This is a genomic window from Bacteroides sp. RCH18 (assembly GCF_058231005.1).
Map to the genome: position 1 here is coordinate 1,441,785 of NZ_JBIPTC010000001.1, position 57,671 is coordinate 1,499,455.

Sequence of the window (57,671 nt, forward strand, 5' to 3'; positions counted from 1 at the left end):
AAAATAGAAAAATATAAAATGAATCAAACAGCTGAATCCCTGTGGTTTGTCTTTTACAAAGACGAACTACTACTTGAAAAGGAGGGGAACGGTACATTTGCCATTCCCTGCGGAGAAATTCCTCCTATCCTGATCAAAGACAAGACTACAGTACACAATATCACCACACTGGAAGGAAGAAACTGCAAAGCTTATTCCGTATCCCAACCTATTGAAGAGACAGAGCAATATGCAATGATAGGGCTTCGCGCTTCTTACGAATACCTTCCGCTGGGACATTATCAGGCAGCAGGCAAAGCCCACGAAATACTGCATTGGGACAGAAACAGTCTGTTCTGCTCGGCTTGCGGCACTCCGATGGAACAAAAGGAATCTATCATGAAACGCTGTCCGAGTTGTGGCCGTGAAGTGTATCCGGCTATCTCGACAGCCATCCTTGTTTTAGTGCGCAAAGGCGACTCCATACTTCTCGTTCATGCCCGCAACTTTAAAGGCAGATTCAACAGCCTTGTAGCCGGATTCCTCGAAACAGGCGAAACACTGGAAGAATGTGTAGCCCGCGAAGTGAAAGAGGAAACCGGACTGGACGTGAAGAATATCACTTATTTCGGCAACCAGCCCTGGCCCTACCCCAGCGGATTAATGGTAGGATTCATTGCCGATTATGCCGGAGGAGAAATCAAATTGCAAGAAGAGGAATTAAGCTCCGGTGATTTCTATACAAGAGATAATTTGCCGGAACTTCCACGAAAGTTGAGCCTGGCACGGAAAATGATCGACTGGTGGCTGGAATGCTCCCATAAATAAACAGACATGGAGAACATCATCAAAGGAATCCGCCGATATTATCCGGTATCTGACGGCTCACTGGAAATGCTTTTCAGCCACATGAAAAAGCTGGAATTGCCAAAGAAACACTTACTGATACACGGCGGAGTATCAGATCGTCACGTCTACTTTATAGAGAAAGGATTTTGCCGCTCCTATTGCCTGCGTGACGGTGAAGAAATCACGATCTGGTTCTCACGCGAAGGCGATATCACTTTTGCGATGAAAGACTTATACCACAACCAACCGGGATACGAATATGTAGAATTACTGGAAGATTGTGAACTATATGCCATACGCATTGATGAATTAAATCAGATTTATGAAACAAATATCGAGATTGCCAACTGGGGACGCGTTATCCATCAGGAATGTCTGCTCTACATGGACATACACCACATAAACCGACTATATCTACCGGCCAAAGAACGCTACGAACAACTTCTACGCGAACAGCCGGATGTAATTCACCGTGCCCAACTGGGATATATAGCTTCCTTTCTTGGGATGACTCCACAACATTTAAGCCGCCTGCGCTCCGAATCCTGAGTTCTTTTTAATCTATGTGAATTTTTATATCACAGAAAAACTGTACTTTTACAGCCGAATACAAAAAAGAAACAGATAAACGTCGTGATCAACACATTAACATCTTTACGAATATTCTTTGCCTTGATGGTATTCGGAGCACATTGCTATGTTCTGGATACAAGTTTCGATGCCCACTTCTTTAAAGAAGGATTTGTTGGAGTCAGTTTCTTTTTTGTCCTCAGCGGGTTTATTATTGCCTACAATTATCAGAAAAAACTGCTGACAAAAACGACTACTAAACGCACGTTCTGGGTAGCACGCATTGCCCGTATTTATCCCCTGCATCTACTTACACTATTAATAGCCGCATGTATAGGAGGATATGTTCAATATAGCGATACGACGGACTGGATCAAACACTTTGTCGCCTCTACCTTTCTGTTACAGCCCTTCTTCCCCTCTGCCGATTATTTTTTCTCTTTCAACAGTCCTTCATGGAGCTTGGGGTGCGAACAGTTATTTTATTTCTGCTTTCCTTTCGTGATTCCTTTCTTAAACAGCAGGCGAAAACTATTGGTTGTACTCTCAATCTGTCTTCCGGTCATGCTGGCAGGTATGTATCTGACTGCCGACGAACAAATCAAAGCATATTGGTATGTCAATCCCATCACCCGCCTGCCGGACTTTTTTGTGGGAGTATTACTTTATCAGATCTATCAGTCATTACACAATAAAAAGATTTCTTATTCCACGGGAACATTGTCAGAAGTAGCATCCGTTGCTTTATTTCTTCTTTTTTATCTTTATGCCGCAGATATACCTAAAGTATACCGTTATTCTTGCTATTACTGGTTACCCGTTTCTCTGATGATACTCATCTTTGCCTTCCAGAAGGGAGGTATATCCCGGCTATTATCCAATCGGTTTCTGATAATAGGTGGAGAAATCAGCTATAGTTTCTACCTGATACATTTGTTTATTATACTCACATATACGAAAATGGCAGCGCTCTATCAATGGCAGGTGTCATGGATGATCAGTGTTCCCCTTATTTTCGGTATCACCATTATACTTAGTTTACTTTCTTACTATTATTTCGAAAAGCCCGCCAATAAATGGGTAAAACGAATACTAACTAAAAAACAATCATAAATCAGCCCCATGGAATTATTAAAAAAGACACCACGAATTGAAGTAGTAGATGCCCTCAGAGGATTTGCCGTTATGGCCATCCTCTTGGTACATAATCTGGAACATTTCATTTTCCCTGTTTATCCGGAGAGTTCTCCCGAATGGCTTAGCGTTTTAGATACCGGAGTGTTTAATGCAATATTCTCATTGTTTGCCGGAAAATCTTATGCCATATTCGCCTTGCTTTTCGGATTTACTTTCTATATCCAATCGCATAATCAGCAGTTGAAAGGAAAAGATTTCGGCTACCGTTTTTTATGGAGACTGGTTTTACTTGCCGGTTTTGCCACTCTTAACGCAGCTTTCTTTCCGGCTGGAGATGTTTTGCTTCTGTTTGTTGTTGTCGGTATCATACTATTTATTGTACGCAAATGGAGCGATAAGGCTATTTTAATCACCGCTATCTTATTCTCATTACAGCCTATTGAATGGTTCCATTATATAATGAGTCTGTTCAATCCTGCCTATACCCTGCCCGATCTGAATGTCGGAGCCATGTATAGCGAAGTGGCAGATTACACCAAAAACGGAACTTTTTGGGAATTCCTCATTGGCAATGTCACATTAGGACAGAAAGCGAGCTTGTTCTGGGCCATTGGTGCCGGACGTTTCTTACAGACTGCCGGACTTTTCCTGTTCGGTCTGTACATCGGACGCAAAGAACTGTTCGTCACTTCAGAGTCTCATCTGAAATTCTGGACCAAAGCACTGATCATTGCAGCTATCAGTTTCGCTCCGCTTTACTCTTTGAAAGAGCAGATCATGCAAAGTGACAGCAGCCTGATTCAACAGACCGTAGGGACAGCTTTCGATATGTGGCAGAAATTCGCATTCACCATTGTACTGATTGCCTCCTTCATCTTACTTTATCAGAAGGCTAAGTTCCAGAAAACCGTTTCCAACCTGCGCTTTTACGGAAAAATGAGTCTGACTAACTACATCACACAATCTATTATGGGAGCTATCATCTACTTCCCATTCGGATTTTATCTGGCTCCCTATTGCGGATATACGCTCAGTCTGATTATCGGAATCATTCTTTTCCTATTACAGGTACAGTTCTGTAAATGGTGGCTGTCGAAGCACAAACAAGGACCATTGGAAACCATCTGGCACAAATGGACTTGGTTGGGAGCTAAGAAATAATGAAGAAAGCAGGCCACGAAGTACACACAAACTACAAACGAACAACTTATGAAAATGAAACGTTACGTATCACTCTAAAGCATCAACAAAACCGTGTATCCCCGTAGCCTGCATGTTTAAATTGAGATGATTTAGATAGAACAAGATTTCCATAAGAAGGATTAGCAAGGGAACTTAAAGAATGCAAAGGAAATGAAAGACCGATGAAAAGGCGGTTACATAAAAGAAACGCCTCCATAATCTTCGAGACTATGGAGGCGTTATTTATTGTTTCTCTATTCTGAAATATCAGAAGAAGAACGGAATCAAATACCTAATGACTTCTTCACTGCTTCAATCTTTTCCATTGCAGCAGCATCAGCAGAAGCGAAACAGTTGCGACAACCCATTTCTCCTTGTACTTCCATATAGAATTTGATCTTCGGTTCTGTTCCCGACGGGCGAACTGAAACTTTGCTTCCGTCTTCAGTGAAGTACTGGAGCACATTAGATGTTTCCGGCATATCAAGGTCAGTCACCTTGCCTTCTGCATCTGTCTGTTTCAGCGTCTTATAGTCTTTGCTCAGGATCACCTTGGAACCACCCAGTTCTTTCGGAGGATTAGCACGGAAGTTTTCCATCATAGCTTTGATTTCTTCAGCACCGCTCTTGCCCGGTTTCACTACGTTCACTGTGAATTCTTTGGAGAATCCATATTCTACGTAGATATCCAGCAACAACTGGTACAATGACTTGCCGTTATCTTTTGCCCAAGCAGCTACTTCTGCAATCAGACAGCAAGCTGATACGGCATCTTTATCACGTACGAAGTCTTCGGCAAGGAAACCGTAGCTCTCTTCACCACCACCGATATATTTCTTTTTGCCTTCACGCAGACGGATTTCACGTGCGATCCATTTAAATCCGGTGTAGCAGTCGAGCATTTCGATGTTATTCTTATCAGCAATCTTCTTGATAAGTTCGGTAGTAACGATAGTCTTCACACAGAACTCATTACCCTTGATCTTACCCAACTGTTTGTACTGAGTCAGAATATAGTAAAGATACATCATACAAGTCTGGTTACCGTTGATCAGTACCCATTCTCCCTTGTCGTCCTTGCAGGCGATACCTACACGGTCGGCATCCGGATCGGAAGCCATCACAAGATCGGCATCAATTTCTTTAGCCAGATTGACAGCCATAGAAAGCGCTTCGGCATTTTCCGGATTCGGAGATATTACTGTCGGGAAGTTACCGTCTTTGATCATCTGCTCGGGAACAGTAAATACATTTTCGAATCCCCACATCTTCAAAGCGCGCGGAATCAACATCATACCTGTACCGTGAATCGGAGTATAAACGATCTTCATATCCTTATGACGGGCGATAGCTTCCGGATCAATAGAAACTGTCTTCACCATATCGAGGTAAATCTTGTCAATATCTTCACCGATGATCTGAATCAGATCCGGGTTCCCCTTGAACTTGATATCAGCAGCGGAAGCGATATTATTCACTTCATCAATGATACCAGCATCGTGCGGAGCCAGTACTTGCGCACCATCATCCCAGTATGCTTTGTAACCGTTGTATTCTTTCGGATTGTGAGAAGCAGTCAGGATAATACCGCTCTGGCAACCGAGGTGACGGATTGCGAAAGACATTTCCGGAGTCGGACGCATATCATCGAACAGATATACTTTGATGCCATTAGCAGAGAAAATGTTGGCAGAAGTTTCAGCGAACAGACGGCTGTTGTTACGACAGTCGTGACCAACCACTACAGAAATCTGAGGCAGATCTTTGAAGTTCTTCTTCAGATAGTTGGAAAGGCCCTGTGTAGCAGCACCTACCGTATAGATATTCATGCGGTTGCTACCTACTCCCATGATACCACGCAAACCACCCGTTCCAAATTCAAGATCTTTGTAGAATGCTTCGATCAATTCGGTTTTATCTTCGTTCTCCAACATGCGTTTCACTTCAGCCTGAGTTTCGGCATCATAAGCCGGGGTCAGCCATTTTTCGGCTTTCTCAGTGACCTGCTTGATAAGTTCCTGATTTTCCATTTCGATTATTGTTTATTGGTTAATGATTATTTCTCTATTCTCTGTCAATCCTTGAATATATGCCAAGTCTTGAGCACACAAATGTAAAAGAATAAGTTTATAAATCCTAGTTATTTAATGAATAATTGACAACTATTTCACCAAATATCTCTCTCCTGTCTGCTTCACATATTCCTCCAGAAACTCCTTCGGATATCCCGGACGAATGACACCGGCAGGCTGTCCGATAGAATTCCGTTCAAACTGTCCGTCCTTCACGCGCTTCACTACTCCGTCGTTGTACTTCACAATCAGGAAAGTGCCCAGTTGCTTCCAAGTATCAAAAGTACTCTGGGCGGTCATATTAGTATAGTTAGTCAGGAAAGCGATTGCGGCATTCTTATCTTTTGCCAGCAATTTGGCTGCCATTTCTTCAATACCTTCCTGCGCATTATTAAAGGTCGTTTCCATCTCTTTCTGAGTTGCACGCACGTCACCGATCATCAGATCATAACGTGGATAGACCATATTAGACACCCAGTTGAAAATCCAGAAAGCGGAATTCCAGGAGAAAGTGATGTAATCTGCGCCATCTACACGTGTATAGCATAACGGAGCTTTCGTCGTACAGCAATAAACAGGAGTAAATACGGCCATATTCGCATCGTCCACTCCAAACCAAAGAACTCCGCCTATGGGGTCCGGCTTGTTGGCACGCATTTGTGCAACAAATACGAAGCCACTTTGTTGAGTCGAAATCGGACGTTCGTTAAAATACTCCTTATCACCTACCTTGAAATTCAGTGGAGAAAGGCGGTACGGGGTTTTATAAGGACCGGCACCGAAATCATTGGAAATATCAAGCGGTGTTCCTTCGTAGTGGTCACGCATCATATCTTTCACGTCCTGTACGGAAAGTTTACGGTTCGGCTTTACGAAAAGAGGCATCGGAGTATCTGTCTTTCCTTCGATATAAGGAAGATAGTCATTTCCATGGTCAGTAAATTTATTGAAATAGCTCCACACACGGGCTTCGCAGAAGCGACGGGCACCGAAATCAAGGGGCGCATAAGCCTCAGCAAAGCTGAAATCCTTGTTCACTCCATTGAAGTAACCTTTCTCGCGAGCGAAGGAAATCACATCCGGAGAAGTGATACAGTTTTCTTTGTCATTCATGTCAAACTGATGAATACGGGATTGATTGGCATGAGCCGAAATACAGTCATCCGGTACACGTACAGCCACCCAGACGGCACCACGTACCCCCGGCCCCTTACCGATCATTTCCATAATCCAGATTTCATTCGGATCGGCAATCGTAAACGATTCCCCTCCACTATAATAGCCATATTGCTGTACCAAATCAGTCATGATACGGATCGCCTCGCGAGCGGAACGTGAACGTTGCAATCCGATATAAATCAGACTTCCGTAGTCGATGATTCCGGTAGAATCTGCCAGTTCCGGACGTCCACCGAAGGTGGTTTCACCGATAGTCACTTGAAATTCATTCATATTGCCAGTCACATTATAAGTCTGGCGTGCCTGTTCGATTTCGCCCAGATACTTACCCGTATCCCATTCATAGACTTTCAACATCGTCCCTTTGGGATATGTAGCAGCCGGATAATGATAAAGCTCACCGAACAGGCCATACGAGTCGGCCGAATAGGAAACAATAGTCGAACCGTCAGTCGAGGCATTTTTGCCGACAATCAGATTCGTACAAGCGAAAGAATTCGCCAGAGCCGCCAAAGACAGGACAGCAGATAGAATGATTCTTTTCTTCATATATAATACATTTTAATAGTTTACCAAACAAAAGTTTCCTTCGAAACGGTCTGATTTCCACAAGCATCCGTGACAGTCATTTCTACGGTATGCTTGCCGCCTTTCTTCACATGTTTCGGGTCAAGCACACATTCCCAGTAGGACTTTACGATATTGGGACGACCGAAAAGTGCATATTCACCGTCAATCGTTCCCCGATAGGAAGCGATACCTGCTCCTTCATCTTTCAGCCGATAGACAATCTTTCCGTTTCGTCCCCACAAGTTCTTGTTAACAGGTATAATTTCCGGAGGAACAGTGTCCAAAGCAACCGTATATGTGCCCAGTTCACGAATAGATGCTTTCATAAATCCATCTTCGTACTTCCCTCCTACGCTGTATTTAGTCCCTTTAGGGGTCACTCGCGCCACGTAATATTTCGTAGTGTCCGCCACTGGTTTGCGCCGCAATCCGATTCGCAATTCACAGCTTGCATGTAGCGGGACCGGCTTATCATTCAACTGATAGGTAAATGCGACCGCTCCGCTATCCGCTTTTATCTGATATTGAAGAGGTACATTATCATATAGCATTCCCTTCGGAACAACCAGACTCAACCCCGGTTCCTGCAGATAATTCGTCTTATCCCAGGCAAAGAAGTATTTCTCCCGATGATTCAACGGTTCAACCGGCTGTTTCTTGCCACGTACCGTAAAGTGATAGCGGGAAGTATTGCCAAAAGCATCTTTCAATGTATATTGAAACTGATAATCCCGTTCTTCGTCAATCGTTACCAAACCACGGTTATCGTTCGAGGCTTTCAACAACCGTAATGTATTTCCGGGATCAATAAAGGATTTCATGTACTGCCCATACGTCCAGGAGTTTATCATTCGGTTTTCTTCCTGCGAAAAGCGGTCTACGGTGCTACGGAACACTTCTGCACCATCTACCGTAAGCACTACGGAATACACTCCATAATGATTATTTACCCCGTCCATGTAGTCATACGCTTTGATACCTGTGCCGATTACCCCCCATGCTTCCACCGGATGTTCACTGTTCGGCAGAATCGTTTTATTTTCCTGACTTCCACTGACCACTCCTTTGCCAAGCTGCGGAAAAAGCATGATTCCATCCGCTTTCGGGGCACGTGTATCTTTCAGATTCTTTTTAAAGAAAGGCATAGGATCGATATAGTCTCCCGTCTCCGTCTCGAACACATCCAGATGAAGATGCGGTCCGAATGAGTATCCGGTATTCCCACTCAACGCAATCCGCTGTCCGGCTTTCACCGGATATTCATCGGGTTCGGGGATGATTTCTACTTCCCAGTTCTCATTTTCATATTGAAGTTTCTTTACCCTTTCGGCAATAGGAGACAGAAAAGCGCTCAAATGGCGGTTGATAGTGGAATAGCCGTTGTGATAGCAGACGTCAAGCACATACCCCGAACCATTAGTGACACGTATACGTGAGATATACCCGTCAGCAAGTGCCCGAACCGGTTTGCCGATTGTTCCTCCCGTCTTAAAATCTAATCCACCATGAAAGTGATTGGAACGAATTTCTCCGAAGTTTCCACTCAATGTAAGGGGAAAGTCGAAAGGTGGCACAAAGGCAGCCTGCTTTTTTTCCTGTGCATACCCCTCCACGCAACAGGCCAATAATAAAGCAGCAATATATCTTTTCATTATCTTCTTCACTTTTTTACTTCCGCAAATGTACATTATTCCAACTAGATTACGAAATATCCGGGAAGAATGATAGCAGATGAACCTAGTTAATAATTCCTTTTATTATTATATTCGCAACTAAACTGTAATCATTATATTATTAATATTATTACTTTTGCGGCTGTTTTTAATAATAATTAAAAGTAAAAGGACTTAATGAGAATGTATGTAAAGGTAATGGCAGCGGTCATTGCATGTATATTGCTGAGTGGAGAAGCGTACTCAGCACTTGCAACTACCCCTGCTACAGAAAATCTGAGTTGGTTCAAAAAGAAAAAGAAAAAAAATTCAGAAGAAGAGAGAGTAAAAAGCGACTACGAGAAATTAGTGGAAGGCAGCAGTGTTAAAAAAGGGATGTTTGCCGTTTATCAAAAAAAGAACGATTATTATTTTGAGGTTCCCACATCATTGCTAGGGCGCGATTTACTTGTTGTCAACAAGTTACAACGAGTACCGGCTGAATTGAACGATGCTGGAGTAAACCGGGGTGTAAATTATGAAAATCAAATGATTTGCATGGAATGGGACAAAGCAACCGGGAAACTGATGTTCCGCCAACAACGCCCGTTACCTCTGGCTCCTCAGACGGATGCTATTTTCCGTTCGGTTAAGGACAATTTTATATCACCGCTTATTGCCGCATTCAAGATAGAGGCTGTCAATCAGGACTCTACAGCATTGATGATCAAGATCAACGACATCTATGACGGTACGGAAACCAGCATTAATAATGTATTTACCAATATCAATCTGGGAACATCGGCTATTAAAAATCTATCACGTATCTTATCCGTGAAATCCTTTCCGAACAATGTAGTTGCCACTTCCGAGCTGACTACTAAAGTGACAGAAGGAACAACAAGCGTATATGTAACGGTAGAAGTCAGTTCTTCTATCCTTCTGCTACCTGAAACTCCGATGATGGGACGTTTTGATAATCAGAAAATAGGTTATTTCACCAATCCGCTATTGAGTTTCAGCGATGCACAGCAAAGAACGGATAAAAAGCAGTTTATCACCCGTTGGCGTATGGAACCCAAACCGGAAGACCGGGAGGCTTACCTGAAAGGAAAGGTGGTAGAACCCGCCAAACCAATCGTATTCTATATCGACAATTCCACACCTTATCAATGGCGCAAATATATAAAAAGAGGTATTGAAGACTGGCAGATCGCTTTTGAAAAAGCCGGATTCAAGAATGCAATCATCGCCATTGAAGTTACCGATAGTATGGAAATAGATATGGATGACGTGAACTATTCCGTACTGACCTACGCAGCTTCGGAAAAGAAGAATGCGATGGGACCTTCTTTGTTAGACCCCCGTTCCGGAGAGATTCTGGAAGCAGACATCATGTGGTGGCACAATGTGCTCTCTATGGTAAGCGAATGGATTACAGTACAGACCGGAACTGTTTGCCCGGAAGCACGCAGCGTGCAGTTGCCGGATTCACTATTGGGTGATGCTATCCGCTTTGTTGCCTGCCACGAGGTAGGGCACTCTTTGGGATTGCGTCACAACATGATGGGATCGGCAGCGTTCCCAACTGATTCCTTACGTTCCGCAACGTTCACTTCCCGATTAAATTCCACCGCTTCTTCTATTATGGACTATGCCCGCTTCAACTACATAGCCCAACCGGGAGATGGCGTGAAGGTTCTTTCCCCGCATATCGGTCCTTACGATATCTTTGCCATCGAATATGGATATCGCTGGTACGGAAAGAATAGTCCGGAAGAAGAAAAAGATATCTTATTTGATTTCCTGAGCAAGCATACCGACCGTCTTTATAAATATAGTGAAGCACAGGATGTACGTGATGCCGTTGATCCACGTGCACAGAATGAAGATTTAGGCGATGATCCTGTCCGTTCTTCCTTACTTGGCATTGACAACCTGAAACGCATCGTTCCGCAAATCCTTCAATGGACTACTACCGGAGAAAAAGGACAGACTTACGAAGAAGCCTCACGCCTCTATTACGCGATTATCAATCAATGGAACAACTATCTGTATCACGTACTAGCCAACATCGGTGGTATCTATATCGAAAATACAGTCATAGGAGATGGTGTCCAGACCTACACATTCGTTGAGAAAGAGAAGCAACAGGCTTCCTTAAAGTTTCTGACAGATGAAGTACTGACTTATCCTAAATGGTTGTTCGATACGGAAGTAGGAAAATATACCTATTTGCTCCGTAACACCCCGGTTGGACAACAAGAAAACGCCCCGACGCAGATACTGAAGAATGCACAAGCCTACATCCTTTGGGACTTGCTTGGCAACACCCGTCTGATGCGTATGATTGAAAATGAATCAGTCAATGGAAAAAAAGCGTTTACCGTAGTGGAACTAATGGACGGACTCCACAAGAATATTTTCGGCATTACCGAACGAGGAGGTATTCCCAATGTGATGGAACGCTCTTTGCAAAAAAACTTTCTGGATGCATTACTCACAGCTGCCGCAGAGCCCGAAGCTGTGAAAATCAATAAAAAGATTGCAGACGATCATTTCTTGCTCGATCATGCCACTCCTTTCTGCAGCTGCTATGCGGCCGAACAACGTTCGCTCCGACAGGAAGATAAAATGGGAGCTCACCGAGTTCTCAACTTCTACGGTAGTCAACTGAATCGTATCTCGGATGCAATATCCGTAAAACGCGGAGAGTTACTGCGGATTAAGAAATTATTGCAGAGCCGCCTCGGAACGTCTGATACAGCAACACGTTATCATTACGAAGATATGATTTTACGTATCAATACAGCTTTAGGTATTAAATAATTCTATTCAATCACTTACGTTTATTTACAATTAATGAATAAAAAACATCTTTGCATTATTATATGCTTCCTTGTTAACGCACTGGCAATGGCCAGTGCGGCTAATCGTACTATCACCGGGGTAGTAATCTCCGGTGAAGATAACGAACCGTTGATTGGTGCTTCGGTCTACGTTCATACGGATGAACTGAAAAAGGCAGGAGCATCCCAGACATCGCTAGGTACTATTACAGATATCGATGGTAAATTCTCTCTTTCCGTTCCGGATAAAGTAACCCGTATTCATTGTAGCTACATCGGATTTGAAGAACAAGTTATAGTTCTTCAGAGCGACAAAAAAAGCTACCGAATCGTACTTCAAACTTCAGCACATACATTGGGAGATGTAGTTGTAACAGGATATCAAACCCTAGAACGTAGAAAATTAACAGCTGCGATCTCTAAAGTTGAAGTTTCGGATGCTATGGTAGGTGCTGCAAAAAGTATTGACCAGGCGCTGACAGGACAAATTGCCGGTGTATCCGTGACAAACACTTCCGGTGCACCAGGATCACCTGCCAAAATTCGTATTCGTGGTACTGCATCAATGAACGGAACACAAGACCCATTGTGGGTATTGGATGGAATTCCTCTGGAAGGAACAGATATTCCCAAAATGGACAATAAATCTTCTGACAATGATATTGTCAACATCGGTCAATCATCTATCGCCGGATTAAGTCCAAACGATATCGAAAGCATTACCATACTGAAAGATGCAGCAGCAACCGCCATTTATGGTGCTCGCGCTGCTAATGGTGTAATTGTAGTTACTACAAAAAGAGGTAGAACAGGAAAGCCTGTTGTCAATTTTAATACAAAATTAACCTATACTCCTAATTTGGAAACCTCCCGCCTTAATCTCCTAAATTCTGAGGAAAAAGTAAACTTGGAACTTCAAATGATGAAAGAAGCACCTTTCAATAAATGGGGATTTTATCCGATACCTGTATATTCAGAAAAAGGAGGAGTAGCCGCTATATTAAAACAATACAATCTAATGGATATTTATCGGGAGAAAGGCTGGGAAGGGCTTACTTCTGAAGCTCAAAACGCAATCAACCGCTTAAAAAGTATTAATACTGATTGGAATGATATACTATTCAGAGATGCCATTACTCAAGAATATAATATCAGCATTTCCGGAGGTAGCGAAAAGGTGACTTATTATAACTCCCTTGGCTACACTCTCGAAAACGGGAATATTCCGGGAGTAAGCTTAAGTCGTTTTAATCTGACGAGCAAAACCTCTTATCAGATCAATAAATTACTGAAAGTAGGTGTTTCTATTTTTGCAAATAGACGTAAAAACACCACCTTTCTGACAGATACCTATGGGCTTACTAATCCTGTCTATTATTCCCGTATTGCCAATCCTTATTTCGAACCATTCGACAATAATAACAATTACTTGTATGATTATGATGTCGTAACAGGTAGCATGCCCGATCTTTTACAAGGATATAATATTCTGGAAGAACGTGAAAATACCAGTAATAAATCAATTACTACCGCTATTAATAGTATTTTCGATATAGAACTTCGCTTTAACGACCAATGGAAAGTTACTTCACAAGTCGGTGTACAATGGGATCAACTATCCCGGGAAGAATATGCCGGTACTAACAGTTTCAATCTGCGTAACCAACGTGAAAACTCTGCATATTACAAAGGAAACGACCGTATATATCTCATACCGGAAGGCGGGATGCTCAAATCGACCAATTCTACGACTTCCCAAATTACATGGAAAGTTCAGGGCGAATACAAGAACACATTCAATGACATCCACAACATACAAATAATGGCGGGATCAGAAATCCGTAAAAATTGGTACGAGAATCAAGCATCTACCGGATATGGATATGACCCCAAAACATTAACGTTCAAAAACCTGGAATTCAGAGATTCCAAACAAGCCAATGAATGGAAACTAAAGACTAAAAGTTTTAAGGAAAATGCTTTTGCGTCTTTCTACGCCAATGGTTCTTACACACTGATGGATCGCTACACTCTGGGAGGTAGCGTCCGCATGGATGGCTCCGATCTCTTCGGTGTAGATAAAAAATATCGTTATTTACCTATTTACTCAGTCAGTGGACTGTGGCGTATCTCAAACGAACCGTTAATTAATCAGTTCAAATGGATTGATAACCTTGCTCTCCGTTTGTCTTATGGTTTACAAGGGAACATTGACAAAAACACTTCACCCTTTATCGTTGGTACTTATGGAAATATAAGTATCTTGCCCGGTTCAAATGAAGAGAGCATCACTATCAATAGTGCTCCGAACAGTAAATTACGCTGGGAAAAAACAGCCTCTTATAATACCGGAATAGATTTCTCTGTATTTAATCAGGCTATCAACCTAAGTGTAGACTATTATTACAGAAAAGGCACCGATCTCATTGGTAACAAAATGCTACCATTGGAAAATGGATTTACCAGTATGGCTGTCAACTGGGCAAGTATGAAGAATCAAGGTATCGAAATAAACTTGCAAACACGTAACATTGCAACTAAAGATTTCTCATGGTATACTTCATTTAACTTTGCATACAACCAAAATAAGGTTTTGAAAGTGATGACTGAAAAGGATCAAGTAACTCCAAGTCTGGAAGGGTATCCGGTTGGCGCTATTTTCACCCTAAAAACCAAAGGGATAAAATCAGAGACAGGACAGATATACATTGAAAATAAAGATGGAGAAGCTGTCACTATTGAGGAGCTATTCCAAATGGCAGACAAAGGAAATTTAGACGGAGAATACAGCATTGGCGTAGATAAAGAAACAGAGAGAGGTTTTTATAGTTATGCCGGAACGTCCGATGCTCCCTACACCGGAGGATTCATGAATACATTTAATTACCGTAACTGGGAACTGAACTTAAATTTCTCCTATAACTTAGGTGCACATGTAAAAACAGATCCTACTTATTACATAGCAGATCCCGATCCGGGACGCAATATGAATAGAGATATATTGGATAGATGGACGCCAGAAAATAAAAACGGAAAGTTTCCTGCATTAACTAGCCTAAATACTAATCCGGCTGACTATTATTTATTCAGCACTCGGAGAGATCTCTACAAATCGCTGGATATATGGGTCAAAAAGTTAAGTTACATACGTTTACAGAACATACGCCTGGCCTATCATTTTCCTTCCGAGTGGCTGCATAAACTAAACATCGGTGGAGCAACTGTAGGTTTGGAAGCACGAAATCTCTTTGTTTTTGGTTCCAGTTACAAAAACTACATGGATCCGGAGTCAATGAGCAATCTTTATTCAACGCCGGTTCCTAAATCAGTTACTTTCAATCTAAGTCTTAACTTTTAAACAAGAAAAATATATATGATCAAAAAAATATATTTCATAATGGTTGTCATAGGAAGCATCCTGCTATCTTCATGTGACAGCTACCTGGATATTCAACCTGTAGGACAAGTAATCCCTACTACACTAACAGAATATCGTGCTTTACTGACTACCGCTTACGGACTAAAACTCATCGACAAATCCGTCACTGAATTTCGCACAGACATAGCTATGGTAACAGATAACAGTAATTCTCAAAATTTCTACTCAGAGATTGAAAAGTGGAATGATATGAGTCCCAAAGATGGAACCCGGGAATTTGGCTGGGCAGTATATTATAGTGTGATTTATTATGCAAATGCTATAATAGCAAATAAAGATAATATAAAAGAAGGCAGTCAGGAAGACATTGATCAACTCGTTGGAGAAGCTTATTTATTAAGAGGTTACATGCACTTTATTCTTGCTAACCTATATGGACAACCTTATACTAAAGAGGGAGCACCAGAGACCAAATCCATTCCCATAAAATGGGACCTTGATCTAGAAGTGGTACTACCACGAAACACCGTAAAAGAGGTCTATACTGCTATTCTATCCGACATAGAATCGGCCCGCGGCTTAATGCATCAAAAAGAATGGGAAGCCGTATATGCTTACCGCTTCTCCACCCTATCTGTGGATGCAATGGAATCACGTGTACGCCTGTACATGGGAAACTGGAAAGAAGCCTATGATGCGGCAGAACGCATATTAGTTCAAAAATCCACATTAGAAGATCTCAATGATCCGGAAGCCAAACTTCCCAATAATTATACATCAGCAGAAATGATTACTGCATATGAGTTTTTCAATGATGACGTTACTTCAGCATCCATATTGATACCTGCGTTCATGGAAAAATATGATGCTAATAAGGATCTCCGCCGGAACAAATACTATAGTTTAAGTGGAGATAAGTACATCTCGAAAAAAAGCGGAAAAGCAGAGCATAACTGTACTTTCCGTACAGGAGAAATTTATTTGAACGCTGCCGAAGCAGCTGCACAAATGAATAAATTGCCCGAAGCTCGTACCCGCCTGCTACAATTGATGGAAAAGCGATACACTCCGGAAGGTTATGCAGAAAAGAAAAAAGCTGTGGACGCTATGAATCAAGCAGATTTAATTAAAGAAATTCTGGAAGAACGGGCTCTTGAACTTGCTTTCGAAGGTCATCGTTGGTTCGATCTACGTCGTACCACCCGTCCACGAATTGAAAAAGTGTTGAACGGACAAGCTTATCTATTAGAACAAGATGATTCACGTTATACACTACGCATTCCACAAAGTGCTATTGCTGCAAATCCGGGTTTATTAAATTGACCGAATTATATATAAGCATTCTGCTCTTAAACATCCCCTTGCGAATAACAACGTAAGGGGATTTTTCGTACATTGGTCCATGTTAAACCTTTAATATATAACAATATGATCATCGGAGTACCCAAAGAAATCAAGAACAACGAGAACCGGGTAGGCATGACACCTTCCGGAGTTGCCGAAGTTGTGAAGCAAGGTCACCAAGTATATATCCAGCATACGGCAGGTATCAATAGTGGTTTTCCGGATGAAGCATATCTGTCCGTCGGTGCACAGGTGCTTCCGACAATAGAAGATGTCTATGCCACAGCAGATATGATTGTAAAGGTTAAAGAGCCTATCGCGCCCGAATACCATCTGATCAGAAAAGGACAGTTATTGTTCACTTACTTCCATTTTGCTTCCGATAAGGAACTGACTCTTGCCATGATTGACAATAAGTCGATCTGTCTGGCATACGAAACGGTAGAAAAGGAAGACCATTCATTACCCCTGCTTATCCCTATGAGTGAGGTAGCCGGACGCATGTCCATTCAGGAAGGAGCACGCTTTTTGGAAAAGCCGCAAGGAGGAAAAGGTATCCTTCTGGGAGGAGTCCCCGGTGTGAAGCCTGCCAAAGTATTGATTCTCGGAGGCGGTATTGTCGGAAGTAATGCAGCGCAGATGGCTGCGGGAATGGGTGCGGATGTTACAGTTGCAGATATTAATCTGTCACGCCTGCGCTATCTCAGCGAGACATTACCGAAAAATGTCAAGACGCTGTACGCATCCGAATTAAGGATAAAAAAGGAATTGCCGGATGTTGATCTGGTCATCGGTTCCGTGCTGATTCCGGGGGATAAAGCGCCTCATCTGATTACCCGAAATATGCTTGCAATGATGCAGCCCGGTACGGTACTTGTGGATGTAGCGATAGATCAGGGAGGATGTTTCGAAACGTCACACCCAACGACCCACAGTGCGCCGACCTATGTGATAGACGGTATCGTTCATTATGCCGTAGCCAATATCCCGGGAGCTGTACCTTATACTTCTACGCTGGCTTTGACCAATGCTACTCTCCCTTATGTCATTGCTTTAGCAAATAAAGAATGGAAAAAAGCTTGTAAAGATGACCCGGCACTAGCACTCGGCTTGAATGTAGTGGAAGGAAAAGTGGTATATAAAGCAGTAGCGGATGTATTCGATCTAAAATATGAAAATATAAACCTATAAATTGATTAAGCAGCCAACTTTCTGAAGTAGTAAAGTTCTGAAGTAGTCAGGTTTTCCAAACCCGCTACTTCGGAACTTGTTTTTTTACCAATATTTCTTCTCCGCTGCCCGCTGCATAACCTCCACCAATTCATTCATGACTTCCGCTACTGACTGCTGACGGGAAACAATAGCCGACACCTGCCCTATCTCCAGTTCGCCTTCTTCCAGATCCCCTTCAAAGATACCTTTCTTCGCACGACCTCTCCCAAGAAGAGTCCGCAATTCTTCGGCAGAAGCACCGCCATCCTCAGCCCTCTCCACAGCATCCCGGAAATTATTCCGTACCAAACGTGTCGGAGCCAGTTTCTTCAATAATAATTTAGTATCTCCTTCTCCCAAACCCAGACAATATTCTTTAAAGACCGGGCTGGCTGAACTTTCATCCGTCAACGCAAAGCGAGTACCGATTTGTACCCCTTCTGCTCCCAGCACCATGGCAGCAAAGATACCTTCTCCCGTACCGATACCTCCTGCAGCGATCAAAGGCAAAGTGGTCGCATTGCGTACCGCAGGAATCAAGCAGAAAGTGGTAGTTTCTTCACGCCCGTTATGTCCGCCGGCTTCGAAACCTTCAGCGACTACCGCATCTACTCCCGCCTCTTCACATTTCATCGCGAAACGGGAAGAGGAAACGACATGAGCTACGATAATACCACGTTCATGCAGCCATCCGGTCCATGCTTTAGGATTTCCGGCAGAAGTGAAAACGATCTTGACGCCCTCTTCGGCAACAATCGCCATGATTTCTTCAATCTGAGGATACATCAAGGGAATATTGACTCCAAAGGGACGGTCTGTAGCCGCACGACATTTCCGGATATGTTCACGAAGAGTCTCCGGATGCATAGAGCCTGCGCCAAGCAGTCCCAATCCTCCCGCATTACTTACTGCGGAAGCGAGACGCCAACCGCTACACCACACCATGCCACCTTGAATAATAGGATACTGAATACCGAAAAGAGAAGTAATTCTGTTCATAAATTAATCGTTTTCAATGTGCTAATCTGATAACATGGAACATGAGACATGTTCATATTTAATAAAACAGTTTCAGCGGGCAATCTGTTCAATGGGGCGATTGATCAGTACAGTCGTCGAATCGCCATAGGTTCTCAACACTTCCAACGTACGCTCCCGACGTTCTTTTCCTTTTTTATTCCAGAAGTTTTTGGTGAAAACCGCCATCAGATCAAGTCCTCCGATAGTTCCTCCATTAATGTACACGCCGCTGCCTCCAAACAAAGGAATCGGGCTATCCATCACTACCGAATTAACCATCATTCCATTCGCCCGCTCGCTCAACTGACGGAAACGTACCCCGCTCGCCCGTATCTCCTCCAATGATTTGCGGACTCCTCCCGCCATCGGATTACGTGCCCAATTGCTGTACGACCTTTGATGACGCATTTCGTAATGCGGATCTCCATGCCAGGTATTCTTATCCATTCTTATTTTCTTCTGAAAAACGGGGTCCCAATTATAAGGAGTATTTGCCTTATAAGGCATCAGACTCAATACCACTTTCGGTTTAGGCAATGCTTCGGGAAGCGACTCATCGGGCAGCATCCACTTCTTTTCCACCGACATGCGGGGAGTGCCGACAGCGCTGCCGAAATCAATCTGCCTGACTGCATCCTGATTCAAATTCAGCTCCTGATCACTGTCCAGCAACTTTCTAAGACGCAAGGAATCCTCCTTCGTCCATTCCTGCGCATGTACCAGCAAAGCTGTCAGGCACAGTGTCATAGCTGTTATCAAACGTTTTACCAATTCACTCATCTTTCTACCTCTGTTTTCTATATTCCTCAAGTACCCCCATCGTACGTGTGCGCATTCGTTTCTTCCTGAACTGCCAGAACTCTCTCGTAAAGACCTGCAGTAAATCCAAACCGCTAAACGTACCTCCGTTCACTCTTACTCCATTCCCTAAAGATATTCCTTCGGGGGGAGGGAGCTTAAACTCCATCGCAATTTTCAATGTATCCAATGGCAAGTGAGCATAAACAGGCTTGTACACTTCAAGCATTTGAAGAGGAAGTTTCCCACCTGTTATCCTCCGTTTATCGTACAAAGTATCCGATTCGACCACAGCAGAAGGAGAAATCACACGCGGAAGCGACTCATCAAAACGCATCCATCGTTTCTCCTCATACACACGCGGATTGGCTGCTCCTGCATTCAAATCAATCTGTCTGACGGCTTCCTTATTCAGCTTCAGCTCTTCGCCCTCCTTCAGTGATTTCTTCAATCGCAGAGAATCTTCCTTCGTCCATTGGGCATAACACGCCCCTGTCAGCAGTACAAAGACTGCTGATACAAATAAACGTTGCCTCATGTTTTTTAGTTTTTATGCCCCGAAGGATTTTTCTTTTTTTACCACCATCGGTATCCTGAGCCACAAAGCGGCTCGTCGTAGCACGGATCAATCGTCCAGGTCGTCTTCGGATATTTCCGGCCTTCCCACCATCGACGATAGCAGGCTGCTGCGTCAAGCACTTCGTCGTCGGTCAGGAAATAAATGGCTTCGTAATTTTCGGCATTCGCCAGTACCATCCTGCAACCTAAGGATGGGGCTGTCCCCTGACGGATCGACTCTATCACCCAAAGCATACACTCACCCAAACGGATTTTACCGTTATTCGTATTGTAGACTGACGGGAAAGAAGGAATAATAGTCAGATCTTCCGCATATTTCAATAGTTCGGGAATGTCCTCTTCAGTAAAATGAGGAACTTCCACGACCCCTTTTTCATTCTTCATATTATAGGTGCCCGCTTTCAGCTGTTTCACAAAAACGGTTACATCGGGATTTTCATAGTTCATTTCTTCGCTGCTGCATCCCACCAGGGATACCATCAGGCTAACAGCCATCCACAGCATCATAAGTGTTTTTTTCATTTTCATAAGGATTAATACGTCATGCGAAGTCCGCAAAGTAAATTAAAATTAGTCGGCCGTTTTGTGCGTACCGTAGCCAGTTTCGAATCCGTCTTGAAATGATGGGAAACACCCGGCTCGGCAAAAACCGCCAATCGGTCATTAATCTTATAAGTGATTCCGATACCGGCAGTAACTGCCAGTTGGATAGGTTCTTCTTTAAAACTGTTGTCCGGCGCACCGGCTATACATTTGTCCGCCACTCCGCCTACCGTAGCGTAGAGGTCGATTTTCTTTGTATCCATCAAGGTAATGTTCGCTTTCAGCGGGATGCCCAGATAATGCAGATGCTGTCCTTCCGAACGCAAATTGGAATAAACCAGTCCGGTCTCTATTCCCAGATAGTCATTCAGTTTTCGCTCTACAGTGACTCCAGCGGAGATCGGCATCTTATAGGCACCGTCCTCTGCCGGAAGTGCCGTCCCCATCTGTGCTTTCAGAGCCCAGCGATGTTTTTTCATATTTTCCACCGGAGCAGGTGTATCGGCAGTGTATTTTTCTTCTTGTACGGCGGATGGTTCTGTATTACCATTATTCGCCTGCCAATACCCGTTGTGACCTTGGTTGCCGTATCGGTTGCCATTTCCCGTGGTGGTAGTTGCCGAGAAAGAGAAAGACATGGAGAAGGAAATGGAAACCGAGTCTCCCTCCTCAGGATACTGCGATAATAATCCGAATGATTTAGGTGCCGGTTTCGGCAATACAGGTTCCATTGCCGTCGGCAACTGATTGGCACGTACACCATCTCCATCCATTCTTCCGCTGTTCGCCACCACGATTTTGGTAAACGCCTCCTCCATCTCTTCTTTCGGAGAAAGATACCAGAAAGTAGCTGAGGATGCAGCCAATACCAGCAACACAGATGCTGCCGCTGCCACACGGAAGAATATCAACCGACGGCGATGCTGGCAAGCCACAGGGATGTCCTGCGAAAGCTCTTCCCAAAAGCCATCCCGAACAGTCATCCCGGCATCAGCGAGACGAGTGCGAAACAGATCGGTTATTTCATCATTTTCTTTCTTCATGATTTCTATATTCTTTTATTCTTTTTGCTAACAAATACTTGGCTCTGTGTAACTGCGAAGTAGACGAATGCTCTTTAATGTGAAGCATCCCGGCTATCTCCTTGTGCGATTTCTCTTCAAACACATAAAGGTTGAAAACGGTTCGGCAACCATCCGGCAATTCGGCGACAAACGCCATTAATTGTTCTTCGGAGATCCCTGTTCCTCCTCCCGACGACGAAAGATCCGGTATGTCGGGAAGCTGCTCTTCATGCACTACCAACTGATTGACTCGTTTCTCCCGTCTCAGATAGTCGAGTGACTGTGTCACCATCACCCGTGTGATCCACGTACAAAGCGAGGATTCACCCCGGAACGAGAAGTTGGTAAAAATCTTGATGAAACCGTCATGCAGTACATCGTGCGCCGCATCCATATCGCCCGTATAGCGGTAGCATACCGCCAACATTTGTTTGGCATAGAGGGTGTAAAGTTCCTTTCGGGCTGAATCCTGTCCTGCCCGACAGCCCTTTATCAGTTCTATCTCGTTTTCCAATGCCAATTGTCTTTTTTAAATCGAACGTATGTCTGCGCCGTTTTTATCCTTTAGACGCAAGTATTTGAGGAATGCTGCAAAGAGTTTTGCTAAAAGAAGTTAAAGAAATGATGATTCGTAAATAATAAACGGTGAACAGCTGCAGCACGATAGCAACAGCACTGTTCACCGCTTATTTATTATCAGTTCATCATTTATAGATTCAGCATGCTTTGAAGCTCATGTCAAGTCCTTTCACCGAATGAGTCAAAGCTCCAACAGAGATAAAGTCTACGCCACATTCGGCATAGTCGCGAAGGGTATCGAAAGTGATACCGCCGGAAGATTCTGTTTCGTATTTGCCGGCTACCATGTCGACTGCCTTCTTTGTCATTTCGGGCGTAAAGTTGTCGAACATGATGCGGTCTACGCCACCCAAGTCAAGCACTTGCTGCAATTCGTCGAAGTTGCGTACTTCGATTTCAATCTTCAGGTCCTTGCCCTTTTCCTTGCAGTAATCCTTGGCACGGTTGATCGCTTTGTCGATACCTCCGGCAAAATCCACATGATTGTCTTTGAGCAGAATCATGTCGAACAGACCGATACGATGGTTTACACCGCCACCGATTTTGACTGCCATCTTTTCGAGGATACGCATACCCGGAGTTGTCTTACGGGTATCCAGCACGCGGGTGTGAGTGCCTTCCAGTACCTTTGCATACTTGCGGGTCATGGTTGCGATACCGCTCATACGCTGCATCACGTTCAGCATCAGGCGTTCGGTCTGGAGCAAGGATTGTACTTTTCCTTCTACGATCATAGCTACGTCGCCCGGTTTCACTTCAGTGCCGTCATTGATAAACACTTCCACTTTCATGGACGGGTCGAAACGGTTGAAGATTTCTTTGGCAACTTCGATTCCGGCCAGTACACCGGCTTCTTTGATCAGTAGTTTTGATTTTCCCATTGCAGTAGCGGGAATACACGAAAGGGTGGTATGGTCACCATCACCTATATCTTCTGCAAAAGCAAGATCGATCAGTTTGTCGATCAGTTCTTTTTCCTTATTCATTGATCTTGTCAATTCTTATTTGGTGTATTAAATATTGAGTCTGCACTTTTTTCAGGAAGCAGTTCACACGGAATTTCCCTTTTGTAGTCGTCAGCGTACCTATGACAAAACTGGATTCATCCCGTTTTCCCTGATGATTCACGTCAAATGCGTTGACCTTGTTTTCCGTGAAAAACTCTTGCATCATTGCTGTCGCTTTCTTCTTGTCAACGTTTGCCGAGCTGCCTTGGAGAACGAGGTTTACCTTGTCTCCCATATACTTACTCAGTTCCTGCGAGCTTCCCCGCTTAAATGCCGTAATCACTCCTGCCGGTATCTCCTGCGCCATCAGCAATGAGACAGAAAGAAGCAAAGAGGCCATTCCTAAAAGCACTCGTTTCTTCATAAATCCAAGCTTTTGGGTTGAAGTTTAAAGGCTTAAACTTTCAACTAATGATAGGCAAAGGTAAGCATTAATTGCAGAATAACATAAAAAATGCCTATTTTTGTGCTCGAATCAGAATATCAGACGCATGAAAACAACTTTGCTCGTCGTTGGACGAACCGTAGAACAACACTATATTACAGCTATTAATGACTATATTCAGCGTACCAAACGCTTCATCACTTTTGATATGGAAGTGATCCCCGAACTGAAGAATACCAAGAGCCTTTCGATGGATCAGCAGAAGGAGAAAGAAGGGGAACTGATATTGAAAGCACTTCAACCGGGGGATGTGATCGTACTGCTCGATGAGCACGGGAAGGAAATGCGATCACTCGAATTTGCCGATTACATGAAGCGGAAGATGAATACGGTGAATAAGCGGTTGGTATTTGTCATCGGTGGTCCTTACGGATTTTCGGAGAAGGTGTATCAGGTAGCTAATGAAAAGATTTCAATGTCGAAGATGACGTTTTCACATCAGATGATACGGCTGATCTTCGTGGAACAGATTTATCGGGCGATGACGATATTGAATGGAGGACCGTATCATCATGAATAACATGCCTCCATTCAACAGCAAACTCTCCTTATCCTGCTGAGTTTTCCGCTAAATATAATTTATCAAATACCGTTCGCAGTTCTTCCTCATTCTCCATCAATTGACGCAACTCCGCCAACCGTCCGGCATTATCAGATTGGGGTATCCACAACTTCAGATACCCTCCTTCTGCATATTTATCGGCAAGATGTTTCCGGAAGCGTTCATACTGATGCTCTTTATCCATCTCCGGATAATGAGACAAACCATACTGTACGGTACGGCGCAGTGTTATTTCCGGATCAATAATCCGGTCTGCCTCAGCCACTATTTTCCCATAGATACTTCGCGGAGCCTGTTTATTGGAGGCACGATGATCTTCTATCGATTCTTTCATCTGCAGCATTTGTTCATCGGTAAACCAACGGTGCAAAATTTCATCTGCCAACAGTATTCTCCCCGAAACGATATGATGAAATTCACGTCCTTCGCACAAACCCAAGTCGTGATAAGCGGCAATCGTATAAACCATTGCAGAATCGACTTCATAATGAAGAGCCAGCTTCAGACTTTCTTCGATCACTTTTTCCACATGGTCAATCTGATGTGCTTTATCAAAACCGGCATATTGCGGGATAATCCTTTCCTGTACGTATCTCTGCAATTCAATAGGTATATTATGAGTCATATTCTGCCCGTATTATTATTTTTTAATCTGGTTATTCCCGATTCATCAGCCTATGGTCCGCCATCTGTTCGAACTTCGTTCCCGGACGGCCATAATTGGCATACGGATAAATCGAAATACCGCCACGTGGAGTAAAGATACCCGTAACCTCAATATATTTGGGATTCATCAGTTTTATCAGATCTTTCATGATGATATTCACACAGTCTTCATGAAATGCACCATGATTACGGAAGCTGAACAGATAAAGTTTCAAACTCTTGCTTTCCACCATCTTAATGTCGGGGATGTAACTGATACGTATTTCTGCAAAGTCAGGTTGTCCGGTTATGGGGCACAGGCTTGTAAATTCGGGACAGTTGAAACGTACCCAGTAATCATTTTCCGGATGCTTATTATCGAAAGCCTCCAATACTTCAGGAGCATAGTCTTGTTTATACTCCGTTTTTCTTCCTAATAAGGAAAGTTGGTCTTTTAATTCAGCCATTGTTTAATGTTGTTTTAAACTCTCTTCATATAGAAAAAAACGCAAAACATCTTTCACCTGTCACCATATTCACTGAAACGGCTTATCCATCGATGGTTCAGTGGTGAAAGATTGATGATTGCAATCTATCACCGATCTTTCATCTTTCACCGTCCGGTATTCCTATTATCATCCGGTACTCCTATTATCAAAACGACCGTTGCTTTTAGTCGTTTCCTATAAAGGAATGAAGTGTTTCACTATGATGGAACTCTAGTTTCAAAGCCTTGAAACTAAAAGTTTCGAGCGTATGAAACTATGGTTTCAAGCAATGGAAACTAGAGTTTCAAGCGTATGGAACCAAAGTTTCAAGCGGTTGAAACTTCTTGAAACAACCGGCAATGACTCTTTACCCTTGCACATCCCGAAATGAAACGAATGCCAATGATAGAATAGCAAGCATCTATCAGCAAAGATAAAGGTGACAATAAAAAAGCATTCATCGGTTATTATCACCCTATTATCACCATCTATTATCACCCTTTATTCATTTGTAATCAAGGAGTTAATCTTCAAAAGTGACAAGTGACAATAAAAAACACGTTTTTAGTCTCTGTGTAGAGATATTATTGATTCTTCTTTTTTAAATACTTTTCCAGCCCCTCACGACGTAACGTACAGGCGGGACAATGCCCGCAGCCATCCCCCTGAATACCATTATAGCATGTCAAAGTCTCGTTACGGATCAAATCCAGTACTCCCAATTGATCTGCCAAAGCCCAAGTTTCTGCTTTATCAATCCACATCAGAGGGGTATGAATCACGAATTGTTCATCCATTGCCAGGTTTAATGTCACATTCAGAGACTTAATAAACGCGTCCCGGCAATCGGGATAACCGCTAAAGTCAGTCTGAGAAACTCCCGTCACCAAATGATTGATGCCACGTTCGCGGGCATATACTGCGGCAATACTCAGGAAAAACAGATTACGCCCCGGAACAAAGGTATTGGGTACGCTGTCTGCGGGCTTTTCCTGATCCATTACCATCGTGGTGTCAGTCAACGAATTATGTCCCAATGTTCCTATGAAAGACACGTCCATCACATCAAATTCCACTTCTGCCTTTCGGGCTATTTCTCTGGCGAGTTCTACTTCCTTCTGGTGCTTCTGACCATAAAGGAAACTCAAAGCGTATACTTTCTTAAAGCTGCGTTTCGCCCAAAAGAGGCAAGTGGTGGAATCCTGTCCGCCACTGAACACAACCAATGCAGTCTCTCTGTTCATCATAAAATTCTCTTTATATTCTCAGCCCTCGAAGCAGGCCGGAAGAAGTCGTTTCATTAAATATCTTTGACTTTCAGTACGTTATAAGAAATGTTGGTATCGTATACGTCACTGCCGTCTACCTTCTTAATCACTTTCACTACGCGGATAGTCACCGGAAGGATGATAACCTCGTACATAGATTTCAGTACGATCTGAAGTCCCATCATGATAAGCAGTTCTTTCCAGGCAATGATGCCTCCGAAAGCTATCGGGAAGAAAATCAACGAATCGGCAGTCTCACCGACAATCGTTGAGAGAATAGCCCGGGCAGAGAAGTTCCGCCCCTGACTGGCGATCTTCATCTTACTCATCACATACGCATTAAGGAATGAACCGACAAGGAAAGCCATCAAACTGGCTGCTACGATGCGGGGAGCCATACCGAATACAAAATCGAAATGCTCTTCGCCTTCCCAGAACGGAGCAGCCGGTATCGCAACAGCTATCAAGCCAAGCCCTACCACAAAGAAGTTCATGGCAAAACCACTCCAGATAATAAGACGTGCTTTCTTGAATCCCCAGACTTCGGCGATACAATCATTAATGATATAAGAAATGGGAAAAACCAATAATCCGGCTGTGACAGTCAGGCTGCCGACCTGAATTACTTTCGTTTCAAGAAGATTGGCTGCAATGAGGCATACATTGAAGAGAATGCCCAGCAACATAAAAGGTACTGATACTTTTTCTTTCATAACTCCTGTTTTTTACGTGGTGTTCTAGAATACACGACCGCTATTCACGGCATCATACATCTTTTTACTTGTTTCGGGGTGCAAAGATAATAAAAAACTTGCAACTAGCCATAATACACCTGATAATACTTTGTACTTAGTTGAGACATCATAGTCAACCCTATCGTCAAGTTCCCACTAAATAATACCTATTTTGAACTACTGGCTAAGGAAAAAGAAATCTCTTCAATCTCTGTTTCCAGAAAAAGAATTATATTTGCAATGAAGATTGGACCATTGACTGCCAATCTTCGTGTTTTAGGACATCTTAATTATCGGAACAGAAAAGTGGTATTTTCTAAATAGCTAGTTAATATAGGTGTCTTTACCAAGTTTATATCCTCATTCGATACTTAAGTTCTGGTGCGGGCATACTGTATTTTCAGCTATAGGTTATACCACTACCTCTGTTTCGAAATACATGTATCGTCCACACCGAACTTATATCCAAATCAAAACATATAAGCATTGGTGCGGGTATACTGTATTTTCACCTGTTGGTATTGCGACTACCACGAGCTAGAAATACATATATTACTCGCACCTCTTTCATTTAATCCGGTTGGGATATTGGGGGGGGGGTAATTGAAGAAGCCGCAAAAAATAATCAGATATCTCTAGATGTATTAACACGTGATGTATAAACAGAAAATTACTAGCTTGGAAATTGATCACTATCTGATGCTCGATGAGGATAGTCTGCCGAATACTTTGGACTTAATTGAGATATCATAGATAACTTAATCGTCAAGTTCCCATTAAATAACACCTATTTTGAACTACTGCCTAAGAAAAAAGACATTTCTGACATCCCCGTTTCCAGAAAAAGAATTATATTTGCAACGAGGATTGGACCATTGACAGCCAACCCTCATGTTTTAGGACATTTAATTAATTCGTGTTGAGAAGTCGCGTTTTCAAACTAGAAGATATTATTAGATGTCCGCACCGAACTTATATTCAATTTAAAACATATAAGCATTGGTGCGGGCGTACTATATTTATCTTCTATGGGCTCGCGACTGCCTCAACATGGAAATATATGTATGACTCGCACCTCTTTTTTTAATCCGGTTGCGACACATACACTTAAAAACTAATGAGGTATGACAACAAAACAATGGATTGGAATTGAAGAAGCCGCAAAAAAGTATCAGGTATCTTCTAGACGTATTAACACGTGGTGTAAAAAACAGGAAATTACTTGCTCGGAAATCGACCACTATCTGATGCTCGATGAAGACAGTCTGCTGAGATGCATTGAACGACACACACAGCTTAGTCTTACAGAGAAGGAACTCGAAAAACGCAAAGAAAGATTAATAAAGGAAAGTGAAGAGGAAATCTTCTTACTACAGTCTATGAAAGAACTTACTCCGGTAATGCGTCAGATAATAAAAGAACTTGCCGGAATGATACAGAACGATAACAGAAGACGGATGTTTCTTTTTATCTCATTGGAAGGAAGTTTCAAAGAATATTGCAAGCAGTCTTGCCAAAACACCTATAATATGCAAGACGAATATCAAAGACTTATACGTGAAATCAAAAATCGAACCGGATTCCTCAAAACCTATAAAGACGAAATGATACACCTCAAAGCAGCACTGCGACTTTACGAAATGTATTACGGAAAAGACTGCCTCTATACAATGAACACAGAAAACCAAATGACGAAAGAGGAAAAAGAGGCGATCGCCCTGCTCAATACCCCTATAGAAAATTTAGGATTTGAAGTAAGAGCATCACGAGTTCTATGCGAAGAAGGAATACAAACCCTCCGGGATTTATTAGAACTAACTTACAAATATGGATGGAACAGACTGACAAAAATTCGTGATTTGGGCTCTACAACACAGAACAGAATAATGAAACGACTACAAGAACTGAACATTCTGGATGATATGGATGAAGACGTCTCTTATTTATATAAATACCTGGATAAATAAAAAGACTTAAAATTCCTCCCACCCAAAAGTATTTTCAAATTGCCGGATTGTTCTAGAGGTATGTTCAATTTAAAAACTTAAGATCATGGATTATCAATCAAAAAAAGACGTAAATGTAGCAGCAGAACAGGCAAAGATGGATGCCAAACTTGCTCAAGAAAGAGCCGAAGAAGCTAAAGAAAGAGGAGCGGAAGCAAGTGCCCACTCTGGGGACAGCTTGAAAAAGAAAGTGCAACATGCCGCCAATGTCGCCAAAGAAAAAGCTACGGAAGCAACCAACACTGTGAAGGAAAAAGCCACAGAAATGAGCCATACCGCACAGGAGAAGGCTCAACAAGCCAAAGACAGAATAAAAGAAATGATGGATTAATTCATCCCGTAAAATGCAATTAAAAACTATGCCGATAAAGAAATGTACTTATACATTGACTTTACCGGCATAGTTCAAGTTTAGATTACATTCTCTTACTTTGCGCCCAATAAAGGTTTCAAACCTCTTTCTTTTAAGTACGAACTACAACCCCGAAAGATACTCCTTCAGCGTCTCCACATATTCCTCCATCGCTTTCCTGCCTCCGGCAGTGATCCGGCAGGCAGTACGCGGCCTTTTGCCTACAAAGCTTTTTTCCACCTCGATATATCCGGCTTCACTCAGCTTATCCAACTGCACACTGAGGTTTCCCGCTGTCGACTGGGTCTTCTCTTTCAAGTAGACGAACTCAGCCTCCTCCACCGTCAGCAGAATCGACATTATAGCCAAGCGAAGCTGTGAATGCAAGATAGGATTCAGTTCTTTAAACATTGCTTCTTCATCTGTTTATTCATAATATGTCCGGGGACAATCATCATCACTATAAAGATGGCGGCAAACACCAGATATACTCCGCTTCCATGAATAAAAAGCATGGAAAAAGAAAGGGCGATACCAATCATCCCCGCTATACTAAGCGGCTTGTACTTACATACCAACCCCGTAAGAGTAGCCCCCATCCCCATCAATAAGGAAATTACAAACAGAATATCAATACGGACAACAAATGCCATGCAAGACAGACAAAAACCTACTACTCCAAACACAGCCCATATCTGACCAGTCACCCGGTCTATGTAATTTTTTGCTCCCTTATTCTTGTCTTTCCTATTAAAAAAGATAGTCAGCGGTCCGGCAATGACAGGCAAAGCAAACCAGAGAAAATTGATCTGCCACACTCCCGTCTGCAAATAAAAGTACCATACCAAAAGTGATATAGCCACAGTAGTATATCCCCATATCAATAATGGGTAGGCTGCATAACGGGCTGTATGGTCCTGCGTCTCCCGAATCATGCGGGCAATCAGTTCCAAACTCTCTTTCTCTGAAATTCTCTTGTCTTCCATATTCTATCAATTTTGTTTCAAAAATAATATTGTTTACGTAATAAACCAAAAATCCTTGTCTATTTTCCTTCGATACGGCTTCTTTCACTTGCCGATTTCTTTTCTACAGTCACCGCACCCGATTTCTTTCCATGATTGAAATTCCAGGTAAATGTGAGTTTCATCAGTCTTCCGCTCGAAGCCAGTTCAAAACGATTCTGCGATGAATAACTCGGTACATTGCTGAAATAAGAATTATATCGGTTGAAGATATTGTCTACCCCCAAAGTAGCTACACAACGCCCGTCTTTCCATTTTTTGCGCAGGTGCAGGTTGAATGTATGACGAGGATCGATCCCGCTATTACCGGAATACAACCGGCTAACTCCATTATATTGTGCTTCCAACGAATAGTCTGACGGTAAAAGGACCGTAGCATTAGCATTGGCAAAATAAAGGAAGTGCCCAAAGTAATCGTCCTCCCGATACATGCGGATATCTTGCCTCACTCCGATAAAGCTGGCATTCAGATTCAGCCAATTGAGCGGCTGCCAGGGAGCAGTGATAGCTACGAACCAATGGTTCTCACGATTGTGATTCTCATTGATGACATATGATATATCCGAATTCTCCGCATCTTCTTTACCAAACTGACGGATCAGATCATGGTGCAAATTGCCGCCAACAGTCAATGTATACCGGAAGTTATAGACCAGCGTAATACTGAATTTATTAATATAAGTAGGACGCAACATCGGGTTGCCTATCAGATAACTGTATTCGGAAGTCTGAATCCGGTTCGGGTTGAGAGCCGAAAAAGTCGGACGTTCTATATAGCGTCCATACTGACCGATAAGCATCCACTTGTGAATTTCATCAAAATAGAAATTTCCGTCGATATGTGGAAACCAATCCCAGTATTTTCTCGTCCGACGTTCTGTTTCATTGGAGGTTTGCGTATATTCTCCCCGAAGTCCAATATGAACAGATCCTCTTTTCATATCCAGAGAATAAGTTCCGTATAAAGCACCGATATTCTCGTGATAATCGAGTTCATATCCATAAGCAACATTGGGCTTCCAACTTTCGTCAGGTTCCAGCCCTTCGTAACAGGCATCATCTTTCATTCCCGTATAGGTATATTTCATTCCTACCTGGAAAAACGATTTCTTATGCAACTGTTGTTTCCACGACAGATCGGCAGTTGCGATCTGATAAGTGGCATTAGAGCGGGAACGGTAAACGGTATCTTTATTTAGAGCACCTATCTCCTGAAAAATTTGATACTGATTTCTGCCATGCAGATCTTTAGAGATATAGTCGGTGACAAGCTTCAGCACCGAACCGTCCTTATCCAGTTTATGTATATAGTTGGCAGTAGCTGTATACATATTGTAAGTCTCTTTCTGACGATACACACCCTGACTTTCCATATCCAGCGGTCCTACCGACAGAGTAGAGTAACTCTGAGACGGCCAGATGTATCCGCGACGAACATACTCCAGCTCTACTCCCAGACTATTGGAAGAGTCCATCGTATAAACTGTTCCCATCCGAATCGTCCCGTAACGCGAAGGCTGCTTCATACGGGTCAGACTGGAAAAACCTTTATCTCCCGCTACATAATCACGGGTAACGTACAAATCTCCTTTATTCTGAGGAACCAAAGTGCCGGAAGCAAATCCATAGGTATCCCACTTCCCACTATGATAATTCAAGCTACCGCTAGGCTGATAAGATTGCAAGGAAGAGGCAAAAGAAGCATTCATAGAAAGATTTCCCTGAAATCCTTTGTCCGTATGACGTCTCATTATAATATGTATAGCACCTCCCTGAGCATCGGCATCCTTATCGGCTCCCGCCATTGGAAGCACTTCAACGCGGGCAATATCGTCCGATTTCAAAGAACGGAGATAGCTTATCAGCATCTCTCCGGTAAGTTTTATCTCCCTATTATCTACAAACACCTTCGTGCCGGAAGAACCATTGATGGAAACCCGCTCGTCGGACAACCATACTCCGGGCGCTTGTTGAAGGAGTTCGACTCCGTCTTTGTTCTGTGCAGGAGGGACGGACAGGATAAAACGGTCTGCTTTCCGTTTCACAGGACTTGTCCGTACCACCACTTCCTGCAACGCATAAGTGGAATCTTCTGCCAAAGTATCATTCACAGCCATCGGCCGGGCAGCCGTCGAAGCCTGCCCCCAAGCGGTAACTCCGGTAAAGCCGGTCAATATCAGAAATATCAGGTATCGCATACTGTTAGTCATTTACCGGATAATACATCTTCATTTTAACGGTAGCCGAAGCATCCGCCTCTTTCTTGCATTTTTCCCGGGCATACCCTTCTACCGGTATTCCCTGTTCATTCATGTCCAATTCCCAGTTTCCGTTCTCATCATGGAAAAGAGAGATTAAAAACTTTTCCCATGGAACATCTTTTAGAACAACAGTCACTGTATCTTTAACAGCAGTAGCCATCGCATATACCGGCTTCGATTCCGAATCCTGTTGTGCCATGACCATAATAGCGCCTTTTGCACTACGAATACCCTGTACTTCTACTTTTACTTCCTGTGCAAAAGTAACAACGTGGTAACAAATAATCCCTAAAGCAATGAATAACAAGCGTTTCATCTTTTTCTTCCTTCCTATCAATTAGTTGACGTGATTTAATTAGTTTATTATATAAACCATATATGGATTAAAAAAAGTAAGGAGCTGCGCATCTCTCTTACTCGATGCAAATATAAATAGGTTTATTTTATAAACCAAACATTTCGGAAGAATATTTCAAATTAAATAAGCCTTCCCGTCATTCGTCGTATTTTGACAGAAAGGCTTCACTTTGACCTTAAAACACATCACTCAATTAGAAAGTTGCATCAGGAGAAGTCTTTCAATTCTTCTTTCAGACGCTTGCGGATAAAGAAAAGTCGGCTCTTTACCGTCCCCATCGGCAATCCTAATTTTTCGGCAATTTCCCTGTATTTAAATCCAGCTACAAACATCTGGAAAGGAACTTTCATATCTTCGGGGATGGAATGGATCACTCTATACAACTGCTTCATGTCGTAAGCAAACTCGAAACGGTCGCCATCTTCATCTTCTATCAAACTTTGCTGATTGATGGAATAGGTATCATCAATCAAATTCATTTCGCGGACCGTGCGCCGGTAGTTGTTGACAAAGATATTACGCATGATGGTAAACATCCATCCTTTCAGATTCTTGGCATGCGTAAATTTCTCATGATTATCTAATGCCTGCAATACACAATCCTGAACTAAGTCGTTGGCTGAATCACGGTCTGAAGTCAACTTATATGCGAAACGATGCAGGTCTGACTCCATCGCCAATATTCCTTGAGTAAAATCCACTTTTTCCATTCTCGTATTTTATTTATCTAATTAGTACGATACAAAGATCCGCTTTTTTAGAACGATTATAAATAGCAATTCTTCCGATAAGTTTGGCAATTTTTCCTTAGCCCCTCTCAACCATTTCTTTTTTTAGTTGTTCATTGGGCATTCACCTAAAACTTAACTGATAATGAAAACAAGCTTTAAAATGGTAGCTATGCTACTGGGGATCGGAATTTTCCCCGTCTGTGCTCATGCGCAAAAGAAAGTAGTCATTGAGGATGAGGAACCAAATTCCATTATGTTCGTCTCCAGGGACAAAGCCGGAGATGAAATCATCCGAATCATGAACGACCGCTCTCAGATGCGTTTTCACGACCCGAATGCTCCCCGCTTCCTTCTGACGGACCAGAAAGGAAAATTCGCCCTTGGTATCGGTGGCTACGTACGTGCTACGGCAGAGTATGATTTCAACGGCATCGTTGACGATGTGGATTTCTATCCGGCATTGATCGGACAGCCCGGAAAGGGAAATTTTGCCAAGAATCAATTCCAGATGGACATCACCACTTCTACCCTATTCCTGAAATTGGTAGGACGAACCAAGCATCTGGGCGACTTCGTGGTGTATACCGCCGGAAACTTCCGTGGAGATGGGAAGACGTTTGAACTTCAAAATGCGTATGCGCAGTTCTTAGGATTTACCATCGGATACAGCTACGGTTCATTCATGGACCTTTCGGCTCTGCCCGCAACAATTGACTTTGCCGGTCCTAACGGTTCCGCTTTCTATCGTACCACTCAACTGAGTTATATGTGCGATAAACTGAAAAACTGGAAATTCGGTGTTGCCATGGAAATGCCTTCGGTAGACGGTACAACGAATAGCGATGTATCTATCAACACGCAACGAATGCCGGATTTTGCAGCTTCTGCACAGTATAACTGGAATAGTAACAGTCATATTAAGTTGGGTGCAATCGTACGCAGCATGACTTATTCAAGTAATGTGCACGACAAGGCTTTTTCGACTACCGGATTTGGTCTGCAGGCATCTACCACTTTTAATGTAACCAAGAAGTGGCAAGTGTTCGGACAGTTTAATTATGGAAAAGGAATCGGTTCTTATCTGAATGATTTAAGTAATCTGAATGTGGACATCGTTCCCGATCCGGATAATGAAGGCAAGATGCAGGTTCTTCCGATGCTGGGCTGGTATGCGGGGTTGCAATATAATATTTGCCCGAATATCTTTGTATCCGGTACATACAGCTTATCCAGACTTTACTCTGAAAACAACTATCCGAGTGATAATCCGGAAGCATACCGAAAAGGACAGTATTTCGTAGCAAATGCTTTCTGGAATGTGACTAGCAATATGCAAGTAGGTGTTGAATATCTGAGAGGATGGCGCACTGATTTCAGCTCTTCTACCCGCCATGCCAATCGGTTGAATATGCTGGTTCAGTATTCTTTCTAATCTATTACATATATAATATAGGTATATAATATGAAAAGCCGCCTCAAAACAATGTTTGAGACGGCTTCTTTTATATAAAATCGTAGCGGATTAATATTAGAACTTATAGTTTACACTTACACCAAACACTTTGTTTGTACGACTATAAACATCTTTATCCATTGAAGCCATAGCCCCATCCAAGCCACGTGGATTTTCTTTGGTATAATCGCTATAGGTAGTCCAGAAATAAGCAATGTCCAAACTTAATGCCTTATTAAGATTAACACGACCACCGAAACCTACTGAATAAGAATCACAAGAGAAACTTGTGTCTGTCTGGAAAGCATCACTCAATCCGTAATCAGTTTTCTGATAACCACCACTGACTGTGAATATTTTGTTTATATCCCATTCTACACCAGCCAGGTATTCGTGTGTTCCATGTTTCAATGTCTTCTGCTTGTTATCAGCCATACCTGCATTCTTGTCATCAAAGAAATGATACTCTACTGAAGCACGAAGAGAAGGCAAGAATTCATAACTTGCTGCTACAGATAACATAGAAGGGAGGTCACTTGGAGTATTCACACCATGCTGATAAGGTGCCATATAGGCAGCAGCAGCATCCGGAAATTCCAATTTATGTGTATTATTCTCAATATTCATATTAGCTTTGAACTCATACTTCGCAGCCAAATTCAACTTACCGAACTTAGCGTCTACACCGATAATCGGCGTCAATCCCCAACCTGTCTGGTCACAATCCAGTTCAAGCTTCGTGTCATTCAGTTTCTGAAGCATAGGTGCTGATTGTTCTTGTGCAATCTGCTGTGCCTGTTCTAAACTCAGATTAGGATTAGCACCCATAATTTGTTGTACTATAGCAGCACCGATCTGTTCTGCCACACCATCTTTCAAATTTATATTCAAGAAACCCTTATACCCGCCTGTGAAATAATTCATACGTGCACCGGCAAAAACAGAAAAGTGTTCATTAATCTTATAGCTTGCCCCTAACTGGAAACCATAAATATATTGACGACCTTCCATGGATGAATTGATATTGTACATATTAGGTTTCAACATATCACTTGTAGAATTTACCAAGCCGATAGCAGCTGCATCAAACATAGGCAAACCTGTATTGAAAGAAGCTTTTCCACCACCACCAACGATAGCGAAACTACCGGAAAATGCCCAGTCACCATTCTTATATACAGCATGGACAGAAGGGATAACGGGAGCCGAAGCTTTTCCTTCATAATTACGCACGGAAGTCTGTCCATCCATAGTCCACAAAGGACTTGTAGCAGCAATATCACGAGTCTGATATGCACTCTGAATAGTCAGTGCTACCTGTAAACCGTTTTGAGGAAGGAATGCCAGTCCGGCAGGATTACTATAAACTCCATCAACATCGATGGAAGCGCCGCGGGCTATCATGCGCAAGAAAGCAGCATTCTGATTCGTATTAGTTAGATAATCTCCGGCAAAAGTTGGAATTGAAACGATTAACATTACAAATCCAATCAAGAAATTTTTTCTCATCTAAATCTTTTTTAAATTAATTCGGGCGCAAAGATACAATATTCCTGCACACGAGACGTATGTTTGTGCACTTATTTTCGTTTACCAGCTCATTTTGATTGAAAATAAAAACTGTTTCTAATGAAACAATTCACATTCAGAACGGAGGTAAAGATAAACAAACCACCCTGTTTTTACGTTTATTAATAAGAATAAAAACAGAAAAGATTATGGCCTATACAATTGCATTTTTCGGAACAAAGCCTTATGACGAAGCTTCTTTCAACGATAAAAACAAAGAGTTCGGATTTGAATTCCGTTATTATAAAGGACATCTGAATAAGAATAACGTGCTATTGACGCAAGGAGTAGATGCAGTCTGTATCTTTGTCAACGATACGGCCGATGCAGAAGTCATTCATGCTATGGCAGCCAACGGAGTAAAACTGCTGGCACTCCGATGTGCAGGATTCAATAATGTAGACCTGAATGCTGCCGCCACTGCCGGAATCACCGTTGTACGTGTTCCTGCGTATTCGCCTTATGCCGTTGCCGAATATACCGTAGCACTCATGCTCTCTCTCAACCGAAAGATTCCGCGCGCTTCGTGGCGTACAAAAGACGGAAACTTTTCCCTTCACGGTCTGATGGGATTCGATATGCACGGCAAGACGGCAGGTATCATCGGTACAGGAAAAATCGCCAAAATTCTGATTCATATATTAAAGGGATTCGGAATGAATATACTGGCTTATGACCTCTACCCCGACTATAACTTCGCCCGGGAAGAACAAATCGTTTATACTTCTCTGGACGAGCTGTACCATAGTTCCGACATTATTTCCCTGCATTGCCCGCTTACCGAAGCCACCAAATATCTGATCAATGACTACTCCATCAGCAAAATGAAAGACGGAGTCATGATCATCAATACCGGTCGTGGACAATTGATTCACACCAATGCCCTGATCGAAGGCTTAAAAAACAAGAAAATCGGTTCTGCCGGATTGGATGTTTACGAGGAAGAAAGCGAATATTTCTACGAAGACCAGTCCGACCGCATCATTGACGATGATGTGCTTGCCCGTCTGCTCTCGTTCAATAATGTGATTGTCACTTCACATCAAGCCTTTTTCACCCGTGAAGCAATGGGAAATATCGCCATGACCACACTTCAGAATATCAAGGATTTCATCAACCACAAGCCTTTGCTAAATGAAGTGAAGAGATAGAACCTTTACCTAACTTCCCTTGTTACAGAAGTATATAATCAATTAGAAAAGGAGAAAATTATGAAGAAAGTAATACATAAAGCAGATACAAGAGGACATTCCCAATATGACTGGCTGGATAGTTACCATACCTTCAGTTTCGACGAATACTTCGATTCTGACCGTATCAACTTCGGTGCCCTCCGTGTATTGAATGACGACAAAGTCGCCCCCGGAGAAGGGTTCCAAACCCATCCGCATAAAAATATGGAGATTATCTCCATTCCATTGAAAGGACATCTGCAACATGGTGACAGCAAGAAAAACAGCCGTATCATCACTGTCGGAGAGATTCAGACGATGAGTGCCGGAACGGGTATTTTCCACAGTGAAGTGAATGCCAGCCCTGTAGAACCAGTAGAATTCCTGCAAATATGGATTATGCCGAGAGAACGGAATACACATCCTGTCTACAAGGATTTCAGCATCAAAGAGCTGGAACGACCGAACGAACTGGCAGTGATCGTATCGCCCGACGGCAGTACTCCCGCTTCACTTCTACAAGACACCTGGTTTTCTATCGGAAAGGTGGAAGCCGGAAAGAAACTTGGCTATCACTTGCACCAAAGCCATGGCGGCGTATACATTTTCCTGATTGAAGGTGAAATCGTAGTAGACGGCGAAGTACTGAAACGTCGCGATGGAATGGGTATCTACGATACGAAAAGTTTCGAACTCGAAACATTGAAGGACTCACATATCTTATTGATAGAAGTACCGATGTAGAAATTTGGAATTAGAAATCATGAATCTTGAATGAATGAAGAATATAGCTGATATCCGGCAAGAATATACCAAAAGCGGGTTAAGGGAAAGCGAACTTCCCTGCGACCCGCTTTCGCTTTTCAGCCGCTGGCTACAGGAAGCCATCGACGCAAACGTAGAAGAACCGACCGCCGTCATTGTAGGTACCGTATCCCCCGAAGGCAGACCTTCGACCCGTACCGTACTGCTGAAAGGACTGCATGACGGAAAGTTTATCTTCTACACCAATTATGAAAGCCGCAAAGGAAGGCAGCTGGCACAAAATCCATACATTTCACTTTCCTTTGTCTGGCATGAACTTGAAAGGCAAGTACACATCGAAGGTACTGCCGCGAAAGTTTCTCCGGAAGAATCGGACGAATATTTCCAGAAGCGCCCTTATAAAAGCCGCATCGGTGCACGTATCTCTCCACAAAGCCAGCCTATCGCAAGCCGGATGCAACTGATACGCGCTTTCGTCAAAGAAGCTGCCCGATGGCTGGGAAAAGAAGTGGAACGGCCCGACAACTGGGGCGGATATGCCGTCACTCCTACCCGGATGGAATTTTGGCAAGGACGTCCCAACCGGTTACATGATCGCTTCCTGTATACCCTAAAGACGGATGGAAAATGGGAAATCAATCGACTTTCTCCCTGATTTCACTGATTTTTCTTGCCAACTCCAACTAGAATACGTAATATTGCAACTATAAAAATAATCAGCTCATGACACTGGATTATATTTATCATAGCGGTTTTGCCATCGAAGCAGAAGGTGTGACCGTCATCATCGATTATTACAAAGATTCTTCGGAAACTGAACATAACCGGGGAATCGTACATGACTACCTCCTGCAAAGACCGGGTAAACTCTATGTATTGGCCACTCACTTTCACCCCGACCACTTCAACCGTGAAATACTGACGTGGAAAGAAGCACGTCCCGACATCCGGTACATTTTCTCCAAAGATATTCTGAAAAGCCATCGTGCAAAGCCCGAAGACGCTACTTATATAAAAAAAGGAGAAACCTACGAAGACGAGACGATCCGCATCGAAGCATTCGGCTCGACCGATGTCGGCAGTTCGTTCCTGATCCATCTGCAAGAATGGAACATCTTCCATGCAGGCGATCTGAACAACTGGCACTGGAGTGAAGAATCTACCGAAGCGGAGATACGAAAAGCCAACGGAGACTTCCTTGCAGAAGTTAAATATTTAAAAGAAAAAGCACCGAAGATGGATTTAGCGCTGTTCCCAGTGGACCGCAGGATGGGAAAAGATTATATGAAAGGTGCAAAACAGTTCATCGAACAAATAAAAACTACTATATTTGTACCCATGCACTTCAGTGAAGACTACGAAGGCGGAAATGCCCTCCGTGATTTTGCCGAAAATGCAGGATGCCGGTTTGTCAGCATCACCCACCGGGGCGAAAGTTTTGAAATAACCAAATAAACACAATAATAATTATGAATAAGTTAACAATCCTGTTTCTTACCATGCTTCTCACATGCCTGCCAATGGCAATGAGAGCCGAATCGCACAAAGAAAAAAGAGATGATACCAGATACCTTGCGGGAGCTGTTCCTGTAGTAGATGGTAAAGTAGTATTTTCCAAGGAATTCCAGATTCCCGGAATGAGTCAGAAGCAAATCTACGACACTGTCATGAAGTGGATGAACGAACGTCTGAAAGAAAACAATAATCCGGACAGCCGCGTCGTTTTCAGCGATGAAGCACAAGGAACCATCGCCGGTGTAGGTGAAGAATGGATCACATTTTACTCCAGTGCCCTATCATTGGACCGCACCTGGGTCAACTATCAGATCACTGTTACCTGCAAACCGGGCAGTTGCTTGGTAGAACTGGAAAAAATCCGTTTCACCTACCGCGAAACAGAAAAATACAAAGCAGAAGAATGGATCACAGATGAATATGCACTGAACAAAGCTAAAACCAAACTGGTACGCGGCTTAGCTAAATGGCGCAGAAAAACGGTAGACTTTGCCGATGACATCTTTATGGATGTAGCTGTAGCCTTCGGTGCTCCCGATACTCGTCCGAAGTCTGAGAAAAAGAAAAAAGAAGAAGAAGCACAGAAGCCGTCTATCGTTGCTGCTGCAGGTCCGCTGGTGATCGGTCAAGGCGGTAAAGTTACCACTGCAGAAGCAAATCAGACAACTACTCCTGCTGCTACTTTAACTCCTGCAACTCCTGTCGGCAAGGCTTCAGCAGATATGCCGGGATATACAGAAATCGATCTGAAACAGATTCCGGGTGATGTATACGCATTGATGGGCAATGGAAAACTGGTGATCTCTATCGGCAAGGATGAATTCAACATGACCAATATGACAGCCAACGCAGGCGGCGCACTGGGTTATCAAAACGGCAAGGCCGTAGCTTATTGCACACTTTCTGCCGATCAGCCCTACGATGCGATGGAAAAAGCAGATACTTATACGCTGAAACTATATGCTCCGAACCAAACGACTCCTTCGGCTGTTATCGAATGTAAGAAACTGCCTTCACAAACGACTCCGCAAGCCGGACAACCTCGTACGTATGTCGGAGAAATCGTGAAGCTATTGATGAAAAAATAACAAGATAGCAATCATGGAAATTAAAAGTAGATTTGATCACTTTAATATCAATGTAACGAATCTGGAGCGAAGCATTGCTTTTTATGAAAAAGCGCTTGGCTTAAAAGAACATAGTCGGAAGGAAGCTTCCGACGGTTCTTTCATCCTGGTCTACCTGACGGACAACGAAACCGGCTTCCTGCTGGAACTGACCTGGCTGAAAGATCATACCTCACCCTATGAACTGGGAGAAAACGAAAGTCATTTATGCTTTCGTGTAGCCGGCGATTATGATGCTGTACGGCAATACCACAAAGAAATGAATTGTGTCTGTTTTGAGAATACAGCCATGGGGCTTTATTTTATCAACGACCCGGATGACTACTGGATAGAGATACTTCCACAAAAGAAGTAACCTTATAAAAAGAAACGGGGCAGGATGATCATCCTGCCCCGTTTCTTTTTATAAGGTTGTTAGCTATTCATGACATAACACATCCCCAAAATGCTTGAAATAATGAAAAAACATCCGGGAATAAATAAACGAACAAACAATCTTGTCAATTGCATTTTTTGCTCGACAAACATTGCATCATTATCCAAGTTATACCAAACCGTAACTTTATCACCTATATGAAAATCTTTCGGGTAATATGAAAATTGTGTGATATCCTCCACAATAATATTGGGATTGATAGACCGACAGCATTTTTCACCCTCTCCTTCTAATGTAAATTCAACAGACGGGCGCATAAGAAGCTTTCCATCCTTCACATAAGTATCAACATCCACTACTATTCCATCTATCTTCTTAATGTATTTCGTTTCGACTCTCTTGATTAAAAGACAAAACATCCTCATCTTAATGATCAAACCAAGTCCATGGCCAGCCAGCAAAAGTGCTAGTATACAAACAATTGTTCCCATTTATTTTTTATGTCGGTTAGCTCTCTTTTTCCGAATATCCGCTTTCATCTTCGCGGCTCCGGAACCATGTTGTCCACGAATATAAGTCGCTTTCTTCGCTTTCGTCTTCACTTTCTCCTCTTCCTGGGGCTTATCTTTCTTACCTTTAAAGACGATTCCACCCATGATTGCATCTTCTATACTCATATATATTATATTGTTAGCATTCACATTTCTGATGCAAAGATAAGCCTTTTCTACGGAATTGTTTATCTTTGGCGGATAAAACAATACATAATCACCAAAATGGCAACAATAACCCTTTCCGCAGAAAAGGACCCGATGGGAGCTGCAATCTCCGATTATTTCAATCATCACAGAGCTGACCGCTTGCGAGTATTCTCTTCTCAATTCGAAGAAGATGAAATCCCCGTTAAGGAATTATTCCGAAGTATGCAGTCCATGCCAGTCCTCGAACGCACTGCTCTGCAAATGGCTACGGGAAGAATATTGGATGTAGGAGCCGGAAGCGGCTGCCACGCATTGGCACTTCAAGAAATGGGAAAAGAAGTTTGCGCCATTGACATCTCTCCGCTTTCCTACGAGGTAATGAAACAACGCGGCGTCAAGGATTCCCGACTCATCAATCTCTTTGACGAAACATTCACCGAAACATTCGATACGGTTCTGATGCTGATGAATGGTTCGGGCATCATAGGAACACTAAATAATATGCCTGCCTTTTTCCAACGGATGAAACGCATCCTACGCCCTGGCGGATGTATTCTGATGGATTCAAGTGATTTGCGCTATCTTTTCGAAGAAGAAGACGGCAGCATGCTTATCGACCTGGCAGGCGATTATTATGGGGAAGTGGATTTCCAGATGCAATACAAGGATGTAAAAGGAGATACATTCGACTGGCTATATATCGATTTTCAGACTCTTAGCCTATACGCCTCCGAATGTGGATTCAAAGCGGAATTAATCAAAGAAGGAAAACATTATGACTATCTGGCAAAGCTGAGCCTTGCCTGACAGCGTATTATTTTAATCAGAAAAAGCCCTATTCAGGATAGTGACACTATCACATCAGAATAGTGTAACCATACTAACGATACACCATCCCAGTATGATAGTGACACTATATTTATTGTGCCCGCATCCGGTTCAGAGACCGGCAATAAGCACTTATTTCAGCATTTCATTGATCTGCTGAACCAGTGAAGCAAACTCTTCTTCATTATACAGACGAGTCAGTTTTACAATCTTTCCTTCCCGGTCTATCAGCACATTCCGTGTGATTCCGGCATCACGCAATGCATATTTTGCAAAAATATCAGCTCCCGGATCCAGTCCCAGCGGGTAAGTCACTCCGGTAGACTTTGCGAAGGCAAGCACTTTTTCAAGCGGTTCGTCACGGTCTATTCCAATCAGTGCAAAGTCTGCATTATCCTTATGCTTCAGCCAAATGTCTTTTTCTATAAAAGGCATTTCCTTACGGCATACTCCGCACCAACTTGCTGTAAACTGCAACATGACAACCTTCCCACGAAGAGAAGACAAAGTCACTTGTTTACCATCCGTCAATGTAATCGTAAAATCAGGGGCCATCTCCCCTATTCTGACAATATATCCTGTACTATCAGCCTGTGCCGACGTCGCTTCAGCAGTCACTTTCACTGTGTCGGAAGCACTTTCAGTAGCTTCTGCTCCTTTCTTCTGGCCTGAACAAGCCAGTAAACTAACGGCTAATAAAGCCACACCACATACATTCATAATTTTCTTTTTCATCTTCTTGCAATCATTAGTGAGACTGCAAATATAAAAAAAATACACGATGTATTTGCATTTTTAAAATAAATTCGTACCTTTGCACCCGCAAAACAGAAAACGCCTCTTTAGCTCAGTTGGCCAGAGCACGTGATTTGTAATCTCGGGGTCGTTGGTTCGAATCCGACAAGAGGCTCTCCTTAAAATTCAAATGCCGCTATATGCGGCATTTTTTATATCCTTTTCATTCGATGTTCACGAAACACAACCATGCTTACCCCCTCAACAGGCTCAAAGCAAACACAACTGCCAAATCCTTTCTTTTCAACCGAAAGTCACAGCCGGAAAATAATCCGAATATGATTAACACTACCGAAGCTATCCCCCAACGATAAGAAAGTACTTCGAAAGCTGAAAAACCGATCAGCAATAAAATGATGAAAAAAAACGAAGCCAGTCCAAAAGTGAAAGAGGAAACCGACGCATATAGTATGCCTTTGATACGATTCATGAATATATTCGACTAAAATCCGATATTTATGACTGCAAAGATATAAATATAAATCCAAGAAGATACCAAACAGGAAGAATAATAGATTTGCAGATAAAAAACCTTCCATTTATTATTTGTTTTTAAATAAAAGAATGTATTTTTGAAATCACATATATAGCTAACATTATCATATATATTATTAAAATACTATATATCAATATTTTAATATTATATTTTATATATAAACAAATATCTTATAAAACAAACACTATTTCCAAGAAGCAATAAATAACCAATTAAAAAACAAAGATTATGGCATTATTTGTAAATCCCGGCAAAGATTGGGAAAAGAACATGAGTGAAGAAGACATCGCACAAATGGAATCACAAGGTTATGATGTAACAGAGCTACGCGCTAAGCGTGCAAAATCCGCAGAGGAAGAAGAAAAAGAGCGCCTCCGCGAAAAAGAAGAGCGGGAAAACTTCAAGAATCCAACTAACCTGAACAAACTCGCCCCTTACCTACAGACACCACGTGACATGAGCACTTCTTTTTTCAAAGCTATGGCAGGCAGCGCCCCCTGGCTATTCAAAGATCGTTGGAAAAGAAAATATACCGAGGCTCCTATTGTTTATGCCGCGGTAGTACAAGCTAATACCGCCCTATGGATGCCCGGTAATAACGACTATTATCCTGCCGTATTTGTTTTTGCACTTGATCAAAAACACATTCACGACACCGAATGGCTGAAACAAATAGCAGAAGAAATAAACGTATTGCAAGATGCTGACCAAATCCCCGGTGATTGCCGCAAACTAATACAGACGTTACGTGATGATACCAGCGAATTCTGCTTTCGCATCGGCAAAAGCGTATGTGGTGACGCCAACGCATGGTGTGCCACCTATAAATTCGACAAACAGACAGCACTGCCACGCAAGGCTTTACCATCCGATGGCATCGTCCCCTTTCTATTAAAGTCCGCTCCGGTAGAAAATCAATTTGTTGATTTCAAACTAATCCCGACTGAATTTTATATCGGCTAAAAAATAGATAAGCAGAAATAGGCAAACCGAAAGTAAACAATATTTTTCATCATTTATAATTATATCTCACATAAGGAATATGCATGCATACATTATCCAACAACTAATAAGAATTATATTGTTTATCACTATCGGTTTGCCCATAGGACTAAAAAGTTTTGCCCAAGAAACAAAACGTTTCTATATGGAACTGGACACTCCCCACAATGGAAGCAAAACAGGACAAGAGCTGGAATTAAAATACATCAGCACAGCCGACTTCGATTCTGTATCTCCACCCGACTTCGGAACGCTTATAGAAACAGTAAAAGGACCAACACCACACAAAGTCGGTCATACGGTAAGAAACGGCATATCGACAGATATCTACGAGCAGGGATTCAGCTACCGCATACATTTCAAGAAGTCAGAAAACACCAAACTACCTCTGGCATCCATCAAGGCAAACGGAAAGGAATACGAAACACCTCTGACCAATGTATGGGTACATCAGGCCGATACCAATATCGACAGTGTAAAATGCAGTATTCAGCTGGAGGATTCTTATCGCAAAGGAGTTTTTACTACTATCGGGATCTGTCTCTTAATCGCTTGGTTATTGATCCGCTTATCGTTTCAGAAACAGAAGAAATAAAGAGACAGGATAAAAAACAAAGAATAATCCTATCTCATTAATCCCGCATTATCTGCTTATTTATTTTTTAAGTATTCTCTTTAAATGTTCGACATCTAAAAGTAAATTCACTGTTTCAAAATTCCCTTTATAAAAAACGCCCCAATTATTAAAAACACAAGGCAGGTCTTTCGCTTTTTGGAGTGTATCCACTTGAATTAAAGATACAGGAACGCTATTTGTTTCACAATACAGTTTTATCATTTCAATTTTTTGATAGATATAAGGGCATTGCATATCATAATAAATAGTCAGATCTTTACTTTCAATTTTCATTTTTTTCGCGTTTTGCGCGAATTTCGGCGTTGTCCCGTCAAAAGAAAGTGCAAGCAGTTCATACCCATTATCAGTCGTATCAACAACTTCAAAACCAAATTTCTTCGCAAACGATTGGTCAGAAAGCCAGTTCTTCTGTTTCTTTGATCCAAGCATACAAACACCGGATTTGCCTTTTTCTTTGGCATCTGCCAGGCAATATTCCATCAAAGCTCTTCCATACCCGTTTCCTTTTGGACTTCCTAAAACCCATAAGCAATACAGATAATAATAGTTATCACCAATGATGGGAACCCAAGCTGTCTCAAGAGGCGCATACTCAATAAAAACCGTAGCTTTTGCATTTAACTTTCTAAAAACATGACCTTCATTTAGTCTGTCGGAAAGCCATTGCCGCTTCGCGTCAATACCTGCATGAGGCTTTTTACTGCGAATAATGCAGCATAGATGCTCATCACTGAGGTTTTCCTTTGTTAAGTTTACAAAATCTGTATTCATATACGCATTCGTTTTAAATTAGATGTCATCAATCAACCGATCTTAACGGTGCACTCCGTCATTTTGGCTGAATATTATAGCCCAGCCAAATCCAACCATTTGCATTATTATAACACCATTTAGCTATCGAAGTATTACCAATCAGCATTTGTATGCCATTGAGATCGAGACATTGATATTTATCAATAAACATTTAAATACGAACCATGAGCGATAATTAAAAAACTAACCCCTATATAGATATCCATTGATAATACTATCAATGGATGTAATGAGAGCGAGTAAGCAAAGAACTATTCTATCTCCTTGATTCGTTCAATCTGCCTATTCAGAAAATAATCAGTATATAGGCTGTAGTCTTCCATTTCGTAAAACGCTATCAGTCCTTTTCTGTAATTCAGAATATCCGAATCTTTGGCAGAATATACGGGAATGATGTCAGCATTCATCAAAGCAATACTTTCTATCATTCTTGCAGTCCGTTTGTTCCCGTCAATGAACGGTTGCAGACGAGCAAGATTACAATGCAAGTAGATAGCTTTCTCTAAAGGATTAGAATATTCGCCTTGCTGAAAAAGAATTTCATTTAGTTTGCTTACTATTTCTTGTTGATTCTTGGGTGGAGTATAATCCGTTCCGCTAATACGAACTGCCCGTGTCCGTAGCAACCCCGATTCTTCGTTAGATACCAACCCCGTAGAAATAGACTGATGTACTCTGAAAAGAGTGCGTTCGTCTATAATTTCTTGATTCTTTTCTTTATGGATATATTCTAATTCGGAAATAAAAGTATTGTAGAGGTTTTTAAGCATCTTGGCATCTTCGTATCGCTTTTCGGAAGTGATACCATCTTTCAGCAAGGCTTCGGTTTCAACGTAGGTATAAGTGTTCCCTTCTATCTTGCCCGAATAGTAGCACCAAACGACAGCCAAATCCTTTATTTCATTGGAATAAAGTTCAGACAACTTAGCCAAAGGGCTTTCCAAGATAAATGCAGCCTTCTTCTGTTGTTCTTCGTTGAATATCGGTTTCATACACCACGGACCTTTTAAGTTTAGCTATTGAATACTTCATCAGAGCAACCTGCACCCCAATTTAAGTACTTCAAAAATAAAAAAAAATCTCCGAACCTTTTATAGGTCCGGAGATTTCATGAGGTTCCTGGCGGATTCGAACCGCCGTACACGGTTTTGCAGACCGCTGACTAAGCCACTCATCCAAGGAACCATTTTTTCTCGTTTGCGGTTGCAAAGGTAGTACAAATTTTGAAACTACCAACTATCCGCAGCAATTTTTCTTTGTACTTTTTTTCTTTACACCGCACTCTTGACGCTTCTTCTCCATCATATCCTTTAAATCACAGCCACTTACGCAGCTATCACAAGGATTCTCACTTTCTCGTGTACGACGAAAAAAAAGATAAATTCCATATATTACACGGGCAATACAGAGTACAATCAGTACTCCGACTACCCATTCCTGCCAATTATTCATACAAACAATCTTCCAATCTGATAAACTGAAAATGCCACCAGCCAAGCCAGTCCTGTGGTATAGCAAGCTGCAAAGAGCGCCCACTTCCAACTGCCGGACTCTTGCTTAATAGCTGCCAATGCTGCAATACAAGGGAAGTAAATCAGCACAAACAGCATATAACAGAACGCCACTAAAGGAGTTATCGGAATCCGTTCCGCCAGGCTAGCCTCATCGGCCTCCGGATCATCCACATACAAAACACCCAGTGTACTAACGACCAGCTCTTTTGCCCCTACTCCGGAAATCAAACCGATGCCCAGCTTCCAGTCAAAGCCCATCGGCTTTATCACCGGTTCTATAGCCCGTCCTAACTGACCGATATAAGAATTTTCCTGTTGTTCGGCTACTGTCTCATACGCCTCATGGTTCGGATAATATCCGAGGAACCAGATGATAATAGAAGCAATCATAATAATCCCTCCCATTTTTTTCAGATACTGCGCTCCCTTCTCCCATGTATGACGGAATATGGATTTTGCAGTCGGCATTCGATAAGGAGGAAGCTCCATCACAAAAGGAGTATCGTCACCCTTTACCAAAAACTTGCTGAACAGACGCGCCAACAGCACAGCCAGAAAAATTCCGATCGCATAAATACTTAACAACACCAAACTCGCATTGTTCGGGAAGAAAGCCCCTACCAACAAAAGATAGATGGGCAGACGCGCGCTACAAGACATCAACGGGTTAATCAACATCGTAATCAGACGGCTTTTCCGGTTCTCAATAGTACGGGAAGCCATGATAGCAGGCACATTACAACCGAATCCCATAATCAACGGAATAAACGATTTTCCGTGCAAGCCCATCTTATGCATAATTTTATCCATTATAAACGCTGCACGGGCCATATAACCGGAGTCTTCCATCAGCGAAATACAGAAATACAGAATCAGAATATTGGGCAGAAAGACGATAACACCGCCTACACCGCCTACGATACCGTCAACCAGCATATCCTTCAACGGCCCCTCCGACATATTATTGCGAATCAGGTCACCGATTTGCCCCACCAGCCATTCAATTCCCATCATCGGATATTCGCCGAGAACAAACGTCCCCTCAAACATCAGGTACATGAAAAGGAAAAAGATAGGATACCCCCAGATACGATGAGTAACGATAGCATCCAGTACCTTCGTCGTCTGCGCCTGCTCCAGATGATTATCAGTAAACGTCTCTTTCAGCGCACCACTGATAAAACCGTATTTGGCATCCGTTATGGCGGATTCGCAATCCTCGTTCATCGTATCCTGAACGCGCTTGGCCATCTTGTCGCGGATACGGAAAATCTCTCCCGCATTGGGCAGCGTCCGCACAAAGCTCTCTATATCGGGATCGTTTTCCAGCAACTTGATAGACAGAAAGCGGGTAGAATATTTATGGCGGATAAATTCATTCTTGGATACTTCCTCTTTTACAGCGTCAATCGCTTTTTCCAGATCGGGACCATGATTGATATGGATATGACGGAATACACGCCCCGTTCTTTTATGTTCGCGCACGTAATCCTCCAGATGTTCTTCCTCATGGTTCTTCCGGTCTTCCAGAGAATCATGCCATTCGGTCAGGTCTTTCAGAACTTCCGGATTCATATTTCCCTGCTTGTCAAAGAAATCAACCCCTTCATAAAGGTTGATTACTACATGAAACAAGGTATCCAGTCCACGATTCTTCTTGCTGACAGTAGGCACCATCGGCACTCCGAACAATTTACTCAACAAATGATAATCTAATGTATTGCCGCTGGATTCAAGTTCATCGTAAATATTCAAAGCTACCACCATACGGACATTCATATCAATCAGTTGGGTAGTCAGATACAGATTTCGCTCCAGATTTGAAGAATCGACTACATTGATGATTACGTCCGGCGTTTCATCAACAATGTGACGGCGGACATAAATTTCTTCCGGTGTATAAGCTGACAGTGAATACGTTCCCGGCAAATCGACAATACGGAAATGATAACCTTCGAAATCGAAATATCCTTCTTTGGCATCTACAGTCACACCGCTATAGTTTCCTACATGCTCATGAGCACCGGAAGCCAGATTGAAAAGAGAAGTCTTGCCTGAGTTCGGATTCCCGACCAAAGCAACGTTGATGGTACGGCGCTTACCTAACGCCAACCGTTTCATATCTTCTTCTTTTACAGAAACATCTTCGGGCAGACCTTCGTGATATACAGCTTTTTCGGCTTGTTTTTTTGCTTCTTCCTCGCTGACTACTTCAATCATTTCCGCTTCCTGACGACGAAGAGATATTTCATAACCTAAGACTTTATATTTAATCGGGTCTTTCAGTGGAGCATTCAACAACACTTCAACAGTTTTACCTTTAGAGGAGTTCTATAAATTAAAATATTGTAGTACAGTTGTTTATATGGTTCCAAGAGCGTAAATTTGCAGAAAATAAGAATTTTATAATGAACAAGTTATCCCGATACCGTAAGCTTCGTTATAATCAACTATTTGAGTCAGAGAATCGTGAATTGCGTTTGAATGAAATGGGCAATCCTCTTGAAGTGTTGTCTCAGTATGTTGATTTTGAGATCTTTCGTCCTACTCTTGAATCAGCCCTTTTTACCGGAGAGCGCAAAAGTAATGCCGGTCGTCCGCCGATAGACTGTGTGCTGATGTTCAAGGTCTTGTTTCTTCAGCGTTATTATGGTTTGAGTGACCATCAGATAGAGTATCAGATAGTTGACCGTACGAGTTTCCGCAAGTTTCTTGGTATTGAATGTGTTGACGATGTTCCTGACGAGAAGACGGTGTGGAAGTATCGCGAACTCCTGACAAATACAGGCGTTTATGACAAGCTTTTTTCGGAATTTCATAGTTTCATGGAAAGTAAGGGTCTGCAATTCAATGAGGGTCGCATCATTGATGCCAGTTTTGTTATTGCCCCTCGCCAACGTAACACCCGTGATGAAAATGAGCAGATAAAACAGGGAGCGGGTGATAAGTTGTGGAATGACAATCCCCACAAGAAGTGCCACAAGGATGTAGATGCCCGCTGGACAAAGAAGCGTGATGAGACTTTTTACGGCTACAAGCAGCATACTAAAGTTGAGAAACGCAATAAGATCATACTTTCTTATGATACCACGTCGGCAGAAGTGCATGATTCCAAAGGCTTTGAAGGACTGCTGGATGAAAAAGACGAAGGCAAGGACTTGTATTTGGACGCCGGTTATGTCGGACAAGAGGAGATTGTAAAACAGCATAAGATGAATCCGATAATTTGCGAAAAGGGCTACCGTAACCGTCCGCTTACCAAGGAGCAGAAATCAGACAATAGGAAAAAATCCAAGACACGTTGCCTTGTCGAGCATGTATTCGGGTTTGAGGAACAAACCATGCGTGGACTTGTGGTGCGTACAGTAGGGCTTATTCGTGCTAAAGCCAATGTAGCACTCACCAGTCTTGTGTATAACATCAGTCGTTACACGCAAATAATCAGGCTGAAACCTGAGTTGTTGGGGTGAATTATGCCTGCACATCCAATTTTTACAACAGACACAAGTTAATTATTGTAAAAATTGGGGGGGGTAGAAAATATTCGCTAAATTTGAAAGACTAAAGCTCACAAATTGGGCAGTTAAAGAGTTCTGCTGTCTGATACAAGAGGATAAATTGAATTGATAGAACTCACCTTTAATAAAACCCATCTCCACAATACGTTTACGAAAGCCTCCGTGTCCCAAGACCTTAACGATGACACCTTTTTCACCTGTTCCTAATTCGGATAAACGCATAACTATCTAAATTTTCGGCAAAGATAATTCATAACTTCCGAGCACGCAAATTATTTAGAATGTTTTTAAATAGCAGAATTTTCGTATGCTGACGGTATCTAAATAAACCCATCAAAAGTTCAAGTCACAACAGGTAACTAATTCCCTGCCTACATCTATTGAGTTTACATGCAACAATTAGTTTGTGCCACTATAGTGGCACGCAAGAAGTACTATAGTTCCCCTTACGTCCTACTATAGTGGGACGAAAGAGGAACTATAGTAGAACGAATTAGAAATCGCTAAAGAAAAAATTAATTTATGGGAGTTTTTTCCTTAGCCAGTCCGATAAAAACAATTAGCATTCACTTGAGATACCTCAATAAACTATTATCTTTGCAGATATGATACAACAACGGGTTATACGATATATAGAGAAAGAGCATTTATTCTCGCCGGACGAAAAACTTCTGGTTGCCCTGAGTGGCGGAGCCGACTCGGTGGCCTTGCTGCGCGTACTCCACACAGCAGGTTATCAATGCGAAGCTGCCCACTGCAATTTCCATTTACGTGGTGAAGAATCAAACCGTGACGAATGGTTTGTCCGGCAACTTTGCCAAAAATACGGCATCCGCCTGCATACCATCGACTTCAACACGACTCAGTACGCAACAGAAAAACGGATCTCGATAGAAATGGCAGCCAGAGAACTCCGTTATAACTGGTTCGAAAAGATAAAAGAAGAGTGCGGAGCCCATGTAATCGCCGTAGCTCACCACCAGGACGACAGTGTAGAAACGATGCTGCTCAACCTCATTCGGGGTACAGGCATTACCGGTTTATTAGGAATCCGCCCCCGAAACGGAGCAATCGTGCGTCCGCTGCTCTGCATCAACCGGGAAGAAATCATCCGCCACCTGCAACAGATCGAACAAGACTTCGTAACAGACAGCACCAATCTGGAAGACGAATATACCCGTAATAAAATCCGCCTCAACCTGCTTCCACTGATGCAGGAAATAAATCCGTCGGTCAAAAACAGTCTGATAGAAACAAGTAATCACCTGAATGATGTAGCTACTATATATAATAAGGTAATAGCCGAAGCCAAAACACGGATTGTCACTCCGGAAGGTATCCGAATCGATGCTCTACTGGACGAACCCGCTCCCGATGCTTTCTTGTTTGAAACATTGCATCCACTGGGATTCAATTCGGCACAAATCAAAGATATAGCCAATTCGCTTCACGGACAATCAGGGAAACAATTCGTCAGCAAAGAATGGCGAGTCATTAAAGACCGGAATTTGCTGCTATTGGAAACCATCCGGCCGGAAGACGAGCCTGCCCCTCCCTATCAATTAATAAAGGAGGAAAGAGAATTTACGCCCGATTTCCGGATTCCACGGGAAAAAGGAACCGCCTGTTTCGATGCAGATAAATTAAATGAGGAAATTTACTGCCGCAAATGGCAAACGGGAGACACATTCATCCCCTTCGGCATGACGGGCAAGAAAAAAATAAGCGATTATCTGACCGACCGTAAATTCTCCATCAGCCAGAAAGAACGCCAATGGGTTCTCTGCTGCGGTGAACGCATTGCATGGCTGATAGGCGAACGGACAGATAACCGCTTCCGGATAGACGAAACGACTAAACGAGTGATTATCTACAAGATAGTCTGAGGCAATTTCTGTTTCTTGAAACACTCGGACAGCAAAGACGCGAAAGGAGTCTCATATTTCCTTGCCTTCTTTGCGCATGCTTTCACACAGGCGCAGCATTTGATACATTTTTCAGCATTCGTGTTCAGTTCATCCCCTTTGGTGATCGCTCCTGCCGGACAACGAGCCGCACAGATACCACAATGAGTACACAAGCTCTCATCTTCTATCCAAGGGGTACGGGGAAGCGGAGTACCACTTTTGCGCAGCTTGATTACCTTCCTCAAAAAGCGGAATAAGGGGAAGAACGGCTGACTGGGCCGTTTGATGGCACGCACATCCACCTGATAAAGAGTATCGGGTCCGGCAGCTGCCTGAATTTTCTCCATTATCTTTTTTCCGAAATCTTCCGCATAATCCAAATCCGATTCATTCGGACGACCGTCTGCAATGGGACATTTGTCGGTGCTATATGAATGTTCACCTATGAAGGTTGCTCCGGCAATCACCTTCAATCCGTGAGGGATGGCAAAAGCATCCAGCTCCATCAACGCCTTCTCGTAGGCACGGTTTCCGTAAACCACGACCAATACGGCAGGAGTATCCAGACCGCGAATACTTTCCAGACGTTCCATAGCCAAAGGAGCCACATGACCTCCATATACAGGCACTACGATAACAGCTAATGCAGACGTAGGAATAACGGTTTCCTCGACAGTCTGCAATGTGAGATTCATCGAAACGACATTTTTTATACCGGTTCCGTGAACAATTGCTTCGGCTACTTGTTTTGATGTGTGTGTAGGCGAAAAATAAATTAAACGAGCTTCATTTACTGTCATACTATTTTCTTTTATACAGCAAAGATACGTTTTTACGCTGAAAAAAGTGTTTGATTGTTCATGAAACCAAAAATATTTATTATCTTTGCCCCGTTGAAACATTCTACGATTCAACACATACATCCCTAATTCATAATTAAAAACAAAACATATGCTCGCATATCTGCGGTTATTACGCTGTAGTAATGCTGTCCATATTTCATCAAGACAGAAATTTTAATAACTTACCATACTATATGTATAACATTATCCAATTGAACGACAAAAATCTGTCGGAACTTCAAGTTATTGCCAAAGAGCTAGGCATCAAAAAAGCAGACTCATTTAAGAAAGAAGAACTTGTTTACAAGATTCTCGATGAGCAAGCCATAGCCGGAGCCACTAAGAAAGTTGCCGCAGAAAAATTAAAAGAAGAACGCAAAGGAGATAAAAACAAGCGTTCGCGCACAGCCGCACCTAAGAAAGAAGAGAAAGTAGCACCTGCAGCCAAAAATGCGGAAGTTACTAAAAATAAAGAAAATGCTCCTGCAGCCAAACCTCAGCAACAGCCTAAAGAAGAGGCTGCCAACAAAGCCAAAGAAGCTCCCGTTGCTGAACCGAAGGCAGAGAAAGTTGCTCCTAAGCGCAAAGTAGGCCGTCCCCGCAAAGACGCCAATATCGTTGAAAAAGCAGAAAACAAGGAGGTGGAAAACGCAAAACCGATAGTGAAACCAGCAGAAGAAAAAGCTGTTGCGGAAAAACCGGTAGTTACACCGGCGGCTGAAAAAGCGGCTCCGACACAAGAGACGGAAAAGAAAGTAAAAGAAAACAAACCTGCCGTTGCAGAAAAACCGATAATAGCCAAACCGCAAAAGAAATCGGCACCGGTAATCGACGAAGAAAGCACCATCTTATCCAGCGAAGACGATGATGACTTTATCCCAATCGAAGACCTGCCTTCTGAAAAAATAGAGCTTCCGACCGAACTCTTCGGCAAATTCGAAGCGACCAAGGCAGAAACAGCACAAGCCGCCCCCGAGCAAGCTCCACAACCACAGCAACAACAGCATTCACAACCGCAACAACGCCAGCGCATTGTCCGCCCACGCGACAACAACAATAACAACGCCGGCAATAACAATGTAAATGCTAACAACAATAATAATTTCCAGCGTAATAATAACAACAACCAGCGTCCTCCGATGCAACAACGTCCTGCACAACAGCAGAACAACGCTGCCGAGAACCTTCCGCCTGTACAACAACAGCCGGAACGCAAAGTGATCGAGCGTGAAAAGCCTTACGAATTCGACGATATCCTCAGCGGAGTAGGCGTACTGGAAATCATGCAGGACGGATACGGATTCCTCCGTTCTTCCGATTACAATTATCTCTCTTCTCCGGACGATATTTATGTATCACAGTCACAAATTAAGTTATTTGGTCTTAAGACCGGTGACGTGGTAGAAGGCATCATCCGTCCGCCAAAGGAAGGAGAAAAATATTTCCCGTTAGTAAAGGTGTCAAAGATCAACGGACGTGACGCGGCTTTCGTTCGCGACCGTGTTCCTTTCGAACACTTGACTCCGCTCTTCCCGGACGAGAAATTCAGACTCTGCAAAGGCGGTTATTCAGACTCCATGTCTGCCCGTGTTGTAGACCTTTTCGCTCCTATCGGTAAGGGACAGCGTGCACTGATCGTGGCACAGCCGAAGACAGGTAAGACCATCTTGATGAAAGATATCGCCAACGCCATCGCAGCCAATCATCCGGAAGTATATATGATTATGCTGCTGATCGACGAACGTCCGGAGGAAGTAACGGACATGGCACGCAGCGTCAACGCAGAAGTAATCGCTTCTACTTTTGACGAACCGGCAGAACGCCACGTAAAAATCGCAGGTATCGTACTCGAAAAAGCAAAAAGACTGGTAGAATGCGGACACGACGTAGTGATCTTCCTTGATTCTATCACTCGTCTGGCACGTGCTTACAATACTGTATCTCCCGCATCCGGTAAAGTACTTTCCGGTGGTGTGGACGCCAATGCACTTCACAAGCCCAAACGCTTCTTCGGTGCTGCCCGTAACATCGAAAACGGCGGTTCGCTGACTATCATCGCTACCGCACTGATCGACACCGGTTCTAAAATGGACGAAGTTATCTTCGAAGAATTCAAGGGTACAGGTAACATGGAGTTGCAGCTCGACCGCAACCTGTCCAACAAGCGTATCTTCCCTGCTGTCAATATCACCGCATCCAGTA

Annotated in this window: 52 protein-coding genes, 2 tRNA genes and 3 pseudogenes (1 of these 57 only partly in view); 25 read left to right on the plus strand and 32 right to left on the minus strand. The window is 42.8% G+C overall.

Annotation, left to right across the window (positions count from 1 at the left end):
• Window positions 1-18 precede the first annotated feature (18 nt).
• The 4 genes from nudC (at window position 19) to ACHLI0_RS05785 (ending at window position 3,696) form a co-directional block, all read left to right on the plus strand.
• On the plus strand, window positions 19-807 hold the full coding sequence (nudC, locus tag ACHLI0_RS05770; protein WP_195591836.1) for an NAD(+) diphosphatase: 789 nt from the start codon (window positions 19-21) through the stop codon (window positions 805-807).
• 6 nt (window positions 808-813) lie between these two features.
• Window positions 814-1,377, plus strand: coding sequence for a Crp/Fnr family transcriptional regulator (locus ACHLI0_RS05775; protein WP_234119387.1), 564 nt, complete (start codon window positions 814-816; stop codon window positions 1,375-1,377).
• 84 nt (window positions 1,378-1,461) lie between these two features.
• Window positions 1,462-2,511 carry an acyltransferase family protein gene (locus ACHLI0_RS05780; RefSeq protein ID WP_490748643.1) on the plus strand — a complete coding sequence of 350 codons (1,050 nt, stop codon included), beginning with the start codon at window positions 1,462-1,464 and terminating at the stop codon, window positions 2,509-2,511.
• Between the two features lie 9 nt (window positions 2,512-2,520).
• Complete coding sequence (locus tag ACHLI0_RS05785) at window positions 2,521-3,696, plus strand: DUF418 domain-containing protein (protein ID WP_490748644.1); 1,176 nt, start codon at window positions 2,521-2,523, stop codon at window positions 3,694-3,696.
• A gap of 305 nt (window positions 3,697-4,001) precedes the next feature.
• Here the strand turns inward: ACHLI0_RS05785 and ACHLI0_RS05790 are convergent, their stop codons facing one another.
• The 3 genes from ACHLI0_RS05790 to ACHLI0_RS05800 all read right to left on the minus strand — a co-directional run bounded on the left by ACHLI0_RS05790 (window position 4,002) and on the right by ACHLI0_RS05800 (window position 9,190).
• Window positions 4,002-5,747 carry a phospho-sugar mutase gene (locus ACHLI0_RS05790; RefSeq protein WP_008767964.1) on the minus strand — a complete coding sequence of 582 codons (1,746 nt, stop codon included), beginning with the start codon at window positions 5,745-5,747 and terminating at the stop codon, window positions 4,002-4,004.
• A 132-nt stretch (window positions 5,748-5,879) separates the two neighbouring features.
• Window positions 5,880-7,517, minus strand: a complete 1,638-nt coding sequence (locus ACHLI0_RS05795) for a C69 family dipeptidase (RefSeq protein ID WP_008762217.1) — start codon at window positions 7,515-7,517, stop codon at window positions 5,880-5,882.
• 20 nt (window positions 7,518-7,537) lie between these two features.
• On the minus strand, window positions 7,538-9,190 hold the full coding sequence (locus ACHLI0_RS05800; RefSeq protein WP_490748646.1) for a M23 family metallopeptidase: 1,653 nt from the start codon (window positions 9,188-9,190) through the stop codon (window positions 7,538-7,540).
• A gap of 198 nt (window positions 9,191-9,388) precedes the next feature.
• Here ACHLI0_RS05800 and ACHLI0_RS05805 point away from each other — a divergent pair, with 198 nt between their 5' ends.
• The 4 genes from ACHLI0_RS05805 to ald all read left to right on the plus strand — a co-directional run bounded on the left by ACHLI0_RS05805 (window position 9,389) and on the right by ald (window position 17,953).
• Window positions 9,389-12,019: a zinc-dependent metalloprotease gene (locus ACHLI0_RS05805; RefSeq protein ID WP_055221177.1), complete on the plus strand. Its 2,631-nt coding sequence runs from the start codon at window positions 9,389-9,391 to the stop codon at window positions 12,017-12,019.
• Window positions 12,020-12,052: 33 nt separating this feature from the next.
• Entirely contained in the window at window positions 12,053-15,397 is a 3,345-nt protein-coding gene (locus ACHLI0_RS05810; RefSeq protein ID WP_061473364.1) for a SusC/RagA family TonB-linked outer membrane protein, read from the plus strand.
• A gap of 15 nt (window positions 15,398-15,412) precedes the next feature.
• Window positions 15,413-16,741 carry a RagB/SusD family nutrient uptake outer membrane protein gene (locus ACHLI0_RS05815; protein ID WP_011107856.1) on the plus strand — a complete coding sequence of 443 codons (1,329 nt, stop codon included), beginning with the start codon at window positions 15,413-15,415 and terminating at the stop codon, window positions 16,739-16,741.
• 105 nt (window positions 16,742-16,846) lie between these two features.
• The gene (gene ald / locus ACHLI0_RS05820) at window positions 16,847-17,953 is read left to right on the plus strand and encodes an alanine dehydrogenase (protein WP_234135598.1); all 1,107 of its coding nucleotides are present in this window, start codon (window positions 16,847-16,849) and stop codon (window positions 17,951-17,953) included.
• An 84-nt stretch (window positions 17,954-18,037) separates the two neighbouring features.
• Here the strand turns inward: ald and ACHLI0_RS05825 are convergent, their stop codons facing one another.
• The 8 genes from ACHLI0_RS05825 to ACHLI0_RS05860 form a co-directional block, all read right to left on the minus strand.
• Window positions 18,038-18,973, minus strand: a complete 936-nt coding sequence (locus ACHLI0_RS05825) for an NAD(P)H-dependent flavin oxidoreductase (protein WP_490748649.1) — start codon at window positions 18,971-18,973, stop codon at window positions 18,038-18,040.
• 72 nt (window positions 18,974-19,045) lie between these two features.
• Window positions 19,046-19,741, minus strand: a complete 696-nt coding sequence (locus ACHLI0_RS05830) for a DUF4858 domain-containing protein (RefSeq protein WP_490749552.1) — start codon at window positions 19,739-19,741, stop codon at window positions 19,046-19,048.
• Window positions 19,742-19,778: 37 nt separating this feature from the next.
• Window positions 19,779-20,330, minus strand: a complete 552-nt coding sequence (locus tag ACHLI0_RS05835) for a DUF4858 domain-containing protein (protein ID WP_008762210.1) — start codon at window positions 20,328-20,330, stop codon at window positions 19,779-19,781.
• A gap of 38 nt (window positions 20,331-20,368) precedes the next feature.
• Window positions 20,369-20,893, minus strand: coding sequence for a DUF4943 family protein (locus ACHLI0_RS05840; RefSeq protein ID WP_270599794.1), 525 nt, complete (start codon window positions 20,891-20,893; stop codon window positions 20,369-20,371).
• Window positions 20,894-20,904: 11 nt separating this feature from the next.
• Entirely contained in the window at window positions 20,905-21,957 is a 1,053-nt protein-coding gene (locus tag ACHLI0_RS05845) for a porin family protein (RefSeq protein WP_234119393.1), read from the minus strand.
• Window positions 21,941-22,492, minus strand: a complete 552-nt coding sequence (locus ACHLI0_RS05850) for an RNA polymerase sigma factor (protein ID WP_151209625.1) — start codon at window positions 22,490-22,492, stop codon at window positions 21,941-21,943. Before ACHLI0_RS05850 ends, ACHLI0_RS05845 begins: the two co-directional genes overlap by 17 nt.
• Window positions 22,493-22,694: 202 nt before the next feature.
• Window positions 22,695-23,543 carry a carboxylating nicotinate-nucleotide diphosphorylase gene (gene nadC / locus ACHLI0_RS05855; RefSeq protein WP_055221186.1) on the minus strand — a complete coding sequence of 283 codons (849 nt, stop codon included), beginning with the start codon at window positions 23,541-23,543 and terminating at the stop codon, window positions 22,695-22,697.
• The gene (locus ACHLI0_RS05860; RefSeq protein ID WP_011107862.1) at window positions 23,536-23,928 is read right to left on the minus strand and encodes a DUF4783 domain-containing protein; all 393 of its coding nucleotides are present in this window, start codon (window positions 23,926-23,928) and stop codon (window positions 23,536-23,538) included. The genes nadC and ACHLI0_RS05860 overlap by 8 nt, the downstream gene beginning before the upstream one ends.
• A gap of 127 nt (window positions 23,929-24,055) precedes the next feature.
• On the opposite strand from ACHLI0_RS05860, the gene rlmH reads away from it, so the two are divergent.
• Window positions 24,056-24,529 carry a 23S rRNA (pseudouridine(1915)-N(3))-methyltransferase RlmH gene (rlmH, locus tag ACHLI0_RS05865; RefSeq protein WP_011107863.1) on the plus strand — a complete coding sequence of 158 codons (474 nt, stop codon included), beginning with the start codon at window positions 24,056-24,058 and terminating at the stop codon, window positions 24,527-24,529.
• A 28-nt stretch (window positions 24,530-24,557) separates the two neighbouring features.
• Here the strand turns inward: rlmH and ACHLI0_RS05870 are convergent, their stop codons facing one another.
• The 4 genes from ACHLI0_RS05870 to ACHLI0_RS05885 form a co-directional block, all read right to left on the minus strand.
• Entirely contained in the window at window positions 24,558-25,196 is a 639-nt protein-coding gene (locus ACHLI0_RS05870; protein WP_490748652.1) for an HD domain-containing protein, read from the minus strand.
• Between the two features lie 31 nt (window positions 25,197-25,227).
• Window positions 25,228-25,683 (minus strand): preQ(1) synthase, encoded by a 456-nt coding sequence (gene queF / locus ACHLI0_RS05875; RefSeq protein WP_490748653.1) that lies wholly within the window; start codon window positions 25,681-25,683, stop codon window positions 25,228-25,230.
• A 605-nt stretch (window positions 25,684-26,288) separates the two neighbouring features.
• Window positions 26,289-26,948 (minus strand): 7-cyano-7-deazaguanine synthase QueC, encoded by a 660-nt coding sequence (queC, locus tag ACHLI0_RS05880; RefSeq protein WP_490749553.1) that lies wholly within the window; start codon window positions 26,946-26,948, stop codon window positions 26,289-26,291.
• Between the two features lie 56 nt (window positions 26,949-27,004).
• Window positions 27,005-27,685, minus strand: a complete 681-nt coding sequence (locus ACHLI0_RS05885) for a queuosine precursor transporter (protein WP_008762200.1) — start codon at window positions 27,683-27,685, stop codon at window positions 27,005-27,007.
• A 1,145-nt stretch (window positions 27,686-28,830) separates the two neighbouring features.
• On the opposite strand from ACHLI0_RS05885, the gene ACHLI0_RS05890 reads away from it, so the two are divergent.
• Window positions 28,831-29,673: a DNA-directed RNA polymerase subunit alpha C-terminal domain-containing protein gene (locus ACHLI0_RS05890; protein WP_272201075.1), complete on the plus strand. Its 843-nt coding sequence runs from the start codon at window positions 28,831-28,833 to the stop codon at window positions 29,671-29,673.
• Between the two features lie 85 nt (window positions 29,674-29,758).
• A complete protein-coding gene (locus ACHLI0_RS05895; protein ID WP_117977784.1) occupies window positions 29,759-30,043 on the plus strand; it encodes a YtxH domain-containing protein in 285 nt (94 codons plus the stop codon).
• A gap of 144 nt (window positions 30,044-30,187) precedes the next feature.
• Here the strand turns inward: ACHLI0_RS05895 and ACHLI0_RS05900 are convergent, their stop codons facing one another.
• The 5 genes from ACHLI0_RS05900 to ACHLI0_RS05920 form a co-directional block, all read right to left on the minus strand.
• On the minus strand, window positions 30,188-30,475 hold the full coding sequence (locus ACHLI0_RS05900; RefSeq protein ID WP_008762199.1) for a winged helix-turn-helix domain-containing protein: 288 nt from the start codon (window positions 30,473-30,475) through the stop codon (window positions 30,188-30,190).
• Window positions 30,460-31,050, minus strand: coding sequence for a hypothetical protein (locus ACHLI0_RS05905; RefSeq protein WP_117578853.1), 591 nt, complete (start codon window positions 31,048-31,050; stop codon window positions 30,460-30,462). Before ACHLI0_RS05905 ends, ACHLI0_RS05900 begins: the two co-directional genes overlap by 16 nt.
• Window positions 31,051-31,109: 59 nt before the next feature.
• Window positions 31,110-33,287, minus strand: a complete 2,178-nt coding sequence (locus ACHLI0_RS05910; protein WP_490748654.1) for an outer membrane beta-barrel protein — start codon at window positions 33,285-33,287, stop codon at window positions 31,110-31,112.
• A 4-nt stretch (window positions 33,288-33,291) separates the two neighbouring features.
• Window positions 33,292-33,666 carry a DUF2141 domain-containing protein gene (locus ACHLI0_RS05915; RefSeq protein WP_413555518.1) on the minus strand — a complete coding sequence of 125 codons (375 nt, stop codon included), beginning with the start codon at window positions 33,664-33,666 and terminating at the stop codon, window positions 33,292-33,294.
• Between the two features lie 248 nt (window positions 33,667-33,914).
• Complete coding sequence (locus ACHLI0_RS05920; protein ID WP_490748655.1) at window positions 33,915-34,418, minus strand: RNA polymerase sigma factor; 504 nt, start codon at window positions 34,416-34,418, stop codon at window positions 33,915-33,917.
• 163 nt (window positions 34,419-34,581) lie between these two features.
• On the opposite strand from ACHLI0_RS05920, the gene ACHLI0_RS05925 reads away from it, so the two are divergent.
• Complete coding sequence (locus ACHLI0_RS05925; protein WP_055221201.1) at window positions 34,582-35,871, plus strand: DcaP family trimeric outer membrane transporter; 1,290 nt, start codon at window positions 34,582-34,584, stop codon at window positions 35,869-35,871.
• A gap of 96 nt (window positions 35,872-35,967) precedes the next feature.
• On the opposite strand, the gene ACHLI0_RS05930 is transcribed toward ACHLI0_RS05925, so the two are convergent.
• A complete protein-coding gene (locus tag ACHLI0_RS05930; protein WP_490748656.1) occupies window positions 35,968-37,401 on the minus strand; it encodes an OmpP1/FadL family transporter in 1,434 nt (477 codons plus the stop codon).
• A gap of 209 nt (window positions 37,402-37,610) precedes the next feature.
• On the opposite strand from ACHLI0_RS05930, the gene ACHLI0_RS05935 reads away from it, so the two are divergent.
• The 6 genes from ACHLI0_RS05935 (at window position 37,611) to ACHLI0_RS05960 (ending at window position 42,395) form a co-directional block, all read left to right on the plus strand.
• Window positions 37,611-38,612 (plus strand): 2-hydroxyacid dehydrogenase, encoded by a 1,002-nt coding sequence (locus ACHLI0_RS05935; RefSeq protein ID WP_008762152.1) that lies wholly within the window; start codon window positions 37,611-37,613, stop codon window positions 38,610-38,612.
• A 60-nt stretch (window positions 38,613-38,672) separates the two neighbouring features.
• Window positions 38,673-39,377, plus strand: a complete 705-nt coding sequence (locus ACHLI0_RS05940) for a pirin family protein (RefSeq protein ID WP_055229339.1) — start codon at window positions 38,673-38,675, stop codon at window positions 39,375-39,377.
• A gap of 34 nt (window positions 39,378-39,411) precedes the next feature.
• Complete coding sequence (pdxH, locus tag ACHLI0_RS05945) at window positions 39,412-40,053, plus strand: pyridoxamine 5'-phosphate oxidase (RefSeq protein ID WP_414181981.1); 642 nt, start codon at window positions 39,412-39,414, stop codon at window positions 40,051-40,053.
• A 68-nt stretch (window positions 40,054-40,121) separates the two neighbouring features.
• Window positions 40,122-40,853 (plus strand): MBL fold metallo-hydrolase, encoded by a 732-nt coding sequence (locus tag ACHLI0_RS05950; protein WP_414181982.1) that lies wholly within the window; start codon window positions 40,122-40,124, stop codon window positions 40,851-40,853.
• 14 nt (window positions 40,854-40,867) lie between these two features.
• Window positions 40,868-42,001 (plus strand): DUF4468 domain-containing protein, encoded by a 1,134-nt coding sequence (locus ACHLI0_RS05955; protein ID WP_414181983.1) that lies wholly within the window; start codon window positions 40,868-40,870, stop codon window positions 41,999-42,001.
• A gap of 13 nt (window positions 42,002-42,014) precedes the next feature.
• A complete protein-coding gene (locus ACHLI0_RS05960; protein ID WP_055221213.1) occupies window positions 42,015-42,395 on the plus strand; it encodes a VOC family protein in 381 nt (126 codons plus the stop codon).
• Between the two features lie 59 nt (window positions 42,396-42,454).
• Here ACHLI0_RS05960 and ACHLI0_RS05965 read toward each other — a convergent pair whose 3' ends face one another.
• Window positions 42,455-42,907, minus strand: a complete 453-nt coding sequence (locus tag ACHLI0_RS05965) for a hypothetical protein (protein WP_008762147.1) — start codon at window positions 42,905-42,907, stop codon at window positions 42,455-42,457.
• Entirely contained in the window at window positions 42,908-43,093 is a 186-nt protein-coding gene (locus ACHLI0_RS05970; RefSeq protein WP_008762146.1) for a hypothetical protein, read from the minus strand.
• A 99-nt stretch (window positions 43,094-43,192) separates the two neighbouring features.
• On the opposite strand from ACHLI0_RS05970, the gene ACHLI0_RS05975 reads away from it, so the two are divergent.
• Window positions 43,193-43,924, plus strand: a complete 732-nt coding sequence (locus ACHLI0_RS05975; RefSeq protein WP_414181984.1) for a class I SAM-dependent methyltransferase — start codon at window positions 43,193-43,195, stop codon at window positions 43,922-43,924.
• A gap of 153 nt (window positions 43,925-44,077) precedes the next feature.
• Here the strand turns inward: ACHLI0_RS05975 and ACHLI0_RS05980 are convergent, their stop codons facing one another.
• Window positions 44,078-44,680 carry a TlpA family protein disulfide reductase gene (locus ACHLI0_RS05980; RefSeq protein ID WP_234119406.1) on the minus strand — a complete coding sequence of 201 codons (603 nt, stop codon included), beginning with the start codon at window positions 44,678-44,680 and terminating at the stop codon, window positions 44,078-44,080.
• 101 nt (window positions 44,681-44,781) lie between these two features.
• Here ACHLI0_RS05980 and ACHLI0_RS05985 point away from each other — a divergent pair.
• Window positions 44,782-44,855: transfer RNA gene (locus ACHLI0_RS05985), tRNA-Thr, on the plus strand.
• 84 nt (window positions 44,856-44,939) lie between these two features.
• On the opposite strand, the pseudogene ACHLI0_RS05990 reads toward ACHLI0_RS05985, so the two are convergent.
• Window positions 44,940-45,170 (minus strand): annotated as a pseudogene (locus tag ACHLI0_RS05990) (DMT family transporter); the annotation flags it as partial.
• 294 nt (window positions 45,171-45,464) lie between these two features.
• On the opposite strand from ACHLI0_RS05990, the gene ACHLI0_RS05995 reads away from it, so the two are divergent.
• Both ACHLI0_RS05995 and ACHLI0_RS06000 read left to right on the plus strand, forming a co-directional pair.
• The gene (locus tag ACHLI0_RS05995; protein WP_008762142.1) at window positions 45,465-46,199 is read left to right on the plus strand and encodes a hypothetical protein; all 735 of its coding nucleotides are present in this window, start codon (window positions 45,465-45,467) and stop codon (window positions 46,197-46,199) included.
• 184 nt (window positions 46,200-46,383) lie between these two features.
• A complete protein-coding gene (locus ACHLI0_RS06000; protein WP_413555531.1) occupies window positions 46,384-46,833 on the plus strand; it encodes a hypothetical protein in 450 nt (149 codons plus the stop codon).
• Between the two features lie 60 nt (window positions 46,834-46,893).
• Here the strand turns inward: ACHLI0_RS06000 and ACHLI0_RS06005 are convergent, their stop codons facing one another.
• The 5 genes and pseudogenes from ACHLI0_RS06005 to feoB all read right to left on the minus strand — a co-directional run.
• Window positions 46,894-47,646: a GNAT family N-acetyltransferase gene (locus ACHLI0_RS06005; protein ID WP_413555532.1), complete on the minus strand. Its 753-nt coding sequence runs from the start codon at window positions 47,644-47,646 to the stop codon at window positions 46,894-46,896.
• A 293-nt stretch (window positions 47,647-47,939) separates the two neighbouring features.
• Window positions 47,940-48,680, minus strand: a complete 741-nt coding sequence (locus ACHLI0_RS06010) for a Fic family protein (protein ID WP_225693667.1) — start codon at window positions 48,678-48,680, stop codon at window positions 47,940-47,942.
• Between the two features lie 121 nt (window positions 48,681-48,801).
• Window positions 48,802-48,873 (minus strand) — tRNA-Cys (locus ACHLI0_RS06015).
• Between the two features lie 51 nt (window positions 48,874-48,924).
• Entirely contained in the window at window positions 48,925-49,140 is a 216-nt protein-coding gene (locus tag ACHLI0_RS06020) for a hypothetical protein (protein ID WP_008762135.1), read from the minus strand.
• Window positions 49,137-51,524: pseudogene (gene feoB / locus ACHLI0_RS06025) on the minus strand (ferrous iron transport protein B); the annotation flags it as partial. The pseudogene feoB and the gene ACHLI0_RS06020, both read right to left, overlap by 4 nt.
• 86 nt (window positions 51,525-51,610) lie before the next feature.
• Between feoB and ACHLI0_RS06030 the strand changes: the two are divergent.
• Window positions 51,611-52,672, plus strand: coding sequence for an IS5-like element IS1169 family transposase (locus tag ACHLI0_RS06030; RefSeq protein WP_005794453.1), 1,062 nt, complete (start codon window positions 51,611-51,613; stop codon window positions 52,670-52,672).
• 129 nt (window positions 52,673-52,801) lie between these two features.
• Here the strand turns inward: ACHLI0_RS06030 and ACHLI0_RS06035 are convergent.
• Window positions 52,802-52,942 (minus strand): annotated as a pseudogene (locus tag ACHLI0_RS06035) (FeoA family protein); the annotation flags it as partial.
• A 383-nt stretch (window positions 52,943-53,325) separates the two neighbouring features.
• Here ACHLI0_RS06035 and tilS point away from each other — a divergent pair.
• Entirely contained in the window at window positions 53,326-54,606 is a 1,281-nt protein-coding gene (gene tilS, locus ACHLI0_RS06040; protein WP_490748657.1) for a tRNA lysidine(34) synthetase TilS, read from the plus strand.
• Here tilS and ACHLI0_RS06045 read toward each other — a convergent pair.
• On the minus strand, window positions 54,591-55,427 hold the full coding sequence (locus tag ACHLI0_RS06045; RefSeq protein WP_490748658.1) for a 4Fe-4S binding protein: 837 nt from the start codon (window positions 55,425-55,427) through the stop codon (window positions 54,591-54,593). The genes tilS and ACHLI0_RS06045 overlap by 16 nt on opposite strands.
• 236 nt (window positions 55,428-55,663) lie before the next feature.
• On the opposite strand from ACHLI0_RS06045, the gene rho reads away from it, so the two are divergent.
• Window positions 55,664-57,671, plus strand: partial view of a transcription termination factor Rho gene (gene rho, locus ACHLI0_RS06050; protein ID WP_490748659.1) — the 5' portion only. It continues 164 nt past the right edge of the window; 2,008 of the gene's 2,172 nt are visible here — the first part of the coding sequence; the start codon lies at window positions 55,664-55,666; its stop codon lies beyond the right edge, outside the window.

Coding starts and splice junctions, on each gene's coding strand:
- nudC (WP_195591836.1), top strand. CDS start 19: ATGAATCAAACAGCTGAATCCCTGTGGTTTGTCTTTTACAAAGACGAA.
- ACHLI0_RS05775 (WP_234119387.1), top strand. CDS start 814: ATGGAGAACATCATCAAAGGAATCCGCCGATATTATCCGGTATCTGAC.
- ACHLI0_RS05785 (WP_490748644.1), top strand. CDS start 2,521: ATGGAATTATTAAAAAAGACACCACGAATTGAAGTAGTAGATGCCCTC.
- ACHLI0_RS05790 (WP_008767964.1), bottom strand. CDS start 5,747: ATGGAAAATCAGGAACTTATCAAGCAGGTCACTGAGAAAGCCGAAAAA.
- ACHLI0_RS05795 (WP_008762217.1), bottom strand. CDS start 7,517: ATGAAGAAAAGAATCATTCTATCTGCTGTCCTGTCTTTGGCGGCTCTG.
- ACHLI0_RS05800 (WP_490748646.1), bottom strand. CDS start 9,190: ATGAAAAGATATATTGCTGCTTTATTATTGGCCTGTTGCGTGGAGGGG.
- ACHLI0_RS05805 (WP_055221177.1), top strand. CDS start 9,389: ATGAGAATGTATGTAAAGGTAATGGCAGCGGTCATTGCATGTATATTG.
- ACHLI0_RS05810 (WP_061473364.1), top strand. CDS start 12,053: ATGAATAAAAAACATCTTTGCATTATTATATGCTTCCTTGTTAACGCA.
- ACHLI0_RS05815 (WP_011107856.1), top strand. CDS start 15,413: ATGATCAAAAAAATATATTTCATAATGGTTGTCATAGGAAGCATCCTG.
- ald (WP_234135598.1), top strand. CDS start 16,847: ATGATCATCGGAGTACCCAAAGAAATCAAGAACAACGAGAACCGGGTA.
- ACHLI0_RS05825 (WP_490748649.1), bottom strand. CDS start 18,973: ATGAACAGAATTACTTCTCTTTTCGGTATTCAGTATCCTATTATTCAA.
- ACHLI0_RS05830 (WP_490749552.1), bottom strand. CDS start 19,741: ATGACACTGTGCCTGACAGCTTTGCTGGTACATGCGCAGGAATGGACG.
- ACHLI0_RS05835 (WP_008762210.1), bottom strand. CDS start 20,330: ATGAGGCAACGTTTATTTGTATCAGCAGTCTTTGTACTGCTGACAGGG.
- ACHLI0_RS05840 (WP_270599794.1), bottom strand. CDS start 20,893: ATGAAAAAAACACTTATGATGCTGTGGATGGCTGTTAGCCTGATGGTA.
- ACHLI0_RS05845 (WP_234119393.1), bottom strand. CDS start 21,957: ATGAAGAAAGAAAATGATGAAATAACCGATCTGTTTCGCACTCGTCTC.
- nadC (WP_055221186.1), bottom strand. CDS start 23,543: ATGAATAAGGAAAAAGAACTGATCGACAAACTGATCGATCTTGCTTTT.
- ACHLI0_RS05860 (WP_011107862.1), bottom strand. CDS start 23,928: ATGAAGAAACGAGTGCTTTTAGGAATGGCCTCTTTGCTTCTTTCTGTC.
- rlmH (WP_011107863.1), top strand. CDS start 24,056: ATGAAAACAACTTTGCTCGTCGTTGGACGAACCGTAGAACAACACTAT.
- ACHLI0_RS05870 (WP_490748652.1), bottom strand. CDS start 25,196: ATGACTCATAATATACCTATTGAATTGCAGAGATACGTACAGGAAAGG.
- queF (WP_490748653.1), bottom strand. CDS start 25,683: ATGGCTGAATTAAAAGACCAACTTTCCTTATTAGGAAGAAAAACGGAG.
- queC (WP_490749553.1), bottom strand. CDS start 26,948: ATGAACAGAGAGACTGCATTGGTTGTGTTCAGTGGCGGACAGGATTCC.
- ACHLI0_RS05885 (WP_008762200.1), bottom strand. CDS start 27,685: ATGAAAGAAAAAGTATCAGTACCTTTTATGTTGCTGGGCATTCTCTTC.
- ACHLI0_RS05890 (WP_272201075.1), top strand. CDS start 28,831: ATGACAACAAAACAATGGATTGGAATTGAAGAAGCCGCAAAAAAGTAT.
- ACHLI0_RS05895 (WP_117977784.1), top strand. CDS start 29,759: ATGGATTATCAATCAAAAAAAGACGTAAATGTAGCAGCAGAACAGGCA.
- ACHLI0_RS05900 (WP_008762199.1), bottom strand. CDS start 30,475: ATGTTTAAAGAACTGAATCCTATCTTGCATTCACAGCTTCGCTTGGCT.
- ACHLI0_RS05905 (WP_117578853.1), bottom strand. CDS start 31,050: ATGGAAGACAAGAGAATTTCAGAGAAAGAGAGTTTGGAACTGATTGCC.
- ACHLI0_RS05910 (WP_490748654.1), bottom strand. CDS start 33,287: ATGCGATACCTGATATTTCTGATATTGACCGGCTTTACCGGAGTTACC.
- ACHLI0_RS05915 (WP_413555518.1), bottom strand. CDS start 33,666: ATGAAACGCTTGTTATTCATTGCTTTAGGGATTATTTGTTACCACGTT.
- ACHLI0_RS05920 (WP_490748655.1), bottom strand. CDS start 34,418: ATGGAAAAAGTGGATTTTACTCAAGGAATATTGGCGATGGAGTCAGAC.
- ACHLI0_RS05925 (WP_055221201.1), top strand. CDS start 34,582: ATGAAAACAAGCTTTAAAATGGTAGCTATGCTACTGGGGATCGGAATT.
- ACHLI0_RS05930 (WP_490748656.1), bottom strand. CDS start 37,401: ATGAGAAAAAATTTCTTGATTGGATTTGTAATGTTAATCGTTTCAATT.
- ACHLI0_RS05935 (WP_008762152.1), top strand. CDS start 37,611: ATGGCCTATACAATTGCATTTTTCGGAACAAAGCCTTATGACGAAGCT.
- ACHLI0_RS05940 (WP_055229339.1), top strand. CDS start 38,673: ATGAAGAAAGTAATACATAAAGCAGATACAAGAGGACATTCCCAATAT.
- pdxH (WP_414181981.1), top strand. CDS start 39,412: ATGAAGAATATAGCTGATATCCGGCAAGAATATACCAAAAGCGGGTTA.
- ACHLI0_RS05950 (WP_414181982.1), top strand. CDS start 40,122: ATGACACTGGATTATATTTATCATAGCGGTTTTGCCATCGAAGCAGAA.
- ACHLI0_RS05955 (WP_414181983.1), top strand. CDS start 40,868: ATGAATAAGTTAACAATCCTGTTTCTTACCATGCTTCTCACATGCCTG.
- ACHLI0_RS05960 (WP_055221213.1), top strand. CDS start 42,015: ATGGAAATTAAAAGTAGATTTGATCACTTTAATATCAATGTAACGAAT.
- ACHLI0_RS05965 (WP_008762147.1), bottom strand. CDS start 42,907: ATGGGAACAATTGTTTGTATACTAGCACTTTTGCTGGCTGGCCATGGA.
- ACHLI0_RS05970 (WP_008762146.1), bottom strand. CDS start 43,093: ATGAGTATAGAAGATGCAATCATGGGTGGAATCGTCTTTAAAGGTAAG.
- ACHLI0_RS05975 (WP_414181984.1), top strand. CDS start 43,193: ATGGCAACAATAACCCTTTCCGCAGAAAAGGACCCGATGGGAGCTGCA.
- ACHLI0_RS05980 (WP_234119406.1), bottom strand. CDS start 44,680: ATGAAAAAGAAAATTATGAATGTATGTGGTGTGGCTTTATTAGCCGTT.
- ACHLI0_RS05995 (WP_008762142.1), top strand. CDS start 45,465: ATGGCATTATTTGTAAATCCCGGCAAAGATTGGGAAAAGAACATGAGT.
- ACHLI0_RS06000 (WP_413555531.1), top strand. CDS start 46,384: ATGGAACTGGACACTCCCCACAATGGAAGCAAAACAGGACAAGAGCTG.
- ACHLI0_RS06005 (WP_413555532.1), bottom strand. CDS start 47,646: ATGAATACAGATTTTGTAAACTTAACAAAGGAAAACCTCAGTGATGAG.
- ACHLI0_RS06010 (WP_225693667.1), bottom strand. CDS start 48,680: ATGAAACCGATATTCAACGAAGAACAACAGAAGAAGGCTGCATTTATC.
- ACHLI0_RS06020 (WP_008762135.1), bottom strand. CDS start 49,140: ATGAATAATTGGCAGGAATGGGTAGTCGGAGTACTGATTGTACTCTGT.
- ACHLI0_RS06030 (WP_005794453.1), top strand. CDS start 51,611: ATGAACAAGTTATCCCGATACCGTAAGCTTCGTTATAATCAACTATTT.
- tilS (WP_490748657.1), top strand. CDS start 53,326: ATGATACAACAACGGGTTATACGATATATAGAGAAAGAGCATTTATTC.
- ACHLI0_RS06045 (WP_490748658.1), bottom strand. CDS start 55,427: ATGACAGTAAATGAAGCTCGTTTAATTTATTTTTCGCCTACACACACA.